This is a genomic window from Mycobacterium sp. NGS17 (assembly GCF_059813205.1).
Genome location: NZ_JCALED010000003.1, coordinates 1 through 56525, shown reverse-complemented (window position 1 = coordinate 56525; position 56525 = coordinate 1). Strand labels below are relative to the sequence as shown.

Genomic DNA, 56525 nt, shown 5'->3' with positions numbered 1-56525 from the left:
CGCGATGGTCGCCCCCAAGGGCCCCGGCCACCTGGTGCGTCGTCAGTTCGTCGACGGCAAGGGTGTGCCCGCCCTGATCGCCGTCGACCAGGACCCCACCGGCGACGGCGAGGCGCTTGCCCTGTCCTACGCCAAGGCCATCGGCGGCACCCGCGCCGGCGTCATCAAGACCACCTTCAAGGACGAGACCGAGACCGACCTGTTCGGTGAGCAGGCCGTGTTGTGCGGTGGCACAGAGGAATTGGTGAAAACCGGTTTCGACGTGATGGTCGAGGCGGGCTACCCGCCGGAAATGGCCTACTTCGAGGTGTTGCACGAGCTGAAGCTGATCGTCGACCTGATGTACGAGGGCGGCATCGCCCGGATGAACTACTCGGTGTCCGACACCGCGGAATTCGGCGGCTACCTGTCCGGTCCGCGCGTGATCGACGCCGGCACCAAGGAGCGGATGCGAGAGATCCTGCGCGACATCCAAAGCGGCGACTTCACCAAGAAGCTGGTTGCCAACGTCGAAGGCGGCAACAAGCAACTCGAGCAGCTGCGCAAGGAAAACGCCGAGCACCCCATCGAGGTCACCGGCAAGAAGCTGCGCGACCTGATGAGCTGGGTCGACCGGCCGATCACCGAAACCGCCTAGCGTCTTTGTGTCACGCTGGCGTGACGCTCGAGCACCGGTGTCACGCTGGCGTGACGCTCGAGCACCGGTGTCACGCTGGCGTGACGCTCGGCGGTTAGGAACCCAGCCGGTCGGCGACGGCCACCACCCGGCGGGCCAGGTGTTCGAGCGCGGCGCCGGTGGGCTCGTCGAACTCGTTGATGTTGTCGTGGGTGGTAACCAGGCTCGCCCCGTACGGATTGCCATCGACGAACTTGCACGGGTCGGTGTATCCCGGCGGCACGATGATGCCGCCGAAATGCATCAGCGTGATGTACAGCGAGAGCAGGGTGGTTTCTTGACCACCGTGAATGGTGTTGGACGACGTGAAGCCCGCATACACCTTGTCCGCCAGCTTGCCCTGCGCCCACAGTCCGCCCAGCGAGTCGAGGAACGTGCGTAACTGCGCTGCCGGGGACCCGAACCGGGTCGGTGAACCGAAGATCACCGCGTCGGCCCAGACGATGTCGTCGCCGGTGGCCGACGGAAGGTCCTTGGTGGCCTCATAATTCGCCGTCCAGGCCGGGTTTTGGGCGAACGATTCGGGGTCCTGCGTTTCGGCGACGTGCCGCAGGCGGACTTCGGCCCCCGCCGATTCGGCCGCGGCGGCAACGCGCTGCGCCATCGTGGTGCCATGACCGGTGGCTGAGTAGTAGATGATCGCAAGTTTCGTCACGGCGTCATCGTAGGCCGTGAGCTTCGACGACCTGCACGTTCAGGCCGGCCCGGGCGCAGATTACGGCGGCGGTCGGCCCGTCGGGTCGGCTGCCGCCGACGGTGACGTCGGCGCGTCGATTACAGCCGATAGGCTGGCCGGGTGAATCTGCCTGTTGTACTCATTGCCGACAAGCTTGCCGAATCAACCGTCGCAGCCCTGGGCGACCAGGTCGAGGTGCGCTGGGTAGACGGCCCCGATCGCGAGAAGCTGCTGGCGGCCGTGCCGGAGGCCGACGCACTGCTGGTGCGTTCGGCCACCACGGTCGACGCCGAGGTGCTGGCGGCGGCGCCCAAGCTGAAGATCGTCGCCCGCGCCGGGGTAGGCCTGGACAACGTCGACGTCGACGCCGCCACCGAGCGCGGTGTGCTGGTGGTCAACGCGCCGACGTCGAACATCCACAGCGCCGCCGAGCACGCGCTGGCGTTGTTACTGTCCGCTGCCCGGCAGGTGCCGGCCGCCGATGCCTCGTTGCGCGAACACGCCTGGAAGCGGTCGTCCTTCTCGGGCACCGAGATCTTCGGCAAGACGGTCGGCGTTGTGGGCCTGGGGAGGATCGGGCAGTTGGTCGCCCAGCGGCTCAGCGCCTTCGGCACCCACCTGATCGCTTACGACCCCTACGTGTCGCCGGCCCGCGCGGCACAGTTGGGCATCGAGCTGCTGACGCTGGACGAACTGCTGACCCGCGCCGACTTCATCTCGGTGCACCTGCCGAAGACACCCGAGACCGCGGGTCTGATCGACAAGGACGCGCTGGCGAAGACCAAGCCGGGCGTCATCATCGTCAACGCCGCCCGCGGTGGTCTGGTGGACGAGGCCGCGCTGGCCGACGCGGTGCGCAGCGGCCACGTGCGCGCGGCCGGCCTGGACGTCTTCGCCAAAGAGCCGTGCACCGACAGCCCGCTGTTCGAGCTGCCGCAAGTGGTGGTCACGCCGCATCTGGGCGCGTCGACCGAAGAGGCTCAGGACCGGGCCGGCACCGACGTCGCCGCGAGCGTCAAGCTCGCCCTGGCCGGCGAATTCGTTCCCGACGCGGTCAACGTCGGCGGTGGGGTGGTCAACGAGGAGGTCGCGCCCTGGCTGGACCTGGTGCGCAAGCTCGGGGTGCTGGCCGCCACCCTGTCCGACGGCCCGCCGGTGTCGCTGTCGGTACAGGTGCGCGGCGAGCTGGCCTCCGAAGACGTTGAGGTGCTTAAGCTTTCGGCGTTGCGGGGGTTGTTCTCGGCCGTCGTCGAGGGGCCGGTGACGTTCGTCAACGCACCGGCGTTGGCCGAAGAACGCGGCATCATCGCCGAAATCGGCACCGCCTCGGAAAGCCCGAACCACCGCAGCGTGGTCGACGTGCGCGCAGTCGCGCCCGACGGCACCGCCGTCAACGTCGCGGGCACCCTGTCCGGGCCGCAGCTGGTCGAGAAGATCGTCCAGATCAACGGCCGCAACTTCGATCTGCGTGCCCAGGGCATCAACCTGGTGATCAACTACGTCGACCAACCCGGCGCGCTGGGCAAGATCGGCACCTTGCTGGGGTCGGCCGGGGTGAACATCGAAGCGGCGCAGCTTTCCGAGGACGCCGAGGGCCCGAGCGCGACGATCCTGCTGCGGCTGGACCAAGACGTGCCGGGCGATGTCCGGGCGGAAATCGGCGCGGCCGTCGGCGCCAACAAGCTTGAGGTGGTTGATCTCTCGTGACGGCTGACGCGCACCGACGCGATGAGATGGGGCGCCGATGAAGCTGGCGGTGATCGAGGGCGACGGTATCGGGCCCGAAGTCATTTCCGAGGCCATCAAAGTCCTGGACACGGTGCTGCCCGGGGTGGACAAGACCAGCTACGACCTCGGGGCGCGGCGGTATCACGCCACCGGTGAGCTGCTGCCGGACTCGGTCATCGACGAGCTGCGCGCGCATGACGCCATCCTGCTCGGTGCCATCGGCGACCCGTCGGTGCCCAGCGGCGTGCTGGAGCGAGGGTTGTTGCTGCGCCTGCGTTTCGAGCTGGACCACCACATCAACTTGCGGCCGGGCCGGCTGTACCCGGGGGTGAACAGCCCGCTGGCCGGTAACCCCGAGATCGACTTCGTGGTGGTGCGCGAGGGAACGGAAGGTCCCTACACCGGCACCGGCGGCGCGATCCGCGTCGGAACGCCCAACGAAGTGGCGACCGAGGTAAGCCAGAACACGGCATTCGGTGTGCGCCGCGTGGTGGCCGACGCGTTCGAGCGGGCGCAGCGACGCCGAAAGCACTTGACACTGGTGCACAAAACGAACGTGCTCACCTTCGCCGGCAAGCTGTGGTCGCGCATCGTCGCCGAGGTCGGCCGCGACTACCCCGACGTCGAGGTGGCGTACCAACACATCGACGCCGCGACCATCTTCATGGTCACCGACCCCGGCCGCTTCGACGTGATCGTCACCGACAACCTGTTCGGCGACATCATCACCGACCTGTCGGCGGCGGTATGCGGGGGAATTGGCTTGGCGGCCAGTGGAAATATCGACGGCACGCGGGCGAATCCCTCCATGTTCGAGCCGGTCCACGGCAGCGCTCCGGACATCGCCGGACAGGGCATCGCCGATCCGACCGCCGCCATCATGTCGGTGGCGCTCCTGCTCGCCCATCTCGGCGAAGACGACGCCGCTATGCGGGTGGACCGGGCCGTCGAGCAGTATCTGGCAACGAGAGGGAACGAACGGCGCGCCACCACCGAAGTCGGCGAACGGATTGCTGCCGGGCTTTGATCTCCAGGCCGGGCGGCACCAACCGCGTCGGTACCAGCGGCACGGCCGCCAAGGGGAACAACGCGCACAACAGCCATGCCGGTGGGTATTTCGCGGCCGAGATCAAGGCGCCGAAGAGCGGAGGCCCCGCGGCCGCCATCATTCGCTGGGTGGTGTTCTGGATGCCCAGGGCACGGCCGCTCCAGTACGGGCCGGCGAATTCGGTTATGGCGGTGGCTTCCAGCCCGTTGTCGAGAACCGCGATCACCGCGATGGCGACCATCAGCACCACCTGCCACCGGGTGTTCACGTAATCGGCCCAAGCCAGCAACAGAAGAGCGAGCACGGCGGCGGTCGCGATGTAGCGCACGGGTCGCATGCGTGAGCCGAGCCGATCGGACCAGCGGCCCACGGCCACGCGGCCGACCGCGCCGAGCAGCTGCGAGAGAGTGACCAACCCGCCGGCGGCCGCGACCGACCAGTGCAGGTTCCTGATCAACCACACCAGCATGAACGTCACGGTCACCGTTTGCGGCATCATCAGCAGACCCGCCACCGCGTGAATTCGCCACAGTGTCAACGACCCTCGGTACGGGCTGGCGAGTTCCTGAACGCTGGCGCTGGCGCGGGGCTTGCGCGGCGGGTCGACGATGCCGATGATGCTTACGATCGCCCCGAGCGTGCACGCCAGTGCGGTGAACCGAAGGCCGGCGCGCGGCCCGTGTTCGGCAAGCTCGGGAATTATCATGGCGCCCAACGCGATTCCCAGGGGTTGCGCGGTTTGGCGGATGCCCATCGCCAGCCCGCGCTGGTGTGGCGGAAACCAGGCGGACACCAACCGCCCGCCGGCCGTGTTGCAGCTGGCGGCGGCCATGCCGCCGAGAAACAGGTACACGGCGATCATCACCATCGAATGCGCCGAGGCCGCGGCGTAGGCCGCTACCGCGGTCAGCGCCGAGCCGGTGGCCATCACTACCCGCTCGCCGACCCGGTCCAGCACGTATCCCCAGAGCACCAGCGTGACCACCATGCCCCAGCTGGGCATCGAGGCCAGCAGGCCCGCCTCGTCGAGCCGGATTCCGCGCGCGGCCTGCAGCGACGGGATGAGGAACGCGACGCCGTTGATGAAGAGGAACGAACTCGCCGTTGCCAGCAGCGAAGCGATCATGATCGACCAGCGCGCGCCGGCGCCTATTTCGGGCGTCGCGGCCGGGTCGGTCTGCATTCCCCATGCTTGCATACCAACGCGAATTTTAGGGGTAGGACTTGTGGCGGTGCCCCCGCCGCGGTGCCCCCCGCCACGCCCGGCTACGCCGCGCTCGCGACCGTCACTGGCTCGAATGGTGACGGCCCGCCACGCCCGGCTACGCCGCGCTCGCGACCGTCACTAGGCTCAACCGAATGCGCCTTGGTCGAATCGCCAGCCCGGACGGTGTCGCCTTCGTGAGTATCGAAGGCGAACTCGACGACCCCGCCGAGATGATCGCGCGCGAGATCGCCGAGCATCCATTCGGCACGCCGAACTTCACCGGCCGATCATGGCCGCTGGCCGACGTCCGGCTGCTCGCCCCGATACTGGCCAGCAAGGTGGTGTGCGTGGGGAAGAATTACGCCGATCACATCGCCGAAATGAAGGACATGACCGGGCCGGCCCCGGTGGATCCGGTGATCTTCCTCAAACCCAACACCGCGATCATCGGGCCGAACGTGCCTATTCGCTTGCCCGCCAACGCATCACCGGTGCACTTCGAGGGCGAGCTGGCGGTGGTCATCGGCCGGCCCTGCAAGGACGTCTCGGCCGCGCAGGCGGCGGAGAACATCCTCGGCTACACCATCGGCAACGACGTGTCGGCGCGCGATCAACAAAAATCCGATGGCCAGTGGACCAGGGCCAAAGGGCATGACACCTTCTGCCCGGTGGGGCCGTGGATCGTCACCGACCTCAAACCGCTGGACCCGGGCGATCTCGAATTGCGCACCGAGGTCAACGGCGACGTCAAGCAGCGCAGCCGCACCTCACTGCTGATTCACGACATCGGGTCGATCGTGGAGTGGATCTCGGCCGTGATGACCTTGCTGCCGGGCGACATCATCCTCACCGGGACACCCGCGGGTGTCGGTCCCATCGAGGACGGCGACAGCGTCTCCATCACCATCGAGGGCATCGGCACCCTCACCAATCCCGTGGTCCGCAAAGGAAAATCGTGACTGCCCCAGCCCACGTCCGCGTTCGATTCTGTCCCTCGCCAACCGGCACGCCGCACGTCGGAATGGTCCGCACCGCGCTGTTCAATTGGGCCTACGCCCGACACACCGGGGGCACCTTCGTCTTTCGCATCGAGGACACCGATGCGCAACGCGACAGCGAGGAAAGCTATCTGGCGCTACTGGACGCGCTGCGCTGGCTGGGCCTGGATTGGGACGAGGGACCAGAGGTCGGCGGACCCTATGGCCCCTACCGCCAGTCACTGCGCAGTGAGATCTATCACGATGTCGTGGCCAAGCTGCTCGAAGCGGGGGAGGCCTACTACGCCTTCTCCACGCCGGAGGAGGTGGAGGCGCGCCACGTCGCCGCCGGCCGTAATCCCAAGCTGGGCTACGACAATTTCGATCGGCAGCTGACCGATTCCCAGCGTGCCGCGTTCCTGGCCGAGGGCCGCAAACCCGTCGTGCGGCTGCGGATGCCCGACGAAGACCTCGCGTGGGACGACCTGGTTCGCGGCGCCACGAGCTTCGCCGCCGGGTCCGTGCCCGATTTCGCGTTGAGCCGCGCCAACGGAGATCCGTTGTACACCTTGGTCAACCCGTGCGATGACGCGCTGATGAAGATCACCCATGTCCTGCGCGGCGAGGATCTGCTGCCGTCGACGCCGCGGCAGCTGGCGCTGTACCGGGCGCTGATCCGGATCGGCGTGGCCGAGCGCACTCCGCAGTTCGCGCACCTCCCAACGGTATTGGGCGAGGGAACCAAAAAACTCTCCAAGCGCGACCCGCAGTCGAACCTGTTCGCTCACCGCGACCGGGGCTTCATCCCGGAAGGGCTGCTCAACTATCTCGCGTTGCTCGGCTGGGCCATCGCCGACGACCACGACGTGTTCAGTCTCGACGAGATGGTGGCCGCGTTCGATGTGGTCAACGTCAACTCCAATCCCGCCCGCTTCGACCAGAAGAAGGCCGACGCGCTCAACGCCGAGCACATCCGGATGCTGGCGGTCGACGACTTCGCCGCCAGGCTGCGCGACTATCTCAACGTGCACGGTCATCGCCTCGAGCTGGACGACGCCAGCTTCGCCACCGCCGCGGAGCTGGTGCAGACCCGGATCGTGGTGCTCGGTGACGCATGGGAACTGCTGAAGTTCCTCAACGACGACGACTACGCGCTCGACCCCAAGGCCGTCGCCAAAGAGCTCGGAGCCGACGGCGCCGCGGTGCTGGACGCGGCGCTGCCCGCGCTGGAGGCGGTGGCCGACTGGACGGCGCCGCAGATCGAAGCCGCGCTCAAGGCCGCGCTCATCGACGACCTGGGCCTCAAGCCGCGCAAGGCGTTCGGTCCGATCAGGGTGGGTGCGACCGGAACGACCATCAGCCCGCCGTTGTTCGAGTCGCTGGAGCTGCTGGGCCGCGGCCGTAGCATGCGGCGACTGCAGGCGGCGCGTGAGACGGCCGGGCAGACCCCGCTCGAGTGACCGAGACCGCGCGTGCGGAGTGCCCGTCGAGACTTTGGTAGTCTGCACTGCGGTTTATGAAAGGCCGATGACGGCTGGCGGCGGCGGACTCCAAAGAGCTTATGAAAGCCCGCAATCGACGCTGACCAGCGGTTTTAGGCAGCCAATGGGGTATGGTGTAATTGGCAACACAGCTGATTCTGGTTCAGCCATTCTAGGTTCGAGTCCTGGTACCCCAGCAAAATTTTCTCCCCCTCAAGCGATTAGGTGGGCTTAGCGGGGTGAGCTATGCTGACTGCTCGGATCGTTTCTGGCCCCGTCGTCTAGCGGCCTAGGACGCCGCCCTCTCACGGCGGTAGCGTGGGTTCGAATCCCATCGGGGCTACAAACATCGCAGCTACTGGTCGGTCCCCAGGACTGCCGGTGCGGTCGATCCGCCGACCGGCATGGCCGGCAAGCCCAGTTTGCGGTGATCCCACGAACGAGCCCGGCGGGCCACAATGCGAACGCAGACCCGCTTGTTCATCATCTGCTCGACAAACGGTTTCATGTCGTCGCTGTAGGGGCCGGTGTAGCGCTCCCAGACGCTGACTCCCACGCGATGTGAGACGTCGGGATCGTCGACGATCTCGGCGACGCCCTCGAAGGACACCCCGCGCAGCGTGTCGTAGGTGTGGCCGTCCTCGATCAGAAAGCTCACGCGCGGATCGCGCTTGAGGTTGATCGCCTTCTGCGACTTGGCCTTGGTCTCCAGCCAGATCTCGCCGTCGACGACGGCGTACCACATGGCGGTCAGATGGGGCTGGCCGTCGGCGCCGACGGTGGCCAGCGTGCCGGTGCGGCTTTTCACGACGAAGTCGACGATCTCGTCTTCGGACATGACGATGCTCGCGCGCTGATTGGTTCCCATGCCGGCCAGTCTGTCAGGCGGGTTGCGGTGACTGTGCATTGGTGGCGTTGAGCGTGCGCCGAGGGCGACGAATTCCCGATTACGCCGCCCTGGACGCACACTGGCCGATGGCTCAGAGGCGGCGGGTGAGAGCTTCGGCGGCAGAGAGCAGATCGGCGGCCCAGCGTGCCCCGGGGCGCCGGCCGATCCGGTCGATGGGGCCCGAGACCGAGATGGCCGCGACGACGGCGCCGCGGCTATCGCGCACCGGGGCCGACACACTCGCCACGCCCGGCTCGCGCTCGGCCACGCTTTGGGCCCAGCCCCGCCGCCGCACCTCGGCCAGCGTTCGTTCGGTGAATTTCGCCCTCGCGAGCACCGCCTTCTGGGTGGCCACGTCGCTATGGGCCAGTAGCACTTTGGCGCCCGACCCGGCCGTCATCGGCAATCGCGCCCCGATGGGAACCGTATCGCGAAGGCCCGCAGCGGGTTCCAGTGCGGCCACGCAGACGCGGTCGGTGCCCTCGCGACGGTACAGCTGCACGCTCTCCCCGGTCGTTTCGCGCAACATCGGGAGCACCGCGGCGCTGGCCGTCAGCAGGGGATCGTTGACGTGGGCCGCCAGTTCGGTGACGGCCGGACCGAGCAGCCAGCGTCCCTCTTCGTCGCGTGCCAGCAGGCGATGGACTTCGAGGGCGGCGGCCAGCCGGTACGCGGTGGCGCGCGGTAGCGAGGTCCGCTCACACAGTTCGGCCAACCCACAGGGCGATTGAGAGATCGTGTGCAGGATTCCCACGGCTTTGTCCAGGACGCCGATACCGCTATGCTGTCTCACAAGGAGATACTAGCGTCTCGCACTCTGAGATCACAGCCCGAATGATCGGCGAGCCGCAACCGAGGCGAATTGAGGCGAGTTCGATATGGGAATCGACCAAGGGGCGGCCGGGGTCGCCACCAAACCGCGCACTCTGGCCGAAAAAGTATGGGATGACCACGTTGTGGTATCCGGTGGTGCCAGCGAGCCGGACTTGATCTACATCGATCTGCATCTGGTGCACGAGGTCACCAGCCCGCAGGCTTTCGACGGCCTGCGCCTGGCCGGCCGGCCGGTGCGCCGCCCCGACTTGACGCTGGCCACCGAGGATCACAACGTTCCGACCACCGATATCGACAAGCCGATCGCCGACCCGGTGTCGCGGACCCAGGTCGAGACATTGCGCCGAAATTGTGCCGAATTCGGTGTGCGGCTATATCCCATGGGCAACGTCGAGCAGGGGATCGTGCATGTGGTCGGGCCGCAGCTGGGTCTCACGCAGCCCGGAATGACGGTCGTGTGTGGCGATAGCCACACCTCGACGCACGGCGCATTCGGCGCGCTGGCCATGGGAATTGGCACTTCGGAGGTCGAGCACGTGCTGGCCACCCAGACGCTGCCGCTGCGGCCGTTCAAGACGATGGCGGTCAATGTCGACGGGCAGCTGCCCGCCGGTGTGACGGCCAAGGACATCATCCTCGCCCTGATCGCCAAGATCGGTACCGGCGGTGGGCAGGGGCACGTCATCGAATATCGAGGCAGCGCCATCGAATCGCTGTCGATGGAAGGACGGATGACCGTCTGCAATATGAGCATCGAAGCGGGTGCTCGGGCGGGAATGGTGGCTCCGGACGAAACCACGTTTGAATTCCTGCGTGACCGCCCGCACGCCCCGCAGGGGGCGCAATGGGATGCGGCGATGAGCTATTGGCGGCAGCTGCACACCGACCCCGGCGCCGAATTCGACACCGAGGTCTATCTCGACGCCGCGTCGCTGAGCCCGTTCGTGACGTGGGGCACCAACCCCGGCCAGGGTGTGCCGTTGGCCGGCGCCGTGCCGGACCCCGAGCTGATGACCGACGACGCGCAGCGTCAGGCGGCTGAGAAAGCGTTGGCATATATGGACCTTCCACCAGGCACGCCGATGCGTGACGTCGCCGTTGACACGGTGTTCGTGGGCTCTTGTACCAACGGTCGTATCGAGGATCTGCGGGTCGTCGCCGACGTGCTGCGCGGCCGCAAGATCGCGTCGGGGGTGCGGATGCTCGTCGTGCCGGGCTCGATGCGCGTGCGTGCGCAGGCCGAAGCCGAAGGGCTGGGTGAGGTTTTCACCGCCGCGGGCGCCGAATGGCGCCAAGCGGGCTGCTCGATGTGCCTGGGGATGAATCCCGACCAGCTTGCGCCGGGGGAGCGCTGCGCCGCGACATCTAACCGCAACTTCGAAGGGCGGCAGGGTAAAGGCGGTCGCACGCATCTGGTGTCTCCGGCGGTAGCGGCAGCGACGGCGGTACGCGGCAGATTGTCCGCTCCAGCCGATTTGAGCTGACGAATTCGAACTCTGAAGGGATGAGCATGGAAGCATTTCGCACCCACACCGGTATCGGTGTGCCGCTACGGCGCTCCAATGTCGACACCGATCAGATCATTCCGGCGGTGTATTTGAAGCGTGTCACCCGAACCGGTTTCGAGGACGGGCTGTTCGCCAGCTGGCGGTCGGATCCGTCATTCGTGCTAAATCTCAGCCCCTTTGACCGCGGCTCGGTGCTAGTGGCGGGACCCGATTTCGGGACGGGATCGTCGCGCGAGCACGCGGTGTGGGCGCTGATGGACTACGGGTTCCGGGTGGTCATCTCGTCTCGATTCGGTGACATCTTCCGGGGCAACGCCGGCAAGGCGGGGCTGCTGGCGGCCGAAGTTTCTCAGGACGGCGTGGAACTGCTCTGGAAGCTCATCGAGGAAAGCCCGGGACTGGAAATCACTGTCAATCTTCAAGATCGAAATATCACCGCGGGAACGACGGTGCTGCCGTTCAAGATTGACGACCATACCGCATGGCGACTGCTCGAGGGCCTTGACGATATAGCCCTTACGCTGCGGAAACTCGATGAGATACAAGCTTTCGAGGCGGCATATCCGGACTGGAAACCGCGCACTCTGCCCACCTCTTCAACGGCCGGGTGAAGCCGCTTTTCTGCTTGATCGGCTAACTAAACCGAGCCGATTTTCAGCACCCTCCACCGGTCAAGGGCGGCAACCGGATTGCGAAAACGTCGCACGCTTTGCCTTGAAATTGCGCGTGGCTCTTGGAAATTTGCTGGGTGAGGGTTTACCGTGTCCACTAGTCGGTTCAAATCGAGGACCACTAGCGTCGGAGGGATTGATGAACAAGGCAGAGCTCATTGATGTGCTCACAACTAAATTGAACACGGACCGTCGACAGGCGACCGCAGCGGTCGAGAACGTCGTCGACACCATTGTGCGTGCGGTACACAAGGGCGACAGCGTCACCATCACCGGGTTCGGTGTGTTCGAGCAGCGCCGCCGCGCAGCACGGGTGGCCCGCAACCCGCGGACCGGTGAGACGGTGAAGGTGAAGCCGACGTCCGTCCCGGCGTTCCGCCCCGGTGCACAGTTCAAAGCGGTTGTGTCTGGCGCACAGCGCCTCCCGTCGGACGGCCCCGCCGTCAAGCGCGGTGTCGTAGGGGGTAGCGGCGCGGCCAAGAAGACCGCCGCGAAGAAGGCGCCCGCCAAGAAGACCGCGGCCAAGAAGACCGCAGCCAAGAAGACTGCGGCCAAGAAGGCTCCGGCCCGCAAGGCCGCGACCAAGGCTCCCGCCAAGAAGACTGCGGCCAAGAAGGCTCCAGTTCGTAAGGCGGCGACCAAGGCTCCGGCCAAGAAGACTGCCGCCAAGAAGGCCCCGGCCAAGAAGGCCGCGACCAAGGCTCCGGCCCGCAAGGCTGCGAGCAAGGCTCCCGCCCGCAAGGCGGCCGCAAAGAAGACGACCGCCCGTCGCGGTCGCAAGTAGCGGAGTCAAGTTCTAGACACGAGTACCCTTCGGGCGGCATTGAAGCCCCCGAAGGGTATTCGTGCGTTAGCGGGTCGCCGCCATCGCGTCAGGCCCGAACGTCGGCCGCCAGCGCGCCGCCGATGTGGTCGGCAGCCACCAACCGTCCGTCTGACAGCGACAGCACCCAGGTGCTGCCCTTGTGGTTGCGCGATTTGTCGGGCCGCACGCCATCGCGCTGACACCACCACTCGATCAAATCCGGAATCACCTTGCCCTGAGTGCAGACAACGCGGGTGCCTTGCTGCTCGGCGATATCCAGCATCCGGTGGCGTCCGCGTTTCGCGTTCTTGGCATAGGCCTCTTCGGTAAGGGTGGGCTCGTTGTGCACGGGTACGTCCAGATCCTCGGCAAGCGGTTCCACGGTCTGGTGGCAGCGAACGCGGTCGGCCGCATGCACCTGCGACGCGCCGAAGGCGAGCAGCTGCGGCACCAGCGCCTCGGCCTGCGCACGTCCACGCTTGTCCAGCGGCCGCTTGGCGTCGTCGCCGGAGAAACGCGATTTGCGGCCGGCCGTGCCGTGCCGGACCACCAACAGGGTATGCGTGTCGGCGGGCTTCTTGTTGAAGTGGCGCAGCACTTTTCGGTCTTGCGCGTAATCCAGCTTCTGCATCGCCTCGGCGATCGGCAGCCACAGCAATCCGTCCACCTCGTTGCCGGGAGCGAAGTCCCCGCCGGTGGAGCGCGCCGCCCAGTAGCAGACCTTTTTGACGCCCTGGTCGATCGGGTAACTCACCAAGTCGAGCCGCCTGCCGAGGACGGCGTGCTGACCCGTCTCCTCGTGCACCTCGCGCACCGCCGTCACCGGCGCCGTCTCGCCGGGGTCGACCTTGCCCTTGGGCAGTGACCAGTCGTCATACCGGGGACGGTGAATGACGGCGATTTCGATGTCGCGGTCGCCCGCATCACCATCGCCCGGCCGCCACAGCACCGCACCGGCGGCGTAGACGACTCGGCTTCCAGAGCGCCGTGCGGCGGAGGAATTCTGGGTCGGCACCTCAACTCCTGCAGATCAATTCACTTCAGAGCCGCACACATGGTCAGGATGCGGCCGGGAGAAACGACCGGAAATCAACCGCACAGAGCTAGGGGCTGCGATGGCGCTCCATCAACGATACTTGGTGGTCGCGCACGCTCTCGCCTTCTTGTGGCGACGGGGTCCATTGCCCGTCGGGCCCCAATTCCCAGCACCGGGTCGACGGATCCAGTGCGGATTCGAACAATTCGTCAAGCTGCGCGGTGAGCTTGGGGTCCTTGACCTGAGCCAGTACCTCCACGCGCCGATCGAGGTTGCGGTGCATCATGTCGGCGCTGCCGATCCAGAACTCGTTGATGTTGCGGAAATGGATGATCCGCGAGTGCTCCAGGAAACGACCGAGAATCGAGCGGACGAAGACGTTTTCGGAATACCCTTCGGCGCCGGGGCGCAGCGCGCAGATGCCGCGCACCACGACCTCGACCCGCACCCCGGCCTGCGAGGCCCGGTAGAGCGCATCGATCACCTGCTCGTCGACGAGCGCGTTCATCTTCAGGCGAATGCGTCCGTTTCCGCGCTCGCGGTGCGCTTCGATCTCGCGTTCGACACGTTCGATGATGCCGGCCCGAATTCCATGCGGTGCCACCAGCAGATTGCGATAGGAGACCTTACGCGAATAACCGGTAAGCGAATTGAACAAATCGGTGAGGTCCGCGCCGATATCGGGGTTCGCCGTCAGCAGGCCGACATCCTCGTACAGGCGGGCGGTTTTGCTGTTGTAGTTGCCGGTTCCGATGTGGCAGTACCGCCGGATGGCCGAACCTTCGCGACGCACCACCAGGCAAGTCTTGCAATGCGTCTTGAGGCCGACCAGCCCGTAGACCACATGCACGCCCGCCTGCTCGAGTGCGCGCGCCCAACGGATGTTGGCCTGTTCGTCGAAACGCGCCTTGATCTCGACGAGGGCGACGGCCTGCTTTCCGGCCTCGGCCGCTTCGATCAGCGCCCGCACGATCGGCGAATCACCGGAGGTGCGGTACAGCGTTTGTTTGATCGCCAGCACGTTGGGGTCCGCGGCGGCCTGCTGGATGAAGCGCTGCACGCTGGTGGAGAAAGAGTCGTACGGGTGGTGCACCAGGACGTCGCCCTCGCGCAGCGTCGCGAAAATGCTCTTGGGAGATTCGCGATCCGCGAACGCGGGGTGGGTGTCAGGGACGAACGCCGGGTCCTTGAGTGCCGGCCGGTCGAGGCCGTAGATCTGCCACAGCGACGAAAGGTCGAGCAGGCCGGGGACTTCGATGACGTCACCGGGATGCACATCGAGTTCGCGCAGCAGCAGTTCCAGCATGCCCTCGGTCATGTCGTCGGCGATTTCGAGTCGCACCGGCGGACCGAACCGCCGGCGCGCCAATTCCCGCTCCAGCGCCTGCAGCAGATCCTCGTCGCGGTCTTCTTCGACTTCCATATCGGCGTTGCGGGTGATGCGAAACGCGTGATGCTCCACGATTTCCATGCCCGGGAAGAGAAGAGGAAGGAACGCCGCGATCAGCTCCTCCATCGGCAGGTAGCGGACGATCGTCCGCCCGCCGTCGTCGGCGCTGCCGATAGCCGCGAGCTCGACGAAGCGATCGACGTTGTTGGGCACCTTGACTCGCGCGAAGTGCTGACCGCCGTCCTCGGGCTGACGCACCATGACCGCCAGGTTCAGGCTCAGCCCGCTGACGAACGGGAACGGGTGCGCGGGATCGACGGCCAGTGGCGTCAACACAGGGAAGACCTGTTCGGTGAAATAGGCGGACAATTCGTCGCGCTCGCGCTGATCGAGGTCGGCCCACGTGACGATGTGAATGCCTTCCTCGGCGAGCGCGGGCCGCACCGAATCGAGGAACACCCGCGCGTGCCGGGTCGCGATCCGCTGCGTGTGTTCGCCGATGAGGGCGAGTTGCTTTCGCGGCGTCAGCCCGTCGGCGGAGCGGACCGACAATCCCATCTCGTCACGGCGCTTGAGGCCGGCGACGCGCACCATGTAGAACTCGTCGAGGTTGGAGGCGAAGATCGCCAGGAACTTGGCACGTTCCAGCAGCGGCAGCGAGTTGTCGTCGGCCAGCGCCAGCACGCGGGCGTTGAAGTCGAGCCAGCTCAGTTCGCGGTTGAGGTAACGATCGTCCGGGAGATCGGTCAGCGCGGCCTGGGTCGCAGCCGGTGGTGCCGCCACGGCCGAGTCGCCCGAATGCCACAAATTCTCGTCGGGTCGCGCCTCAGCTTCGATTTCAGTCACCCTGCGATCATTGCTCATCATGCGCGGGTGCTGCCAGTGGTGATCGCGAGCGCGGCGTAGCCGGGCGAAGCGGGTCACCACCATCGGAGCCAGTGGTGATCGCGAGCGCGGCGTAGCCGGGCGAAGCGGGTCACCACTACCGCGCCCAGCGCTCGCGGGACATCCATTCGCCGTTGGGATGACGTTTACCCACCGGACAGATTTGCCGACCGATTCAGTGCGCCGCGATCGCGCGTGCGGTGGCCGGCCCCACCCCGAGGCGACGGGCGGCGGCGAGATCGTTGGGGGTGTCGACGTCACACCGCAGGCCGGGCCAGGCGCCGGTGAGCTCGATCGCACCCGAACTGCGGTGCCGCGCCGAGGAATCGGAGCCGAACTGCGGGTTGAGCGGGCTGCCGAACGCGAACAGCGCCGCGGTGCCGGTGGCCAGGCGGTCGGCGACGAAGCTACGCCGGTGCTGGCGTGCGGCGGCGATCGCCTCGTTCAGCTCCTGGGTCTGCAGTGCGGGCAGATCCCCTTGCAGCACAACGATATTGGTGAAAGCACTGCCCACCGCGTGTTCCGCGCTTGCGATGGCGTTGTTCAGTGGATCGGGATGACCCTCGGGTGTCGGGTCGGCCAGCACGTCGGCTCCCAGATCGATGGCCGCCGCGGCCGCGGCGTCATCGGGCGTGATCACGGTGATCGAACCCAGCGACCTGACCCGTCCGGCGGCGGTCAGGGTGTCCGTCAGCATGGCGAGCACGACGCTTTCCCGCGTGCGCGCCGAAAACACCGGGGCCAGCCTGGTCTTGGCCGCGGCCAACCGCTTGACGGCGATGATCAGCGCCACATCGCCGCCGTCGTGGGCCGCACCGTCGGCTCGTATGCCGCTCATGAGAAGTCATCCTGCCAGCGACGCTCTGCGGATCGCCCGTCACGGGGCGTGATGCCGACCCGGTGCGCCGGACGCGCTGGCTCGCGTGACGCCCGTGATCTAGGGTGTAGCGGCTGCACGTGCCGCGTGAGCGACACCGACCACGGACAGGGGGTCACACATGACCAGCGCATCATCGGGCGCCGTCGCGGTCATGGGTGCCGGGGCGTGGGGCACGGCGCTGGCCAAAGTGCTGCTCGACGCCGGGGGGCCGGACACGTCGGTCACGCTGTGGGCCCGCAGGCCCGAGCTCGCCGAGCAGATCAATTCCACCCGATACAACGCCGACTACCTGCCCGGCACGTTGCTGCCGCCGGGCATCCGGGCCACCGCCGACGCCGCCGAAGCCCTGCGCGACGCGTCGACCGTACTGCTGGGCGTGCCCGCGCAGACGATGCGCGGCAACCTCGAGCGCTGGGCGCCGCTGATCCGGGAGGGCGCCACCCTGGCCAGCCTGGCGAAGGGCATCGAGCTGGGCACGTTGATGCGGATGAGCCAGGTCATCGTCTCCGTCGTCGGCGTCGACCCGTCTCAGGTCGCGGTGATCTCGGGACCCAACCTGGCCAGCGAGATCGCCGCATCCCAGCCCGCCGCCACCGTCATCGCGTGCAGCGACTCGGGGCGCGCCGTGGCCCTGCAGCGCATGCTGAACAGCGGCTACTTCCGCCCGTACACCAATAGCGACGTGGTCGGCACGGAGATCGGCGGGGCCTGCAAGAACGTCATCGCCCTGGCGTGCGGGATGGCCGTCGGTGTCGGACTCGGCGAGAACACCGCGGCGGCGATCATCACCCGCGGCCTGGCCGAGATCATGCGGCTGGGGATTGCGCTGGGCGCCAAGGGCGCGACCCTGGCGGGGCTGGCCGGAGTGGGCGACCTGGTGGCGACCTGCAGCTCACCGCGATCGCGCAACCGTTCGCTGGGCGAACGGCTCGGCCGGGGGGCGACCATCTCGTCGGTGCTGGCCGGCACGCCCGACGGCGGCGACGGGCACGTCGTCGAGGGTGTGACGTCCTGCGAGTCGGTGCTGGCGCTGGCCGCCAGTTACGACGTCGAAATGCCCCTCACCGACGCCGTGCACCGTGTGTGCCACAAGGGGTTGTCGGTGGACGAGGCGATGGCCCTGCTCCTGGGCCGCAGGACCAAGCCCGAATAGACCGCGCGGACGTATGAGGACATACGAGAAGGCCATGCAAGGCCCGCCACCCGGCCGGGCCCGGCGCCACCCGGTAGCCTCTTGAGATTGTGAATGCCAGCCAGCGCTCGCCGCACCCCGGCTCAGGCCAGCGGGTACGCGTCGCCGTCGTCTTCGGCGGGCGCAGCAACGAGCACGCCATCTCGTGCGTCTCCGCGGGCAGCATTCTGCGCAACCTAAACCCGGAGCGGTTCGAGGTGCTCGCGATCGGCATCACTCCCGAGGGCTCCTGGGTGCTCACCGACGGCGACCCCGCCGCGCTGGCGATCACCGACCGGCAACTGCCCGAGGTGACCGCCGCATCGGGAACGGAACTGGCGCTGCCCGCCGATCCCGCGCGCCGTGGTCAACTGGTGTCCCTCGCCCCCGGCGCCAGTGAGGTGTTGGCGTCGGTCGACGTGGTGTTTCCGGTGCTGCACGGCCCCTACGGCGAGGACGGCACCATTCAGGGTCTGCTGGAACTCGCCGGTGTGCCCTACGTGGGCGCCGGCGTGCTCGCCAGCGCGGCGGGCATGGACAAAGAGTTCACCAAAAAGCTGTTCGCCGCCGAAGGACTGCCGATCGGCGACTACGCGGTGCTGCGCCCGTCGCACTCCGGGCTGCGCCCCGACGAGTGCGAGCGGCTGGGCCTGCCGGTGTTCGTCAAACCCGCCCGGGGCGGTTCCTCGATCGGCGTGAGCCGCGTGTCGAGCTGGGATCAGCTGGACGGCGCCATCGCGATGGCCCGGCGGCATGACCCGAAAGTCATCGTCGAGGCCGCCGTCGTCGGTCGTGAGCTGGAATGCGGTGTGCTCGAAATGCCCGATGGCACAGTGGAAGCCAGCACGCTGGGTGAGATACGGGTGGCCGGCGTGCGCGGGCGCGAGGATTCGTTCTACGACTTCTCGACCAAATACCTCGACGACGCGGCCGAACTGGACGTGCCCGCCAAGGTGGACGACGAAATCGCCGACAGCGTGCGCCAATTGGCGGTCCGGGCGTTCAAGGCGATCGACTGCCAAGGGCTGGCCCGGGTGGACTTCTTCCTCACCGAAGACGGGCCGGTGCTCAACGAGATCAACACGATGCCGGGATTCACCACGATCTCGATGTACCCGAGGATGTGGGCGGCCAGCGGCGTGGACTACGCGACGTTGCTGGCGACGATGGTCCAGACCGCGCTGGCCCGCGGAGTAGGCCTGCGCTAAGCACCTAGCGGGGCTGGCCGGGGTCGATGGGCGCCGCCGGGATGCTGCGGTCGATCGCCTCGGAGAGCCGCTGGATCGGCGTCGGTCCCGATCCGGCCGGCAGAGTGAGCGCCACATAGACTCCGCGGTCCACCGTGTACCAGGTGGAGCGGCCCGCATCACCGGCGGATTGCTGTTCGGAACGCACCTGGAACCACTGCACCCGATCGACGACCTGGATCGGTGATCCCAGCACGAACTCGGCGGGGCGATCGACGCCGCAACGCAGCACCACCGGGTCACCGTCCGGCCCGCTTCGCCAGGCGGCGACGCCGTGCGGGGCCGGCTGCTCGAGCGGCGCGTGCTGGTAATCCCCGAGCCGCTGCGGCAGCGCCCCCATCAATGCCCGGCATGCGGGCGCGTCGGCCTGCGGCGCGGGGGCCGCGGGAACCGCGACCGAACGCGGGGGCGCCTCCCGGGTCGCAGCGATGGCCAGGATCACGCCGATGGTCGCGACGGCCAGCGCGATCGCGACGATGATCAGCGCGCGCGGCGGCCCGGCATCGGCGTCCGATTCGGTTGCCACCGCCCGCGCACCTCCTGTTCTGCTAACCACTATCGCCCGCATTTACTTACGTGCCAATTTATTCTCGGGGGCGAATAAGGGCCGCGTAGCCCCGTCCGCCGCGGTCTGAGCGACGGCACGAGCCCTATCGTGGGTGGCGTGCAAGACGAAGCGGGCGAGTCGCCGTCGCTGCGGCAACTCGGCGAGTTCGCCGTGATCGATCGCCTGGTGCGGGGGCGCGAGCAGCCCGCAGCGGTCGTGCTCGGACCGGGTGACGACGCGGCGCTGGTGTCATCGGGTGATGGCCGCGCGCTGGTGTCGACCGACATGCTGGTGCAGGATCGGCACTTCCGGCTGGACTGGTCGACGCCGCACGACATCGGCCGCAAGGCCATTGCCCAGAACGCCGCGGACATCGAGGCGATGGGCGCGCGGCCGACGGCATTCGTGGTCGCCTTCGGCGCACCCGGTGACACACCGGCGGCGGAGGTGGATGCGCTGGTCGACGGAATGTGGGACGAGGCGCAACGGATCGGTGCCGGCATCGCCGGCGGCGACCTGGTCCACTGCCCGCAGTGGGTCATCTCGGTGACGGTGCTGGGCGACTCCGACGGGCGCGCACCGGTGCTTCGGTCGGGCGCGAAGCCCGGTGCACTGATCGCCGTCGCCGGTGACCTGGGCCGGTCGGCGGCGGGATTTGACCTGTGGCGCAACGATATTGATGGCTTCGATGAGCTGCGGCGCCGGCATCTGGTGCCGCAGCCCCCCTACGGACAGGGCGCGGTGGCCGCGGCCGGGGGCGCGCAGGCGATGATCGACATCTCCGACGGCCTGGTCGCCGACCTGCGTCATGTCGCCGAGGCGTCGGGGGTCGGCATGGATCTGTCCACGACGGCGCTGGCCGCGGACCGCGATGCGCTTGGGGCCGCCGCGGTCGCGGTGGGCGCCGATCCCTGGCACTGGGTGCTGGGCGGTGGCGAGGACCACGCCCTGGCGGCGTGTTTCGCCGGCCCCGCGCCGGCCGGATGGCGCGTCATCGGGCGGGTTCTCGACGGGCCGGCCCGGGTGCTCGTCGACGATCAGGAGTGGATCGGCTACGCCGGCTGGCAATCGTATTAGGGTGACGCGGTGACCGTTTACGCGATCGCGAAGAGCCGATGATGACCGCGCGTCCGCTGAGTGAACTGGTGGAGCCCGGTTGGGCGAGCGCGCTGCAGCCGGTGTCCGACCAGGTGGCCGAGATGGGGCAATTTTTGCGCGCCGAGATCGCGGCCGGGCGCAGGTATTTGCCCGCCGGACCGAATGTGTTGCGCGCCTTCACCTATCCCTTTGACGACGTCCGGGTGCTGATCGTCGGGCAAGACCCGTACCCGACCCCCGGACACGCTGTGGGCCTGAGCTTTTCGGTGGCGCCCGAGGTGCGGCCGTTGCCGCGCAGTCTGGCCAACATCTTTCAGGAGTACGGCGCGGACCTGGGCCATCCGCAACCCTCGTGCGGTGACCTGACGCCCTGGGCGCAACGCGGCGTGCTGCTGCTGAACAGGGTGCTCACCGTGCGCCCCAGCAATCCCGCTTCGCATCGTGGCAAGGGCTGGGAGGCGGTGACCGAGTGCGCTATCCGGGCGCTGACGCAGCGGTCGCGGCCCCTGGTGGCCATCCTGTGGGGCCGCGACGCTTCGACGCTCAAACCGATTCTCGCTCAAGGGAATTGCGTCGCCATCGAATCGCCGCATCCGTCCCCGCTGTCGGCCTCGCGCGGGTTCTTCGGTTCGCGCCCGTTCAGCCGCGCCAACGAACTGCTGGCCGAGATGGGCGCCGACGCGATCGATTGGCGCCTGCCATGACCGAGATGTCCGCGCTGCGGGCGCACCGCCGGGGCGGCCCGGAGGAGCTGGTGCTCGAACGTGTCCCGGTCCCGGTGCCGGCCGCGGGCGAAGCCTTGATCGCCGTGCACGCGGCGGGAATCACCTTCGACGAGCTGACGTGGGAGGAGACCTGGACCCGCGACGGGGCCAGCCGCCTGCCGGTGATCCCGTCCCACGAGGTGTCGGGCGTCGTCAAAGCGGTCGCCGCCGACGTCACGGATTTCGCGCCCGGCGACGAGGTGTACGGGTTGATCGCGTTCGACCGCGACGGTGCGGCGGCCGAATTCGTCGCCGTACCGGCGGCCGACCTGGCCAGCAAGCCGTCGACGGTGTCGCACGTCGTCGCCGCCGCGCTGCCGCTGGCCGGCCTGACCGCCCTGCAGGCTCTGGTCGACCACGCCGCCGTGCAACCGGGCGAGACCGTGCTGGTGCACGGGGGCGCCGGGGGAGTGGGACTGCTGACGGTTCAGCTGGCCGCGCTGCGGGGCGCCCGGGTGACCGCGACGGTGCGCAGCGGCGCCGCCAATCTTCTGCGCGGCTGCGGCGCGCACCGGGTGATCGACGTGCGCGCCGAGGCATTCGACGAGACCGATGCCCGCTACGACGTCGTCATCGACACGGTCGGCGGCCAGATGTTGGAGCGGTCGTTCGGCGTGGTGCGCCGCGGGGGCCGGCTGGTTACCCTGCCCGCACCGCCTCCGGACGGCCGGGCCGACGAGTTCGGCGTCACCGCAACCTTTTTCATCGTCACGCCGAATCGAGATCAGCTCGACGAGCTGGCCGCGCTGGTGGACGGCGACCGGTTGCACGTCGCGATCGCCCAGACGTTCGGCCTCGACGAGGGCCGCGAGGCGTATGAGAGTCGCGGCACCGACAGGCACGCCGGCAAGACGGTCCTCGTCGTGCGGGACTGAGCGCCGTCAATCCGCGAAATTGACGTCTTTCGTGACGGCCTTCCACTCCTCGATCGACGCCGACATCGCGGTGATCTTGTCCCGCATGGCCTTCAGCACGTCACGGCCCAGCAGCAGTCGCAGTGGCGGCTCGTCGAGTGTGGTCACCATCAGCACCGCGTCGGCCACCTTTTTCGGATCACCGGGTAGATGATCGGCGAACTGCTTGATCAGGTCCTTGCGCGCGGCCACGTCGGCGTAGTCGGAGATCGGGCTGCCCGACTCCTTCATCGACCGCGTCGCCCAATCGGTGCGGAACGCGCCCGGCTCGATGGCGGTCACCTTGATGCCCAGTGGGCGCACCTCGGCGGCCAGCGCCTCGGTCACCGCCTCCAGCGCGAACTTGGTCGACGAGTAATAGGCGTTGGGCGGGTTGGCCACCAGGCCCGTCATCGAGGAGATGTTGATGATGTGCCCCGACCCGCGGGCGCGCATGGCCGGCAGGACCGCCTTGATCATGTCGACCGCCCCGAAGTAGTTCACGTCGAACAGCTTTCGCACCTCGGCGTCCTCGCCCTCTTCCACCGAGGACAGGTAGCCGTGACCGGCGTTGTTGACCAGGACGTCGATCCCACCGAACGCCGCGTCGGCCGCCGACACCGCCGCCGCGATCTGGGCGGCGTCGGTCACGTCGAGCGCGAGGGGCAGGGCCCGGTCGCCGAATTCGTCGGCGATATCGGCCACCGCCTCGGGCCGCCGTGCGGTCACCGCCACGCTGTGGCCGGCTTGCAGTGCGGCGCGCGCGATTTCGCGACCGAAGCCGGTGGAGCACCCCGTGATCAGCCAGCGCGACATCGTCAGATCGTCCCTTCCGGCAGGCGCCGCAGGTAGGCCTTGCGGCGCTGCGCCAGCTCTGTTTCCCGCTGTTCCTCGCTGACCCTCGGCAGGTGCGGCACCTCGGCGTCGAGCCGGTCCAGCTTGACCACCCGCCCGCGCGCGCCGAGGTCTTCGGCCGGACCGCCCTCGCCGAACTCCGCCATGCGCAAAGTCAAAATGGCTTCTCGCAAGCCGTCGGAGTCGATCCAGTTGGCCACGCCGGGGTCGACGGGCGAGATCACGTAGGTGTACGAGCCGTCTTCGTTGGCGACCGACTGTGCTTTGTTGAGGCTGCCGGTGCGGTCGACGAGATCCAAAGTGGTGCCCCAGATGTTGCTCAGCGGCACGGTGAAGTACTCGGCGCCACCGTCATTCAGGTCGACGACGAACGCCTCGTCGGGGGCGAGGTCGAACCGGCCCATCACGTACACCTGGTTGCGCATCGCGCCGATCTTGTCGGCCGACCAGGCCAGGTTGAAGTGGTTGGCCGGCATCTTGTAGACCCCGTGGCTGAGCTTGCCGGTGAAGTCGGCGAAATAATCCATCATCGCCGCCGTGGCCTCGGCCTGCTCGTCGAGCGTGCGCGTCGGGGTTGCCGGGGGGCCGCCAAGCCGTTGCACCTCAATGTGATTGGGGTCGTCTCGGCCCCAGTCCAGCAGCACGTCGCGAATGTAGAACTCGTGGGCCTCCGGCGAGGTTTGCACATGGTTCGCCCGGCCGTTCGCGGGGTTGGAGTCGACGGTGATGGTGTAGCTGCCGTCGGGCTCGACGTGCATGGTGCGACCGTTGAGCACGGCGACGGTGCCCATGCGCGCATCCCACAGCGTGAAGTAGTTCTCGGTCATGCGGTGCTCGCCGACCCGGCCGTGAATCTCGTAGCGTTCGTCCCCGGAGATCGGGATCACCCGGTACACGCTGTCGGGATTGTCGATGCCCCAGCGCGATCCGGGAACGCTTCGGCCGTCCACCGGGTGTGCGAGCCGGGTGATGCAGCTGACCTTCGGCCGCAGCTTGTCCTGATTCGACGACCACACCGCCGCCGAGAACATCACCTCGGCGAACGCGTCGTCGAACCGTTCGCGCATCGCGTCGGTCGCCTTGGCGCGACCCAGCCAGGTCTCGGCGACCGTGCGGTAGGCGGCCTTGACGGTCGGGTGCTCGATCAGGTCGAGGGCCGCCAGCTCCTGTTCGTGCTGGGAAGCCGTCGCGACCGGATGATCAGGCATGTGTTGTCCCTCCGATGTGCTGTCCGAAACGCTTGTTGTACAACGTGAATCGCTCGTCGACCTGCTCGGGGCGCAGGCCGTAGTTCTCCAGCCCGTAGGGCGGGCGGGGTGCCTCCCGGGGGCGGCGGGCCAGCCAGCGCCGCATCGCTTCCTCGGCCTGCGCGGTGAGCGGCAGGCCGATGGCGTCGTAGACGCGGGCCACCTGGCCGATCGGATCGGCCACCGCGTCGTCGAACCCGATGTCGGTGACCACGGCGCCCTCGTCGGCCCATCCGTCGCGGACCGCCATCGCCCGATCGTTCGTCCAGCCCATCCGCTCCAGCCACTGCGCACCTACCCGGTGCACGTCGACGGTGTCGGCGTGCATCGCGTGCAGGGTCGCGTTCAGGCTGACCCCCGACGCTATCGTGGTGCGCGGGTCACGATGCATGTGCACGATGTGCAGGCCGGGAAACTGCGCGCGCAAGAGATTCAAATAGCCAAGGTGCGCAGGCGATTTGAGCACCCAGCGCCGGCCCCGCACGCCGCGCCGGCGCTTCTGCCACTGGAGGAACTGCAGCATCCGGTGCAGGTAGCCGTAGGCGGGGGAGAAGTCCTGGGCGTCGAGCCAGGTTCGGTACCGCGGCAGGTGCGCGCCCGACTCGGGCACGTGCGACAGGAACGCATCGGCCAGAAAGACGATCTCCTCCTCGGCCTCGCGCGCGTACATCGGGTGGATCGAAAACAATTCGGGCGCCAGGTCGCGCGACTTCGCTTCGCGCGCTTCGCTGATAGCGATGCGCGGATCGGGGGCGTCGGTGAACCGATAGTTCAGCCGCGGCGCGACCTCGACGACCTCCCAGCCGTACGCGCAGACGAAACGCGGGTCGGCGGCCAACAGCCGCTGCAGCAGCGTGGTGCCGCTGCGCATCATCCCGACGACGACGATCGGCGCGGCCACCGCCTCGTCGAGGATCTCCGGGTGGCGGCGGATCCACTCCTGCGCGCGCAGCCGCATCCGCAGGCTGTGCACGATGCCCGAGCGCAGGATGTGCACGCCGACGTTGTTCAGGTCGGCGTGCGCGTAATCGTCGAGCAACACCCGCAGCGGGCCCTCGAATTCGCCCGGGCCCCAATCCGTCAGCTCTTCCTTGCGTTGCGCGTCGGCCAGGACGGCGGCCGTGTCGAACGGGCCGTCGGACGCGCTGGCGGATGCCACGGGTCAGAACTTCAGATGCTGGCTGACGTCGCCGACCTGGTCGACGAACATGGTGCGGCTGTCGAAGCGCCAGGCCCCGTCCACCCGGTGAAACGTGTCCTTGTAGTGCCCGGTCACGATCACCTGCAGCGGCAGGTCATCGGTGGCCTGCGTGACGCAGTAGTAGGAGGTGCTGTGCGCGGTCCCGGCCGCCTCGTCGATGTAGAGCTGCACGTTGGTCGTGTTGTGTTTGGTCTTCGGGGTGCCGTCGTCATAAATCCGCGTGGCCATCTCGTACATCTCCCGCACCCGGGCCGAGCCGGCGAACACCGTCTCCGGCGGCCCGTCCTGGACGCCGCAGATCCGGCCGTACTCGAACAGCCGGGCCACCCCGTCCAGGTCGCCGTCGTCGAGCAGCTGCGCATAGGTGTAGATGAGGTTGCTGATCTCGGTGGCGCTGCCAGTCATGTCGAACCGCCTCGGGAGTCTGCCGCACTGTTCCGCGAACAATGTTGGCAGAACCGGTCCAATTTACATAGAACCGACCACTATTCTTGATCGCCGTGACCATACCGTGGACCCCGAACAGGCTCGGCAACCTGCGCGGCAAACGCGTGATCGTGACCGGAGCGACCAACGGCGTCGGGCTCGGCACGGCGCGCGCGCTCGCCAAGGCCGGCGCGCACGTGATCCTGGCGGTGCGCAACACCGAACTCGGCGAGCAACGCGCGACTGAAATGGGTGGTTCGACCGCCGTGGTCAAGCTCGACCTGGCCGACCTGTCGTCGGTGCGCGCCTTCGCGAACCTGATCGACGAGCCGGTGGACATCCTGATCAACAACGCCGGCGCGCTGACCGACCGGCGCACCGAGACGGTCGACGGCTTCGAGATGACACTGGGCACCAACCTGCTCGGGCCGTTCGCGCTGACCAATCTGCTCCTACCCAGGGTGCGTTCGCAGATCATCAACGTCGGATCCGACGCGCACCGCTCGGCGACGCTGCGGCTCGACGACCTGCACTCGCGCCGGCACAAGTGGACGAGGCTGGGCGCGTACGCGCAGTCGAAGCTCGCGGTCATGCTGTGGGGCCTGGAGCTGGACCGCAGGCTGCGCGAGGCCGGATCGCCGATCGTCACGCAGCTCACCCACCCGGGCTGGGTGGCCTCGAACCTGTCGAACCTCGGCGACTCGGCGCTGATGTCGCTGGCCCACAAGGGGGTCAAACTGGTGGCCGACCGGTTGGCCAACGACATCGACGAGGGCGCCGCGCCCACGCTGTACTGCATCAGCGAGCCGATTCCGCCGGGGAGCTACGTCGGGGTCACCGGCAGGTTCGGGCTGCGCGGCGGCCCGGTGCTGATCGGCCGCACGCCGCTGGCCTGCGATTACGACACCGCCGCGCGGCTGGTGGCCTTCGCCGAACGCGAGACCGGCACAACCCTGGAGGTGTAGGCATGGGTGAATTCGACAACACGGTCGCCGTCATCACCGGCGCCGCGCGCGGGCAGGGCCGCAGCCACGCCGTTGCGCTCGCCGAACAGGGCGCCGACGTCATCGCCGTCGACATCTGCGCCGATCTCGAGGCGATCCCCTACGCCCTGGGGACCGAATCCGAGCTCGCCGAAACCGTGCGGCTGGTCCAGGCGGCCGGCCGCAACGCGGTGCCCGTCGCCGCGGACGTCCGCGACCTCAAGGCGCTGCAGGCCGGAGTGCAGGCAGGCGTCGACGAGCTCGGCGACATCGACGTCGTCGTCGCCAACGCCGGGGTGGTGGCCATCGGGGTCACCGACCCCGAGTCCGAACCGGTGTTCAACACGATCGTCGACACCAATCTCAAGGGTGTGTGGCACACGCTGCTGGCGACGGTTCCCTCGATCGTGCGCAAGGGACGGGGCGGCTCGGTGGTGCTGGTCAGCTCATCGCAGGGCCTCACCGGCCGCGGCGGCGACGGCAGCGCGGCGATGTTCGCCTACGCCGCGTCCAAACACGGGGTGGTGGGGCTGATGCGCTCGGCGGCGAATGCCTATGCGCCACACAAGATTCGGGTCAATTCGATCCATCCGAGCGGGGTCGCGACGCCGATGATCCTGAACGATTTCGTGGTGAACCGGATGCTGGAGAACCCCAACCCGGCGCTGTCGCAGACGCTGCTGCCCGACGTGCCGTTGGTCGAGGCGCAAGACGTCACCGAAGCGGTGCTCTGGCTTGCCGGACCGCGCTCGCGCTACATCACCGGCGCCGCGATACCCGTGGACGCCGGGCACGTCGTCATGTGACGACGGCCGCTGTCAGCCCCGGACGACCTTACCGGCCTTGATGCAGGACGTGCAGACGTTCAAACGCTGCTTGTTGCCGCCCGGACGGGTGACGACGTGCACGGTCTGAACGTTCGGGTCCCACCGGCGGCTGGTGCGGCGGTGGGAGTGCGACACCGACTTACCGAAGCCGGGGCCTTTCCCGCAGATGTCGCACACAGCGGCCATTGTTCAAGCTCCTCAAATCTCGGGGGTCCGGCAATCCGGCCGGGACAGCCCAGGTTCACCCGGGCGCGTACCTGAGGATACCGACTGTGGTGGCAAGCACCAAAACGGTCTCCGCCACTGTCGCCCCCTCTGGCTAGGCTCGATGCGCTGAATCGGCCCGGGTGGTCACCGGCAGCCGTCGCGGGTGTCGCCGGGCTACGCTGGCGCCCATCGGGTGCTGGGCGTCGAGGTGCGGAGGAGGTGGGTAACCCTGGGCACTGCTGAGACATCGCAGGCTCGTGTCCTGGACGCGATCACGCTGCGCGACTGGGCGCACACCGCCGTCAGCGACCTGATCACGCACATCGACGAGATCAACCGGCTCAACGTCTTCCCAGTCGCCGACTCCGACACCGGCGCCAACATGCTGTTCACCATGCGTTCGGCGCTGGCCGAGGCGAAAGTGGGCGCCGGCGCGGAGGGTGGCTCGACCTGCGCCGCGCGGGCCGCCGCGGCGCTGTCCGCGGGCGCCCTGAACGGCGCCCGCGGCAATTCCGGGGTCATCCTGTCGCAGATCCTGCGCGGCGTCGCCGACGTCACCGCGACCGCGGCGGCCGAGGCCGGCGGTGAGCTGCCCCACATCGACGCCGTCGTCCTGGGTGCCGCGCTGCAGCGCGGCGTGGAGCTGGTGATCAGCTCGATGGGTGGCCACGAGGTCCCCGGGACCATCGTCTCGGTGCTGCGGGCGGCCGCGAACGCCGTCGCCCAGTGCGCCGGGGCCGGGGAGGGGCTGGTGGCGGCGGTCGTCGCGGCCGGCGACGCGGCGGTGGTCGCGCTGGAAAAGACCCCCGAACAACTCGACGTGCTGGCCGACGCCGGTGCCGTGGACGCGGGCGGCCGGGGTTTGCTGGTCCTGCTGGACGCATTGCGGTCCACGATCACCGGCCAGGCGCCGGCCCGCGCGGTGTACGAGCTGTCGCCGCGAGCGCAGCCGCCGGAGGCGCCCGCGCAGCGCCCGGCGCCCCAGTTCGAGGTCATGTATCGGCTGGACGGCTGCGAGCCCGCGGCGGCGGACGCGCTGCGCGACCGGCTGGGGGAGCTGGGTGATTCGGTCGGCATCGCGTCGGCGCCGTCGTCGGCGCAGCGCACCTACTCGGTCCACGTGCACACCGACGACGCCGGCGCCGCCGTGGAGGCCGGCCTGGCGGCCGGACGGCTCAGCCGCATCGTCATCTCCGCGCTGAGCTCCGGAACCCCCGGGCTGCCCGCAGGCGGATGGACGCGGGAGCGCGCGGTGCTGGCGGTGGTCGACGGCGACGGCGCCGCTGACCTGTTCGCCGGCGAGGGCGCCTGCGTGCTGCAGCGCGAACCGGCCGCGCACGATCCCGTCACCAACATCAGCGCGCACCAGCTGATGCGGGCCGTCGTCGACACCGGCGCCGCCCAGGTGATGGTGCTGCCCAACGGCTACGTGCCGGCCGAGGAACTGGTGGCCGGCTGCACCGCGGCCATCGGCTGGGGGATTGATGTGGTGCCGATCCCGACCGGGTCGATGGTGCAGGGTCTGGCCGCGCTGGCCGTGCACGAAACCGACCGGCAGGCGGTCGACGACGGCTACACGATGGCCCGCGCCGCCGGCGCGGCGCGCCACGGCTCGGTGCGCATCGCCACCGAGAGCGCGTTGACCTGGGCGGGTCGCTGCCGTCCGGGGGACGGCCTGGGCATCGCGGGCGACGAGGTGCTGATCGTGGCCGACGATGCGGTCGGGGCCGCGATCGGTCTGCTCGATCTCCTGCTGGCCTCCGGCGGCGACCTGGTGACGGTGCTGCTCGGCGCCGCCGTCGACTCCGACGGCGACGCGGGCGCGGTCACCGACATCCTGGAAGAGCACATGCACGACCACCACCCCGGGACCGAACTGGTCACCTACCGCACCGGCCACCACGGCGACGCGCTGCTGATCGGGGTCGAGTAGCGATGGTGTCGCTGAGCGACCGGCTGGATTTCGTCGTGGGTGGCAAGGTCGCGGAGCTCCTCGACGAGGTGTTCGGCATCCGCACCGTCGACGACCTGTTGCGCCACTATCCGCGCAGCTACACCGAGGGCGCGAGCCGTTGGAACTCCGACGACGAACGCCCGCCCGCCGGCGAACACGTCACCATCATCGACACGATCGCCGAAACCAAGACGTTCCCGATGAAGAAGACCCCGAAGAAACTGTGCCACCGCATCACCCTCGGCTCCGGGCGCAACAGGGTGACCGCGACGTTCTTCAACGCGAATTACCTGAAAAAGGACCTGACCACGGGCGCCAAGGTGATGCTTTCCGGAGAGGTCGGATTCTTCAACAACGTCATGCAGCTGACGCACCCGGCGTTCCTTTTGCTCGACCGCCAGGATGGGAAGAATCGCGGCACCGCCTCGCTCAAGAGCATCGCCAACGCGTCGGGCGCCACCACGGGTGAGGGTATCGCCGACGCCTACGAGCGCCACTTCTTCCCGATCTATCCCGCCAGCGCGAAGCTGCAGAGCTGGACCATCTTCGGTTCCGTGCGCCAGGTGCTCGACGTGCTCGACCCGGTTCCCGATCCGCTGCCCGAAGGCTTGCGCGCAAAATTCGGCCTGGTCTCCGAGGACGAGGCGTTGCGTGACATCCATCTGGCCGAGAGCGAGCCACGGCGCCGACGGGCCCGCGAGCGCCTGACCTTCGACGAAGCCGTCGGCCTGCAGTGGGCGCTGGTGGCCCGCCGTCACGGCGAGCTGTCGGAGTCGGGGCCGCCGGCGCCGCCGCGTCCGGACGGATTGGCCGCAGAACTGTTGAGCCGCTTGCCTTTTGAGCTGACCTTGGGGCAGCGCGAGGTGCTCGGGGTGCTGACCGACGGGCTCGCGGCGAGCCGCCCGCTGAATCGTCTGCTGCAGGGCGAGGTCGGCTCCGGCAAGACGATCGTCTCGGTGCTGGCGATGCTGCAGATGGTCGACGCCGGATATCAGTGCGCGCTGCTGGCGCCAACGGAAGTGCTTGCGGCCCAACATCTCCGGTCGATCCGCGACGTGCTCGGTCCGTTGGCGATGGCGGGCCAGCTGGGCGGCGCCGACAACGGCACCCGGCTGGCGCTGCTGACCGGCTCGATGACCGCGGCCCAGAAGAAGCAGATCCGCGCCGAGATCGCCGGCGGCGAGGTCGGCGTCGTCATCGGCACCCACGCGCTGCTGCAGGACGCGGTGGAGTTCGACAACCTGGGCATGGTGGTGGTCGACGAACAGCACCGCTTCGGCGTCGAGCAGCGAGATCAGTTGCGGGCCAAGGCCCGTCCCGGGGTGACACCCCACCTGCTGGTGATGACGGCGACGCCTATCCCTCGCACCGTCGCGCTGACCGTCTACGGGGACCTGGAAACCTCGACGCTGCGTGAACTTCCGCGCGGCCGCCAACCGATCACCAGCAACGTCATCTTCGTCAAGGACAAGCCCGCATGGCTGAGCAGGGCCTGGCAGCGCATCACCGAGGAGGTGGCCGCCGGCCGCCAGGCCTATGTGGTGGCGCCGCGCATCGACGAGAGCGACGACCCGGGAGACCAGGAGCCGAACGCCAAGGCGCCGGAGACCGCCGAGGGCCTGTACGCCCGGCTGCGCTCGGGCGAGCTGGCGAATGTGCGCCTGGGACTGATGCACGGGCGGCTGTCGGCCGAGGAGAAGGACGCCGCGATGGCGGCCTTCCGGGCCGGAGAGGTCGACGTGTTGGTGTGCACCACCGTCATCGAGGTGGGCGTCGACGTCCCCAACGCCACCGTCATGGTGGTGATGGACGCCGACCGGTTCGGGATCAGTCAGTTGCATCAGCTGCGCGGCCGGATCGGTCGGGGCCAGCATCCCAGTCTGTGCCTGTTCGCGAGCTGGTCCGCGCCGAATTCGCCGGCCGGCCGGCGGCTGCGCGCGGTGGCCGAGACACTGGACGGGTTCGCCCTGGCCGACCTCGACCTCAAGGAACGCCGCGAGGGAGATGTGTTGGGCCGCAACCAGTCCGGTAAGGCGATCACGTTGCGGCTGCTGTCCCTGGCCGACCACCAGGAGTTCATCGAGGCGGCCCGGGATTTCTGCGTGCAGGCCTACGCCGACGACCGTGCGAATCCCGGCTTGGTCGTGCTGGCCGCGCGATTCACCGACACCGAAAGCATCGAATACCTGGACAAGTCGTGAACCGCAAGGTGCTGCTGTGGCTGGCCGCGGCGGCGGCGCTCGCGTTGCTGGTGGCCTACCAGACGGTGGGATCCTCGACCGCACGACATTCCGCCGAATACGCCGCGCGCGCCGACGTTCCGACGGTCGCGCCGGGCACCGATGTGCTCGGGGGCATCGCCGTGGTGCCCCTGCGCCAGCACCGCTACGACTACCTGCGCTTGGCATTCGGCGACGCCTGGGACGACGACAACGACGCCCCGATGGGCCACAACGGATGCGATACCCGCGACGACATCCTCAACCGCGATCTCGTCGACAAGACCTATGTGTCTACCAAGCGATGTCCGGACGCCGTGGCCACCGGCACGCTGCACGACCCGTATACCAACAAGACCATCGCGTTCCAGCGCGGCCCCAAGGTCGGCGAATCCGTGCAGATCGACCACATCGTCCCGCTCGCCTACGCCTGGGATATGGGCGCCTACGGCTGGCCCGCCACCGAGCGGCTGCGCTTCGCCAACGACCCCGCCAACCTGCTGGCCGTCGACGGGCAGGCCAATCAGGACAAGGGCGATTCGACGCCGGCGCAGTGGATGCCGCCGAACGGGGCATTCGCGTGTCAGTACGCCATGCAGTTCATCGCGGTGCTGCGCGGTTACGCGTTGCCGGTGGATTTGGCGTCGACCGGCGTGCTGCGTCAGGCCGCGACGACCTGCCCGACGGGATAAAGGGTTACGAGCCTTCGTAGGTCTCCGGGTCCGGGCGCAGCCGGGTGCCGTCGTTGAGCCCGTTGATCACGTCCATGTGCTCGTCGGCCAGCTCGAAGTCGAACACATCCAAGTTCGACCCGATGTGCTCGGCATTGGCGGACCGGAAGACGACGGCGTTGCCCAGCTGCAGGTTCCACCGCAGCAGCACCTGCGAGGCGGTCTTGCCGTATTCGCTCGCGACCGAATTCACCGTCGGATTGTCGCTCAGCTTGCCCAGCGCCAACGGCGTGTAGGACTGCGTGAGCACGTTGTGCTCGGCGTTGGTCTTGCGCAGCGCTTCCTGGTTGAGCAGCGGGTGCAGCTCGATCTGGTTGACCGCCGGGGTGACGAAGGTCAGGTCGATGACCGTCGTCAGGAACTCCTCGGTGAAGTTGGAGACGCCGATCGAGCGGGCCTGACCCTCCGCACGGGACTGGATCATGCCGCCGAACGAGTTCACGTAGTTGCCCAGGGCGGGGGCGGGCCAGTGGATCAAATAAAGGTCGACGTAGTCCAGGCCGAGGCGCTCCAGGCTGGCGTTGCATGCGTCCATCGCCCCCTTGAAACCCTGGTCGGGGGTGGCCAGCTTGGTGGTGACGAACAGCTCGGCGCGGGGGATCCCGGAGGCGGCGATCGCGCGCCCGACGGCGGCTTCATTCCCGTAGACCGCGGCGGTGTCGATCAGCCGGCAGCCGACCTCCAGCGCGGCCGATACCGCGCGTTCGGTCTCGTCGTCCGACAACTCCGCGACACCCAGGCCTAGGGCCGGGATCGTGTTTTCGTCGTTGAGAGCAATTGAGGGTAAGGCGGAGCCCGACTCGCCGGCCAATTCATTCACCTGCCTGTGAAATTGAAGGTTCGAGACTGTGCGCCCAGCCGGGTTCCGTCATCGAGCGACCAGGTCGACGCCGTTCGGCGCCGAGTTCGAGGCGCTCGGTTCGATATCGAACACGTCGAAGTTGCTCGCAATCTGATGAAAGCTCACCGACTTGGGGATCACGATATTACCGATCTGTAAAGGCAACCTAATCAACACCTGGACGGGTGTCCATGCGCGCCGTCGGTGGCGGGCGGGCCACCCCGTACAGTTAGTCGCCGATAGGCCCCTGACCGACGGCACCGTTGACGGCCCGTTTGGTGGGCGCCGGGGCCGGCAAGCCTTGAGAGGCGATGGGTGGCGGGGAGCGATAACCGTTCGTCGTCGAGCGTTAGCACGTGTTGGTTGTAAGGGGGTTGTTCATGACCAGGCCTCTGTCAGGCGCGCCGACGGTTCAGTCCGGGGCCGAGCACGCATCGGTGCCGCTGGCCAGTCGCATCCAGGGCGCGCTCACTGGCGTCGGGACCAAGGTCCTGCCCTGGATCCCGACCGCGCTGCGCCGGGGGTTGGTCCGCAGCCGTTCGGTCATCATCGACGGCAACACGCTGGACCCCACCCTGCAGCTGATGTTGTCGGGCCTGCGCGCCGTCGGCATCGACGGGCTGGTTGTCGACGACGACCCCCAGGCGTCGCGCACCCAGCTGCGCGAGCGGATCGTGGGATTGCCCGGTCCGCAGATCCACGTCGACGTCGACGATCTCTCGCTGCCCGGACCGGCCGGCGGGATCGGGGCGCGCCACTACCGTCCGGCCGCTGGCGCGGCGGCGCCTCTGCTGGTCTTCTACCACGGTGGCGGTTGGTCGATCGGTGACCTGGACACCTATGACGCGCTGTGCCGGCTGATCTGTCGTGATGCCGGCATTCACGTGTTGTCGATCGACTACCGGCTAGCCCCCGAACATCCGGCCCCGGCCGCGATCGAGGACGCCTACGCGGCGTTCATTTGGGCATATGAGCACGCGGAGGAGCTCGGCGCGATTCCGGGACGGATCGCGGTAGGCGGGGACAGCGCCGGCGGAAACCTCGCCGCCGTCGTCAGCCAGATAGCGCGCGACGAGAATGGGCCGGCGCCGGCGTTGCAATGGCTGATCTATCCGCGGACCGACTTCACCGCGAAGAACCGGTCGCTGACCCTGTTCTCGCGAGGCTTCGTGCTCACCAAGCGGGACATCGACTGGTTTGAATCCCAGTACTTGCGGCGTTCGGGCCTGGACCGGACCGATCCGCGAGTGTCGCCGGCGCTGGCCGAATCGCTGACCGGACTGGCGCCCGCGCTGATCGCGGTCGCCGGCTTCGATCCGCTGCGCGACGAAGGCGAGAGCTACGCCGAGGCGCTGCGGGCCGCCGGGATCGCGGTGGACCTGCGGTACCTGGGTTCGCTGACGCATGGCTTCGTCAACCTGTTCCCGCTGGGCGGCGACAGCATGGTGGCCACCAGCGAGCTGATTTCGGCCCTGCGCGCACACCTGAGCCGGGTTTGATTCGTTGAACCGTCGGCGCCGGTAACCTAGAGGCGCTTTGTCCGATCGCTTTGTCCGCACACGGGCGAAGCGACAACTCGTAGCGAAAGATCAGGGAACCTGTGGCCGACAAACCCAAACGTCCCCCACGATTCGACATGAAGTCGGCCTCTGGCGGTAAGTCGAGCCGGCTCGTCCAAATCGGCGGCACCGCATTCGTGATCATCTTCGCGGTCGCCCTCGTCTTCTACATCGTCACGTCGCATCACAAGAAGGCCGGGCCCACCGGCGCCGGCGATACCGTGCGGGTGACGTCGAGCAAGCTGGTCACCCAGCCCGGCAGCAGCAACCCCAAGGCCGTGGTGACGTTCTACGAAGACTTCCTGTGCCCGGCCTGCGGCAACTTCGAGCGCACCTTCGGCCCGACGGTCTCCAGGCTCATCGACATCGGCGCCATCGCCGCCGACTACAACATGGTGTCGATCCTCGACAGCGCCCGGAACCAGAACTATTCGTCACGCGCGGGCGCCGCGGCGCTGTGCGTCGCCGACGAGAACCAGGACGCGTTCCGCCGGTTCCACTCCGCGCTGTTCAGCACCGACATCCAGCCGAGCGAAACCGGCAAGACCTTCCCGGACAACGCGAGGCTGATCGAGCTCGCCCGCGAGGCGGGAGCGGCGGGCAAGGTGCCAGACTGCATCAACAGCGGCAAGTACCTGTCCAAGGTCACCGGCGAAGCGGCGAACGCGCACATCAACGCCACGCCGACCATCAAGATCAACGGCGACGACTACGACCCCTCCACGCCGGACGCGCTGGTCAACAAGGTCAAGGAAATCGTGGGCAACATTCCGGGCATCGACGGCGCGGTCGCCCCGGCCGCCACGTGACCGGTGCGGTGTCGACTGAAACCGCCGATCCCACCGACCTGACACCGGATCGGTCCTCAGCGCCGCGGGTGCCGGCGCCCAGCGCCTGGTGGGTGCTGATCTCCGGCCTGATCGGCCTGGCCGCGTCGATGACGCTGACGGTCGAGAAGATCGACATCCTGCTCGACCCGTCGTACACGCCGTCCTGCAACATCAACCCGATCCTGTCCTGCGGCTCGGTGATGAGCACCCCCCAGGCGTCGCTGCTGGGCTTCCCCAACCCGCTGCTGGGGCTGGTGGCCTTCACCGTGGTGGTGGTCACGGGGCTGTTGGCGTTGACGAAAGTGGCGTTGCCGCAATGGTATTGGGTGGGGCTGACGATCGGCGTGGCGGTTGGCGCGGTGTTCGTGCACTGGCTGATCTTCCAGAGCCTGTATCGGATCAACGCGCTGTGCCCGTACTGCATGGTGGTGTGGGCGGTCACCATGTCGCTACTGGTGGTGGCCGCCTCGATCGCCTATCGCCCGGTCGCGCAGGACCGGCAGGCCGGTTTCGGCTGGCTGCTTTTCCAATGGCGCTGGTCGGTCGCCGCCCTCTGGTTCACCGCGGTGTTCCTACTGATCATGGCGCGGTTCTGGGACTACTGGTCGACGCTGTTGTAGGTATCAGCAGGTGACCCGGATCATTGGCGGCGCGGCCGGGGGCCGGCGCATCGCGGTCCCGCCGCGCGGTACCAGGCCCACCACCGACCGCGTCCGCGAGTCGCTCTTCAACATCCTGGCCGCCCGCCTCGAGCTGACCGGCCTCACGGTGCTAGACCTCTATGCCGGTTCGGGCGCACTGGGATTGGAGGCGTTATCCCGCGGCGCAGCCGCCGCACTGTTCGTGGAGTCGGACCCGCGCGCGGGATCGGTGATCGCGCGCAACATCGAAACCCTGGGTCTGCGCGGCGCGACGCTGCGCCGGGCAGCGGTGGCGACCGTGCTGGCGGCCGGGACCGCGCCCGCGTTCGATCTGGTGCTGGCCGACCCGCCCTACGACGTCGACGCCGCCGAGATCGAAGCCGTGCTGGCCTCGTTGGCCGCGCACGGCTGGGTCCACGGGGGCAGCGTTGCCGTAGTGGAGCGGGCGGCCGGTGGTGCGCCGCTGAAGTGGCCGGCCGGCTGGTCGGTGTGGCCGCAACGGGTTTACGGCGACACCCGTCTGGAGCTGGCCGAGCGTCATTGAGGTGGCGTGTACCGTCATTCGTCATGAGCGCCGCTCCTCCGCATCGCTTTGCTCTGCATCGTCGTCGGCGCGCGTCATGAGCGCCGCTCTCCCCCGCAAGCGGGAGGTGCCCCCACCTCATCGCTTCGCTCTGCATCGTCGTCGGCGCGCGTCATGAGCGGCGCGGTATGCCCGGGCTCGTTTGACCCGGTGACGTTGGGCCACATCGACGTTTTCGAGCGCGCGTCGGCTCAGTTCGACGAGGTGGTGGTGGCGATCCTGACCAACCCCGCCAAGAAGGGCATGTTCGACCTCGACGAGCGGATCGCGATGATCAACGAGTCGACGACGCACCTGCCCAACCTCCGGGCGGAAGCCGGGCAGGGGCTGGTCGTCGATTTCGTGCGGTCGCGCGGCATGACGGCCATCGTGAAGGGGCTGCGCACCGGCACCGACTTCGAATACGAGCTGCAGATGGCGCAGATGAACAAACACGTCGCGGGCGTGGACACCTTTTTCGTCGCGACCGCCCCGCGCTATTCGTTCGTGTCGTCGTCGCTGGCGAAAGAGGTCGCGATGCTCGGTGGTGACGTGTCGGAGCTGCTGCCCGAACCGGTCAATCGTCGCCTGCGGGAACGGCTTTCGGAACGGTCCTGATCCGGGGCCCGCGAGGTCCTAGGCCGGTCAGTGTTGATGCTCGGAAGCATCGGGGAGCCGCCCATCATGCGCACCATCGGCAGACCGCCGGTCGTGACGAACCGGGCGACCAGGACGACCGCGAGCACCAGGAACGCGATGTTGAGCCAGGTCGTGTAGTTCCATGAGATCGACGCTTCCAGCACCATGGCGTTGCGCTGCGCGGGAATGAGATGCGCTGTGCCGAAGATCAATTCGACCAGGTACCCGGCGGCGACCATCGCGGCGTAGAAGGTGCCCAGCAGCGTCAGCATCATCCGGGTGCCGTAGTACTTGCGGTAGATGTTGAGGATCGGAAGGATCAACAGGTCGGCGTAGATGAACGCGATGACGCCGCCGAAGCTGATGCCCCCGTTCCACAACACCGCGGCCAGCGGGACATTGCCGATCGAGCAGACGAACGACACGATCGCCACGACGGGCCCGACGATCGGTCCCCAGATCGCCGAGAGGGTCGGGTGATCGGCCAAAAAGAAGTTCTGCCAGAGTTTTTCGGGTACCCAGGCCGCGATGGCACCCGCGATCAGCAAGCCCAGGACGAGGTCGCGCAGGATGGCGAGCCACTCCATCACGAATACGTGCGAAACCGAAGTGAGGCCCGCCGGCGAGAACAGCCGTCGCCAGAACGAGCCGTCCCCCCGGATGGACATGTCCATGGCGGCGTGGCCTTCCATCGAGCCGGCGATTCCCCTTTCGGCCTGCTCGCGGGCGGCGTCGATGAGCCGCGATCGCACGAACAGGCGGAACAGAACGGCCAGCGCCACGATCATCAGTGGGCCGCCGAGGAATTCGGCCGCGGTGAATTGCCAGCCCATCAGCAGGGCCAAAATGATGCCGAGCTCCACCACCAAATTGGTGGAGCCGATTTCGAACGCCATCGCGGCCGTGAAGTCGGCGCCCTTGCGGAACAGCGATCGGGCCAGCGCCACCGCGGCATACGAGCACGACGACGAAGCCGCGCCCAGCCCCGCCGCGACCGCCAGCGTGCGCGGCCGGTCGTCACCCATCAGCGCCACGATCGTCGAGCGCCGCACGACGGCCTGCACCACCGCCGAGAGGGCGAAGCCGAGGATCAGCGCCCACAGGATTTCCCACGTCATCGACCCCGCGAGCGCCAAAGCGTGCCCGACCGCTGATAGCACCGTCACGTGGTTCCTCCTGCGGGAAGCTTCGAGGGCCGCTGCACCGTGCAGCATACCCCATAGGGGTATAGGAGCGGGCGAACGCGGTGCGCCGCGCAGCGACGGCACCCGGCAACTGCCGGCACTAATTGACGGCGCGGATAGTGCCGTGGGCGTCCGCGACCTAGAATCGCTGGCAAATGGCCCGGACGGGCGAATACCCGACACACCGGGCTTGCCACCGCTGTCACAGGGACAACACCAGGCACACTGGTAACAACAAGAGCTTTGCAGACGCCAGGAGGGTATGGCCGTGTATCGAGTCTTTGAGGCGCTGGACGAACTCAGCGCCATCGTGGAAGAAGCCCGTGGCGTTCCGATGACGGCAGGCTGCGTGGTGCCTCGCGGCGACGTGCTGGAACTGATCGACGACATCAAGGACGCGATCCCGGGCGAACTGGACGACGCCCAGGACGTCCTGGATGCGCGCGACTCGATGCTGCAGGACGCCAAGGCGCACTCCGAGTCGATGGTGTCCTCGGCGACCACCGAGTCGGAGTCGATGCTCAACCACGCCCGCTCGGAGGCGGACCGGCTGCTCTCGGACGCGAAATCGCAGGCCGACCGCATGGTGAGCGAGGCGCGGCAGCACAGCGAGCGGATGGTCGGCGAGGCCCGCGAAGAGGCGATGCGCATCGCCACGGCGGCCAAGCGAGAGTACGAGGCCAGCGTCAGCCGCGCCCAGGCCGAGGCCGACCGCCTGCTGGAAAACGGCAACATCTCCTACGAGAAGGCCGTGCAAGAGGGCATCAAGGAGCAGCAGCGCCTGGTCTCGCAGAACAGCGTGGTGGAGGCGGCCAACGCGGAGGCCACCCGGCTGATCGACTCGGCGCACGCCGAGGCCGACCGGTTGCGCGGCGAGTGCGACATCTACGTCGACAACAAGCTCGCCGAGTTCGAGGAGTTCCTCAACGGCACCCTGCGGTCGGTGGGGCGCGGTCGTCACCAACTGCGGACGGCGGCCGGAACCCACGACTACGCCGTGCGCTAGCCGTCTCGCGGCCGCTCGTGGGGCGGGCGCGCCCTGGAATTATGCGGTCGGCGCCGTAGGATTTCCTACTATGACGCGGCAGCACAACACACCATCGGCCCGCGGCGCGACGTCACGGCTGGCCGCGCCGATGGCGTTCGACATCACCCGGCTCGGGCGCCGCCCCGGGGCGATGGTGACGTGGCAGAAAACCGTGCCCAGCCCGTCGCGCATCGGGCTGGACATGATCGCGATCGAGGCGGACGCCCCACTCGAGCTGGACTTGCAGATTCAATCGGTGTCCGAGGGCGTTTTGGTGACCGGGACGGTCAGCGCGCCCACGGTCGGCGAATGCTCGCGTTGCCTGACCAAGCTCGACGGTCACGTGCAAGTGCAGCTCACGGAGCTGTTCGCCTACCCGGACAGCACGACCGAGGCGACCACCGAGGAAGACGAGGTGGGCCACATCGTCGACAACGTCATCGACCTCGAGCAGTCCATCGTCGACGCCGTGGGACTCGAGCTTCCGTTCTCGCCCGTGTGCACCCCGGGCTGCCCGGGGCTGTGCCCCGAATGCGGTGTTTCGCTGGCCGCCGAGCCGGCCCATCAGCACGATCGCATCGATCCACGGTGGGCCAAGTTGGCGGGGATGTTCAGCGCCGAGTCGGACGAGCCGCGGGGTAAGCGGTGAGTTCACGGCACGCGCTGCTCGACGCCCTCGGGGTTGAGCTGTCGGAGGAACTGCTGTCCCTGGCGCTGACGCATCGCAGCTACGCGTACGAACACGGGGGCCTGCCGACCAACGAACGCCTGGAATTCCTGGGCGACGCCGTGCTGGGCCTGACCATCACCGACGAGCTGTATCACCGCCATCCCGACCGCACCGAGGGTGACCTGGCCAAGCTGCGCGCCAGCGTGGTCAACACCCAGGCGCTGGCCGACGTCGCGCGCAAGCTGTGCGACGGGGGACTCGGCGTCCATCTGCTGCTGGGGCGTGGGGAAGCCAACACCGGCGGTGCCGACAAGTCGAGCATCCTGGCCGACGGCATGGAATCGCTGCTGGGCGCGATTTACCTCGATCACGGCATCGACGTTGCGCGCGACGTGATTCTGCGGTTGTTCGGCCCGCTACTGGATGCGGCTCCGACCCTCGGGGCGGGGCTGGACTGGAAGACCAGCCTGCAGGAACTGACCGCGGCGCGCGGCATGGGCGCGCCGTCCTACCTCGTCACCTCCACCGGGCCCGACCACGACAAGGAATTCACCGCGGTGGTCGTGGTGGCGGAAACCGAATACGGCACGGGTGTCGGCCGCTCCAAGAAGGAGGCCGAGCAGAAGGCCGCGGCCGCCACCTGGAAGACGCTCGACGTGCTGGACCCCGCGGGGACGACGTCCAACTAGATGGCGCCCGTCTAGATGCCCGAACTGCCCGAAGTCGAGGTGGTGCGCCGCGGCTTGCACGCCCACGTCGTCGGCAAGACGATCACCGCAGTGCGGGTGCATCATCCGCGCGCGGTGCGCCGGCACGAAGCGGGGCCCGCGGACCTCACCGCCCGGTTGCTGAACGCGCGGATCACCGGCACCGATCGCCGCGGCAAGTACCTGTGGCTGCTGCTCGACACGGAACCCGCTGGGCAGCAATCGGATACGGCGTTGGTGGTCCACCTCGGCATGAGCGGGCAGATGCTACTGGGTGAGGTCCCGCGCGCCGAGCACGTCCGGATCTCCGCGCTGCTCGACGACGGGACCGTGCTGAGTTTCGCCGACCAGCGCACCTTCGGTGGGTGGATGCTCGCCGATCTGGTCTTGGTGGACGGCAGCGTGGTGCCGGAGCCGGTCGCGCATCTGGCGCGTGACCCCCTGGACCCCCGATTCGACGCGGACGCGGTGGTAAAAGTGTTGCGGCGCAAGCATTCCGAGATCAAGCGCCAGCTTCTCGACCAGCAGGTGATATCTGGCATCGGCAACATCTACGCCGACGAGGCGCTGTGGCGGGCCAAACTCAACGGCGCGCGGATCGCCGACACGCTGAGCCGCAAGCAGTTGACCGCCGTGCTGGACGCGGCCGCCGACGTGATGCGCGATGCGCTGGCCAAGGGCGGGACGTCGTTTGATTCGCTCTACGTCAACGTCAACGGCGAATCGGGATACTTCGACCGGTCGCTGGACGCCTACGGCAGGGACGGTGAAGCCTGCCGCCGCTGCGGCGCGGTGATGCGCCGCGAGAAGTTCATGAACCGTTCCTCGTTCTACTGTCCCAAATGCCAACCGCGACCGCGTGGTTGAGCGATTTTCCGGCGCGGCGACTCACTCGAAGATGTCGCGGCGCAGCGTGCCGGCGGGCAAGGTCGGGTCCACGAACCACTCGTGGCGAAACAGCGCACCGAACACCTGGGGCGGCAACCGGAGCAGGAGCCCGAAGGCCCGCGCGGCCAGGCCGGAATCGCCGATCTGAGAGCGGTGGGCCGCCAGCGCATCTCGCTTCTGGCGCGCGAAGCGAAAGACGTTGACTCGATGGGTGATCGTCGCGCGCGGAGCGTATGCGCCGCGGACGACGTCCCGCTCGTACGGACCGGGAAGCCGCAACAGGTGCGCGATATCGCTGACGCGGACCAGCATTTCGCGCGGCATGGTCACCTCGAGCACCCGCGGGGTGGCGGCGAGTTCGGCGGCACGCTTGCCGACGTTGTGGACCTGAACATGGTCGCGGTGGCCGTAGCCGCCGTTCGGCTGGTAGCTGATCAGCAGGTCGGCGCGTTCGTCGCGCAGGATGCCGGCCAGCCGTCCGGCCGCCTCGTCGACATCCGCACGCCCGAACCGGACGCGCCCGGGCGGATCCGGGTAGAACAGGGGACCGTAGCCGCTGTCGGCATACCCGAGGCACTCCACCCGCTGTGCCCCGAGAATCCTTGCGCTCGAACGCAATTCGTCGATGCGATGGCTTTCGTCGTCGTTGTGGACGCGCCCGTCGGTCGCCGTGACCACGACCACCCGGTGCCCCGCGGCGGCCGCCCGCGCCAGCGTGCCGCCGGTGAGCACGACCTCGTCGTCGGGGTGGGCGTGGAATGCGACCAGGGTGGCCATGCAATGCAGTATGCCTGTGCGCCAAAGTCGCGGCGCCCGGTAGAAATGAGCCATGGCCGAACTGTGGGTGGAACGCACCGGAACTCGTCGCTACACCGGGTACAGCTCACGTGGTGCCCAGGTGCTGGTCGGCTCCGAGGACGTCGACGGCGTGTTCACCCCCGGTGAGCTGCTCAAGATCGCGCTCGCGGCGTGCAGCGGGATGTCCAGCGACCTGCCGCTGGCCCGCCGGCTGGGCGACGACTACAAGGCGGTCATCAGGGTCTCCGGCGCCGCCGACCGCGAGCAGGAGCGCTATCCGCTGCTCGAGGAGACCCTGGAGCTGGACCTGTCGGGCCTGGCCGACGATGAGAGGGAGCGCCTGCTGGTCGTGGTCAACCGGGCCATCGACCAGGTCTGCACCGTCGGGCGCACGCTCAAGTCCGGTACCACCGTCAACTTCGAGGTCAGCGATGCCGGAGCCTGACACCCGGCTCACCGCCTGGGTGCACGGCCGGGTCCAGGGCGTGGGTTTTCGGTGGTGGACGCGCTGCCGGGCGCTGGAGCTGGGCCTCACCGGTTACGCGGCCAACCAGGACGACGGCCGCGTCCTGGTGGTCGCCCAGGGGCCGCGGGCGGCCGGGGAGAAGCTACTGCACCTGCTGGAAGGTGGCACGGCGTGGCCGTCGCGGCCCGGGCACGTCGACAAGGTGGTGGCCGACTGGTCGCAGCCGCAGGAGCGGTTCGAGGGCTTCGTCGAGCGTTGAGGCGCGCCGCGGCCGCAGCGTCACATCGGTCACGCCAGCACCGGCGCAGGGTTCGACGGGCCGGCTTAACAACCCGTAAGCGCCATCGACCCGTGGCTCATGTGACCACTGTGACCAGTGCGTCGACCAGGCAAACCGCGGTCCTTTTTCGGGCGAGCCGACACCCCTCGGTGCAGCCGCCGGGGGCGATTCGAGCGGTAGTCTGGCTCGCCGTGTACCTCAAGAGTCTGACGCTGAAGGGCTTCAAGTCCTTCGCCTCGCCGACGACTCTGCGCTTCGAACCGGGCATCACCGCCGTCGTGGGGCCCAACGGGTCCGGAAAGTCCAACGTGGTCGACGCGCTGGCCTGGGTCATGGGGGAGCAGGGGGCCAAGACGCTGCGCGGCGGCAAGATGGAAGACGTCATCTTCGCCGGGACCTCGTCGCGGGCCCCGCTGGGCCGCGCCGAGGTCACCGTCACCATCGACAACTCCGACAACGCGCTGCCCATCGAGTACTCCGAGGTGTCCATCACCCGGCGGATGTTCCGCGACGGCGCCAGCGAATACGAAATCAACGGCAGCAGTTGCCGTTTGATGGATGTTCAAGAACTGCTGAGCGACTCCGGGATCGGCCGGGAGATGCACGTCATCGTCGGGCAGGGCAAGCTCGACGAGATCCTGCAATCGCGGCCCGAGGACCGTCGCGCCTTCATCGAAGAAGCGGCCGGGGTGCTCAAGCACCGCAAGCGCAAGGAGAAAGCCCTCCGCAAACTCGACGCGATGTCGGCGAACCTGGCCCGGCTGACCGACCTGACCACCGAGCTGCGCCGCCAGCTCAAACCGCTGGGCCGCCAGGCCGAGGTGGCCCGCCGAGCCCAGACGATCCAGGCCGACCTGCGCGACGCCCGGTTGCGGCTGGCCGCCGACGACCTGGTCAACCGGCAGGGCGAGCGCGAGGCCATCTTCGAGGCCGAGGCCGCCATGCGCCGCGAACACGACCAGGCCTCCGCGCGGCTGGCGGAGGCGTCCGCCGAGCTGACCACGCACGAAACGGCGGTCGGCGAACTCTCGAGCCGGGCCGAGTCGGTTCAGCAGACTTGGTTCGCGCTGTCCGCGCTGGCCGAACGGGTCGCCGCGACCGTGCGCATCGCCAGCGAGCGGGCGCAGCACCTGGATGTGGAGCCGCTTGCCACCGGCGACACCGACCCCGACGCGCTGGAAGCCGAGGCCGAGCGGGTCGCGGTCGCCGAGCGCCAGCTGCTCGCCGATCTGGCCGGCGCGCGCACCCGGCTGGATGGCGCCCGCGCCGAATTGGCCGAGCGGGAGCGCGAGGCCGCCGAGGCCGATCGGGCACACATGGCGGCGGTGCGCGCGGAGGCGGATCGGCGAGAAGGCTTGGCGCGCTTGGCCGGTCAGGTGGAGACGATGCGGGCGCGGGTCGAGTCGATCGACGACAGCGTGTCGCGCCTGTCCGAGCGCATCGAGCAGGCCGCCGCCCGCGCGCAGCAGGCCAAGGTGGAATTCGAGACCGTCCAGGGCCGCGTCGGTGAACTCGATCAGGGCGAGGTCGGCCTGGACGAACACCACGAGCGCACGGTCGCGGCGTTACGGCTCGCCGATGAGCGGGTGGCCGAGCTGCAGTCCGCCGAGCGAGACGCCGAACGCCAGGTGGCCTCGCTGCGGGCCCGCATCGACGCGCTCGCGATCGGGCTGGAGCGCAAGGACGGCGCGGCCTGGCTCACCCAAAACCACGGCGGCACAGGCCTTTTGGGGCCGATGGCCAAACTGGTCAAGGTTCGCCCCGGCTACGAGGCGGCGCTGGCCGCGGTGCTGGGATCGGCGGCCGACGCGCTGGCGGCCGAGAGCTTCGGCGCGGCGCGTTCGGCCGTCGCCGCGCTCAAGGCGGCCGACGGGGGCCGCGCCGCGCTGGTGTTGGGGGACTGGCCCGCCGATCAGCCTGCGCCGCAGGCCGCCCCGGCGGGCGCGCTGTGGGCGCTCGACCTGATCGACGCGCCGGCCCGGCTGCGCGGCGCGATCACGGCCATGCTCTCCGGTGTCGCGGTGGTCGACGATTTGGACCAGGCCCTGGCGCTGGTGGCGGCGCACCCGCACCTGCGTGCGGTCACGCTCGACGGTGACCTGGTTGGCGCCGGCCGGGTGAGCGGCGGGTCGGACCGCAAGCCCTCGACGCTCGAGGTGACCTCGGAGATCGACAAGGCCGGCGACGAGCTCACCGCCGCGGAAGCGCGGGTGGCCCAGCTGAGCGCGGCGCTGTCGGGCGCGCTGACCGAGCAGGCCGCCCGTCAGGACTCGGCCGAGCAGGCGCTGGCCGCGCTCAACGAGTCCGACAGCGAGATCTCGGGGATGTACGAGCAGCTGGGACGGCTCGGTCAGGAGGCCCGGACGTCCGAAGACGAGTGGAGCAGGCTGCTGCGGCAGCGCGAGGAGCTCGAGGCGGGCCGGACCCAGACCGTCGCCGAAGTCACCGAACTGGAAACCCGGCTGCGCAACGCCCAGGAGACCCAGCACGCGCCGACGGAAGATCCGGTGAACCGTCAGCAGATCGCCGCGGCCACCGAGGCCGCTCGCAGCGTCGAAGTCGAGGCCCGGCTGGCGGTGCGGACCGCCGAGGAGCGCGCGAATGCGGTTCGCGGACGGGCGGATTCGTTGCGCCGCGCGGCCGCGGCCGAACGCGAGGCCCGGCTGCGGGCCCAGCAGGCCCTGGAGGCGCGGCTGCGCGCCGCCACGGTGGCGGCGGCGGTGGCCGACGCCGGGCGCCTGCTGGCGCAGCGATTGACCGGCGTCGTCGACGCCGCGTCCAAAATCCGCGACGCGCTGGCCGCCGAACGCCAGGAGCGTGCGACCGCGATGGCGGCGGTGCGCGCCGAGGTGAACGCGTTGAGCGCGCGGGTGGCCGCCCTGACCGACTCGCTGCACCGCGACGAGGTGGCCAACGCCCAGGCGGCGATGCGCATCGAGCAGCTCGAGCAGATGGTGCTCGAGCAGTTCGGCATGGCGCCGGCCGACCTGATCGCCGAGTACGGCCCGGAGAATCAACTGCCGCCCTCCGAATTGGAGATGGCCGAATACGAGCAGGCCAAGGAGCGTGGCGAACAGGTTTTCGCGCCCGCGCCGATTCCCTACGACCGGCCCACCCAGGAGCGCCGCGCCAAACGGGCCGAGCGCGAGCTGGCCGAACTGGGCAGGGTCAACCCGTTGGCGCTAGAGGAGTTCGCCGCGCTCGAAGAGCGGTACAACTTCCTGTCCACCCAGCTCGAGGACGTCAAGGCCGCCCGCAAGGACCTGCTCGGGGTGGTCGACGAGGTCGACGCCCGCATCCTGCAGGTGTTCAGCGAGGCGTACACGGACGTCGAACGCGAATTCACCGAGGTCTTCACCGTGCTGTTCCCCGGCGGTGAGGGCCGGCTGCGGCTGACCAATCCCGACGACATGCTCACCACCGGCATCGAGGTCGAGGCCCGCCCGCCGGGCAAGAAGATCACCCGCCTGTCGCTGCTATCCGGCGGTGAAAAGGCGCTGACGGCGGTGGCGATGCTGGTGGCGATCTTCCGGGCCCGCCCGTCGCCGTTCTACATCATGGACGAGGTGGAGGCCGCCCTCGACGACACCAACCTGCGGCGGCTGATCTCGCTGTTCGAGCTGCTGCGGGCGCGCTCCCAGCTCATCATCATCACCCACCAGAAGCCGACGATGGAGGTCGCGGACGCGCTCTACGGCGTGACCATGCAGGGCGACGGCATCACCGCGGTGATCTCGCAGCGGATGCGGGGCCAGCAGGTGGAGCAGCTGGTCGGCGCTGTCGAGTAAGGCCCGGTGACCACCCGGCACCCGACCGCTTGAAACAATGTCAGCGTGTCCCAAGGTCTTTGGATCGCCATCGCGGTCGTCGCTGCCCTGGTCGTCATCACCGCGCTGGTCCTGGGCCTGCTGCGGTATCGGCGGCGGCGCATCAGCTTCTCGACCCGGCCCGAACCCGGGGCCATCGACCGTTCCGGCGGCTACACCGCGTCCTCGGGCATCACCTTCAGCCAGACCACGACCGCCGATCGGCTCGACACCACCGGGCTGCCCGGGGTAGGTGACGACGCCGCCATCCCACGCGACGCGCCGCGGCGCACCATTTCCGAGGTCGAGCTTCCCGAACCGGTACCCGAGGCCCCCGCCGCGCCGGCCCCGGCGCCGGCGCCGCAGGCCCCCGCGCCCGAGGCCCCGGCACCGGAGGTTCCGGCGGCCCCCGAGGTGCCCCCGGCCGCCCCCGAGATCGAGGAGATCGCGCCCACCGAGGGCCGACTGGAACGGCTGCGCGGCAGGCTGGCCAGATCGCAGAACGCGCTCGGTCGCAGCATGCTGGGCCTGATCGGCGGCGGCGACCTGGACGAGGACGCCTGGCAGGACGTCGAGGACACACTGCTGATCGCCGACCTGGGGCCGGTGGTCACCGAATCGGTGATCGCGCAGCTGCGCACCCGGCTGGCCGGCAGCGACGTGCGCACCGAGGCCGACGCCAAGGCCGTGCTGCGCGACGTGCTGATCAAGGAGTTGCAGCCCGGCATGGACCGGTCGATCCGGGCGCTGCCGCACGCCGACCACCCCTCGGTGCTGCTGATCGTCGGGGTCAACGGCACCGGAAAAACCACCACCGTCGGCAAGCTGGCCCGGGTCCTGGTCGCCGACGGGCGGCGCGTCGTCTTGGGCGCCGCCGACACGTTCCGCGCCGCGGCGGCCGATCAGCTGCAGACCTGGGCGTCGCGGGTGGGCGCGGAGGTGGTGCGCGGCGCCGAGGGCGCCGACCCGGCCTCGGTGGCGTACGACTCGGTCGACAAGGGCATCGCCGCGGGCGCCGACGTGGTGCTCATCGACACCGCGGGCCGGCTGCACACCAAGGTCGGGCTGATGGACGAGCTCGACAAAGTTAAGCGGGTCGTAACACGGCGCGCCGCGGTCGACGAGGTGCTGCTGGTCCTTGACGCCACCATCGGGCAGAACGGGCTGGCCCAGGCCCGGGTGTTCGCCGAGGTCGTCGAGATCACCGGCGCGGTGTTGACCAAGCTGGACGGGACGGCCAAGGGGGGCATCGTCTTTCGGGTTCAACAGGAACTCGGCGTGCCGGTCAAACTGGTGGGGCTCGGGGAAGGCCCGGACGATCTCGCGCCGTTCGAACCGGCCGCTTTCGTCGACGCGCTACTGGGCTGACACCCCTTACACGGCGAGCGGGACGTTAATCCCGCCGAAACATGGCGGCACCATCGCCGAAACAACAATCTCGCAATGTTCTGGGACAGGTCATCAGACGTGTTTCTGGCGGCCAGTTGTGGGCCGAGCGGAGGAGATTGCGAGTGACATACCCGATACTGGGCCAGCCCAATACCGGCGATACCGCCTGGATGCTGGCCAGTTCCGCGCTGGTGCTGTTGATGACGCCGGGTCTGGCGTTCTTCTACGGCGGCATGGTGCGCGCCCGAAGCGTGCTGAACATGCTCATGATGAGCATCAGCGCGATGGGCGTGGTCACCGTGCTCTGGGTGCTTTACGGCTATTCGCTCGCCTTCGGCGACGACGCCGGGGCCGGTGTCGTAGGGAAGCCGACGTCGTTCTGGGGCCTGAAGGGCCTCATCGGCGTCAACGCTACGGCCGCCGATCCAAGCAAAGGCGTTGCGGCAACGGACATTCCGCTGGCGGGTACCTTGCCCGCCACGGTGTTCGTGGCGTTTCAGCTGATGTTCGCGATCATCACCGTCGCCCTGATCTCGGGCGCGGTGTCCGACCGGCTGAAGTTCGGCGCCTGGCTGGTGTTCGCCGGCCTATGGGCGACGTTCGTCTATTTCCCGGTCGCCCACTGGGTTTTCGCGTTCGATGGCTTCGCCTCCGAGAAGGGCGGCTGGATCGCCAACAAGCTGCACGCGATCGACTTCGCGGGCGGGACCGCGGTCCACATCAATTCCGGTGTGGCGGGCCTGATGCTGGCGATCGTGCTGGGCAAGCGGCGCGGTTGGCCCACGACGTTGTTCCGGCCGCACAACCTGCCGTTCGTGATGCTCGGCGCCGGATTGCTGTGGTTCGGCTGGTACGGGTTCAACGCCGGATCGGCCACCAGCTCCAACGGTGTCGCCGGGTCGACCTTCATGACAACCACGGTCGCGACGGCGACCGCGATGCTGGGCTGGATGCTCACCGAGCGGATCCGCGACGGCAAGGCGACGACGCTGGGCGCGGCGTCCGGCATCGTCGCCGGGCTGGTGGCCATCACGCCGTCGTGCTCGTCGGTCAACGTGCTGGGCGCGCTGGTGGTGGGCCTGGTGGCCGGTGTCGTGTGCGCGCTGGCGGTCGGCCTGAAATTCAAGCTGGGCTTCGACGACTCCCTCGACGTGGTCGGGGTGCATCTGGTCGGCGGCTTGGCCGGCACCCTGTTGGTGGGGCTGCTCGCCGCGCCGGAGAGCCCGGCCATCAACGGCGTCACCGGGGTGTCCAAGGGCCTGTTCTACGGCGGCGGCTGGGCCCAGCTCGAGCGGCAGGCAGTCGGCGCGTTCAGTGTCCTCATCTACTCTGGGGTGGTTACGCTGATCCTGGCGTTGATCCTGAAGTACACCATCGGGCTTCGTCTCAACCCGGAGGCGGAAGCCTCGGGCATCGACGAGGCCGAGCATGCCGAGAGTGGTTACGATTTCGCCGTGGCTACCGGTTCGGTTCTGCCGCCCCGGGTCGCTGTGGCGGATACCCGCAATGGCCTGGAGGAGGAGCGAGTGGGCGACAAAGTGGAGGCAGAGCAGTCATGAAGCTGATCACCGCGATCGTAAAGCCGTTCACGCTCGATGACGTGAAGACCGCTCTGGAGGACGCGGGCGTCCTGGGGATGACGGTCAGCGAAATCCAGGGCTACGGACGGCAGAAGGGTCACACCGAGGTCTACCGGGGCGCCGAGTATTCGGTCGACTTCGTGCCCAAGGTGCGCATCGAGGTCGTCGTCGACGACTCCATCGTCGACAAGGTCGTGGACAGCATCGTCCGGGCCGCGCGCACCGGCAAGATCGGCGACGGCAAGGTGTGGGTGAGCCCCGTGGAAACCATTGTGCGGGTGCGCACCGGCGAGCGCGGAACCGATGCGCTATGACATCCGCTGTCAATTGCTGATTCGACCCGGGCGGGCCGGGAGGGCATGACCCCGAACGACCCCGATCCGTCCGGGCAGCTGGCTGGGACGGAAAGCGCCTGCGGGGCAGTCGATTTGGCCGCTTCGCGGCGCCAACTACTGTCCGAGGGCAGCAAGCTGCACGCCGCCGAACTGCGGCACGCCTGGCTGGACCTGCACGAATCCTGGTTGATGGCCAAGGCGGACGAGATCGGGATCACCGACGACAGCGGCTTTGCCATCGTCGGCATCGGTGGACTGGGCCGCCACGAGTTGTTGCCGCATTCCGACCTGGACCTGATGTTGTTGCACGACAACAAGTCCGACGACGTGCTGGGCACGGTAGCCGACAAGTTGTGGTATCCGTTGTGGGACGCCAACGTTCGGCTCGACCACAGCGTGCGGACCGTTTCCGGGGCCCTCGGTGTCGCCAACGCCGACATGATCGCGGCGCTGGGCATGCTGGACGCCCGCCACATCGCCGGCGACGCCCGGCTGTCCGACGAATTGATCGCCGGCGCTCGACGACAGTGGCGCAGCGCGATTCGCTCCCGCATGAACGAGCTCGTCGAAATGACGCAGACGCGCTGGGACCGCTGCGGACGGATAGCGCAGCGGGCCGAGCCGGACCTGAAGTCGGGTCGCGGCGGCCTGCGCGATGTGCAACTGCTCGACGCGCTGGGTGTCGCCCAGCTGATCGACCGCCACGGCATGGCGCGCCCGGAATCTCCCGGGGGTTCGCTCGACGACGCCCACCTGACGCTGCTCGACGTGCGCACCGAGCTGCACCGGGTGTCGGGCCGCGGACGCGATCAGCTGCAGGCCCAATACGCCGACGAGATCAGCGCCGCCCTGCACATTGGGGACCGATTTGACTTGGCGCGCAAGCTATCCGACGCCGGGCGCACCATCGCCTACCATGCCGAGACCGGCATCCGGACCGCCGAGAACGCCCTGCCGCGGCGCGGGGTGACGGCCCTGGTGCGCCGGCCCAAGCGGCGTCCGCTGGACGAGGGTGTCGTCGAATATGCCGGAGAGATCGTCCTTGCCCGTGACGCGCGCCCCGACACCGACGTCGGTTTGGTGTTGCGGGTGGCCGCCGCCTCGGCCGACTCGGGGTTGCCGATCGGCGCCGCCACGCTGAGCCGGCTGGCCGCCGGCGCACCGGAGATGCCGGTGCCATGGCCGCGAGAGTCGTTGGACGACTTACTGGTTGTGCTGTCCGCCGGGCCGACCACCGTGGCGACCATCGAAGCGCTCGACCGCACCGGGCTGTGGGGCCGGCTGCTGCCCGAATGGGACGCCATCCGCGACCTGCCGCCCCGCGACGTCGCGCACAAGTGGACGGTGGACCGCCACGTCATCGAGACGGCCGTCAACGCCGCACCGCTGTCGACCCGGGTGGCGCGGCCCGACCTGCTCGCGTTGGGCGCGCTGCTGCACGACATCGGCAAGGGCCGCGGCGTCGACCACAGCGTGCTGGGCGCGGGCCTGGCGCTCGAGATCGGGCCCAGGCTGGGCATTTCGTCGGCCGAGACCGAGCTGCTCGCGCAGCTGGTCCGCCACCACCTGCTGCTGCCGATGGTGGCCACCCGCAGCGACCTCAACGACCCCAACACCATTGAGCGCGTGGTGAAAGCGCTGAGCGGGGACGCGCTGCTGCTCGAAGTCCTGCACGCCCTGACCGAGGCGGATTCGAGGGCCACCGGCCCCGGGGTGTGGAGCGAGTGGAAGGCGTCGCTGATCGAGGATCTGGTCCGGCGCTGTCGGCTGGTGATGGCGGGGGAGCCGCTCCCCGAGGCGAAACCCGCTGCACCGCAGTATCTTTCGCTGGCTGCCGATCGCGGCGTCCACGTGGACATCAAGCCCAGCGGCGGCGAGCGTCTGGATGTGGTGATGGCCGCGCCGGATCAGCGGGGACTGGTGTCGAAGGCCGCCGCGGTGCTGGCGCTGAACTCGCTGCGCATCCATTCGGCCTCGGCCAGCACCCACGAGGGATTCGCGATCGTCGAATTCGTGGTGTCGCCGTTGTTCGGCTCACCGCCGGAAGCGGGCCTGCTGCGCCAGCAGTTCACCGGCGCGCTGGCCGGCGACGTCGACGTGTTGGGTGCGCTGGAAAAGCGCGACACCGACGCCGTCAGCGCGGCCACCGGCCGGGCGGGTGAGGTCCAGGTCGGGGTTCCCGTCACGCGGTCGAGCGCGCCGCCCCGCATCCTGTGGGTCGACTCGGCCTCACCCGACCAGTTGATCGTCGAGGTGCGCGCCATGGACCGACTCGGATTGCTCGCCCTGCTGACCCGCGCGCTGGAGGTGGCGGGCACCGACATCGTCTGGGCGAAGGTCAACACCTTCGGGTCGACCGCGGCGGACGTCTTCTGCGTGACGGTGCCTGCCGAAGTGGCCGATGCGGCCGCCGGCGCCGAGCACGGCGCGCGCGACGGGGTCGAGCAGAGCCTGCTGGCCGTCTTGGGCGGCCCGGCGGTCGAGGTGCTCGAGGAACCCGTCGGCGACTGAGTGTGATGGGGGCGACCCCCCTCGCCCGGCCGCACCCACTCATGAATGCTCGGCGTTGAGCTGGCGCACCACGTCGATGCGAGCGCGCAGCTGTTCGCGGCTCGCCGCGGCAATCGGCGGGCCACCGCAGCGGCGACGCAGCTCGTTGTGAATCCACCCGTGCGGCTTGCCCGTCCGGTGGTGGGCGATCGAGACGAGGGTGTTCAGCTCGCGGCGCAACTCCCGAAGCTGGCCGTGCACGGTGGCGGACGGGGCCTGCACGCCCGCCGGCGATCCGGCCTCCTTTTGCAATCGGGCCCGCCTCTGCAGCTGTTCGTCTTGACGCTGGTGCAGCAGCGTGCGCATCTGCTCGGCATCGAGCAGCCCCGGGATGCCGAGGTAGTCCGCCTCCTCCTCGCTGCCGGCGGGAGCGGCGGTGCCGAACGACGATCCGTCGAAGATGAGCTGATCGAGTTCCGCGTCGGCACCCAATGAGGTGAACCCCTTGTCGAGGTCACCCTTCTCGTCCTGCGTCTTGGTGGCCGGATCGCCCTCGAGCGGGTCGCCCTCGGAGACGCGGTGCGGCTCGCCGAGCACGTGGTTGCGCTGAGCCTCCAGCTCGCTGGCCAGCTGGAGCAGGTTCGGCACCGACGGCACGAAGATGCTCGCGATTTCCCCCGGGCGGCGCGACCGCACGAACCGGCCGACGGCCTGGGCGAAGAACAGCGGCGTCGAGGCGCTGGTGGCGTAGATCCCGACCGACAGCCGCGGCACGTCGACGCCCTCGGAGACCATCCGCACCGCGACCAGCCAGCGGCTGGTGCTCGCGGCGAATTCGCTGATGCGCGCCGACGATCCGGGATCGTCGGAGAGCACGAGCGTCGGCGCCTCGCCGGTCAGCTTCGTCAGCAGGGCGGCGTAGGCGCGCGCGGCGGTCTGATCCGAGGCGATGATCATTCCACCGGCATCCGGTATGTGCGTGCGCAATTGGCGCAGCCGCAGATCCGCGGCGGTGATCACCGCGGGCATCCATTCGCCGGCGGGGTCCAGCGCCGTGCGCCACGCGCGCGCGGTCTGCTCGGCCGACAGGGGCTCGCCGAGGCGGGCCGCGTGCTCCTCGCCGGCGCTGTCGCGCCACCGCGCCTCCCCGGAGTAGGCGAGAAACACCACCGGCCGGACCACGCCGTCGGCAAGCGCATCGGTGTAGCCGTAGGTGTGGTCGGCCCGCGAACGCCGTATCCCGTCGGGGCCCGCCTCATAGGTCACGAACGGGATGGGGCTGTCGTCGCTGCGGAAGGGCGTGCCCGTCAGCGCGAGCCGGCGGGTGGCGTCGCCGAAGGCTTCGCGGATGGCGTCGCCCCACGTCTTGGCGTCACCGCCGTGGTGTATCTCGTCGAAGATGACCAGGGTCCTGCGCTGCTCGGTGCGCACCCGGTGCAGCGTCGGATGCGCGGCGACCTGCGCGTAGGTGACCATCACGCCGTGATACTCCGGCGCGATCCGCGGGTTGCTGTTGGTAAACCTCGGGTCCAGGGCCAGGCCGTAGCGCTGCGCGGCCTGCGCCCACTGCACCTTCAGGTGCTCGGTGGGCACCACGACGGTGACGTGCTCGACGGCGCGTTGGCCGAGCAGTTCGGCCGCCACCCGTAGGGCGAACGTCGTTTTCCCCGCGCCCGGGGTGGCCACCGCCAGGAAATCGCGCGGCCGGCCGGCGAGGTACTTGACCAGCGCCCTGCGCTGCCAGCCGCGCAGCACGCCTGCGTCGTCGGCCCGCGCCTGGATGTCGCCGAGCGGCATCGACACAGGCCCCCCGTTCATTGCTCGCCGACGCGGCTGACTCGATTGAGTCGCGGCTGTGAAATCTAGCACGCGAACGCTTTTCGGCGCAGTAACGACTCGACCGGCTACTGTGTCGGGCTCACCGTTTTGCGGGTCTGCAGCCATTGGTGGATGCGTCCGGCAACGTCGGCCCAGCCCGGTTCGAGCATCATGTTGTGGCCCATGGAGAAGAATTCCGGCTCGGTGCGGTAGGCGCGCGCCGTGTTGCGCACCTCGCGGACGCTGACGAAGCCGTCGTGCTCGGCGCCCAGCACCAAGATCGGCGTGGTCACCCGCTTGGTTCTGACGCGGCGGACGATCGGGTCGGTCATGGCCGCGCGAACGCTCTCGGCCCCCGCGCGTTGCCGGCACGATTCGACGACGGCCTCGGGCGTGTCGGCGCAGAACAGGTACTCACGGGCCAGCGCCGGGGTGGCGAGGAACTTCAGCAGCGTGGGATCGCTCCACGATTCCATCGTCATCGAGGGTCGCCGCCGCCACACCCGCAACGCCAGGGTGAGCACGCCCTGCGGGGGCACCGAGCCCACCAGCACCGCGGCCGGCGCGCTGCGATCTTCGAGGTAGCGCTGGATCACGAAACCGCCCAGGGAATGACCCACCAGGACCGGCGCGCCGCCCAGGTCGTCGGCCACCGTGCGGACGTCATCGATGTAGTCGCGGATCGACACCTTCGGCAGCGGCTTGGCCGTGGGGCTGGCGCCGTGTCCGCGCAGGCTCATCGCGACCGCGCGGTAGCCGGCCTCGGCGAAGAAGTCCAAGAAGTGTTCCCAGCACCACGCGCCATGCCAGCCGCCGTGCACGAAGAGCAGCGGCACCGGATGCGCTTCGGTGCACGACCCCTTGCCGATCACCTCGAGCATGAGCCGACCTTTGCTGGCGGCGGACCGGCCGTCAAGCTCCCGCCGAGCGTCACGCCAGCGTGGCGCCCGACGC

At 68.6% G+C, this 56525-nt stretch carries 51 protein-coding genes, 2 tRNA genes and 2 pseudogenes (1 of these 55 running past the window's edge); 36 read left to right on the top strand and 19 right to left on the bottom strand.

Annotation, left to right across the window (positions count from 1 at the left end; genetic code table 11):
- Positions 1 to 637: the 3' portion of a ketol-acid reductoisomerase gene (gene ilvC / locus AC5Y7E_RS08085; protein WP_499920234.1), read on the top strand. The gene continues 365 nt to the left of window position 1, outside the view; the window shows 637 of its 1002 coding nt (coding positions 366-1002); the start codon falls outside the window, past its left edge; the stop codon is at positions 635 to 637.
- A gap of 94 nt (positions 638 to 731) precedes the next feature.
- On the opposite strand, the gene wrbA is transcribed toward ilvC, so the two are convergent.
- A complete protein-coding gene (gene wrbA, locus AC5Y7E_RS08080) occupies positions 732 to 1331 on the bottom strand; it encodes an NAD(P)H:quinone oxidoreductase (RefSeq protein ID WP_499948389.1) in 600 nt (199 codons plus the stop codon).
- Between the two features lie 19 nt (positions 1332 to 1350).
- Positions 1351 to 1461, bottom strand: a pseudogene (locus tag AC5Y7E_RS08075) (hypothetical protein); the annotation flags it as partial.
- A gap of 11 nt (positions 1462 to 1472) precedes the next feature.
- Here AC5Y7E_RS08075 and serA point away from each other — a divergent pair.
- Both serA and AC5Y7E_RS08065 read left to right on the top strand, forming a co-directional pair.
- Positions 1473 to 3059: a phosphoglycerate dehydrogenase gene (serA, locus tag AC5Y7E_RS08070; RefSeq protein WP_499920159.1), complete on the top strand. Its 1587-nt coding sequence runs from the start codon at positions 1473 to 1475 to the stop codon at positions 3057 to 3059.
- A gap of 37 nt (positions 3060 to 3096) precedes the next feature.
- Positions 3097 to 4107, top strand: coding sequence for a 3-isopropylmalate dehydrogenase (locus AC5Y7E_RS08065; RefSeq protein WP_499948386.1), 1011 nt, complete (start codon positions 3097 to 3099; stop codon positions 4105 to 4107).
- Here AC5Y7E_RS08065 and AC5Y7E_RS08060 read toward each other — a convergent pair.
- On the bottom strand, positions 4007 to 5311 hold the full coding sequence (locus AC5Y7E_RS08060) for an MFS transporter (RefSeq protein ID WP_499948385.1): 1305 nt from the start codon (positions 5309 to 5311) through the stop codon (positions 4007 to 4009). The genes AC5Y7E_RS08065 and AC5Y7E_RS08060 overlap by 101 nt on opposite strands.
- Positions 5312 to 5487: 176 nt before the next feature.
- Here AC5Y7E_RS08060 and AC5Y7E_RS08055 point away from each other — a divergent pair, with 176 nt between their 5' ends.
- The 4 genes from AC5Y7E_RS08055 to AC5Y7E_RS08040 all read left to right on the top strand — a co-directional run bounded on the left by AC5Y7E_RS08055 (position 5488) and on the right by AC5Y7E_RS08040 (position 8136).
- A complete protein-coding gene (locus tag AC5Y7E_RS08055; protein ID WP_499920162.1) occupies positions 5488 to 6294 on the top strand; it encodes a fumarylacetoacetate hydrolase family protein in 807 nt (268 codons plus the stop codon).
- A complete protein-coding gene (gltX, locus tag AC5Y7E_RS08050; RefSeq protein WP_499948383.1) occupies positions 6291 to 7772 on the top strand; it encodes a glutamate--tRNA ligase in 1482 nt (493 codons plus the stop codon). The genes AC5Y7E_RS08055 and gltX overlap by 4 nt, the downstream gene beginning before the upstream one ends.
- A 146-nt stretch (positions 7773 to 7918) precedes the next feature.
- A tRNA-Gln gene (locus AC5Y7E_RS08045) sits at positions 7919 to 7990 on the top strand.
- Between the two features lie 73 nt (positions 7991 to 8063).
- Positions 8064 to 8136: transfer RNA gene (locus tag AC5Y7E_RS08040), tRNA-Glu, on the top strand.
- A gap of 12 nt (positions 8137 to 8148) precedes the next feature.
- On the opposite strand, the gene AC5Y7E_RS08035 is transcribed toward AC5Y7E_RS08040, so the two are convergent.
- Both AC5Y7E_RS08035 and AC5Y7E_RS08030 read right to left on the bottom strand, forming a co-directional pair.
- Positions 8149 to 8661: a pyridoxamine 5'-phosphate oxidase family protein gene (locus AC5Y7E_RS08035; RefSeq protein WP_499948381.1), complete on the bottom strand. Its 513-nt coding sequence runs from the start codon at positions 8659 to 8661 to the stop codon at positions 8149 to 8151.
- A 112-nt stretch (positions 8662 to 8773) separates the two neighbouring features.
- Positions 8774 to 9475: an IclR family transcriptional regulator gene (locus AC5Y7E_RS08030; protein ID WP_499948379.1), complete on the bottom strand. Its 702-nt coding sequence runs from the start codon at positions 9473 to 9475 to the stop codon at positions 8774 to 8776.
- Positions 9476 to 9560: 85 nt separating this feature from the next.
- On the opposite strand from AC5Y7E_RS08030, the gene leuC reads away from it, so the two are divergent.
- The 3 genes from leuC to AC5Y7E_RS08015 all read left to right on the top strand — a co-directional run bounded on the left by leuC (position 9561) and on the right by AC5Y7E_RS08015 (position 12479).
- On the top strand, positions 9561 to 11000 hold the full coding sequence (gene leuC / locus AC5Y7E_RS08025) for a 3-isopropylmalate dehydratase large subunit (RefSeq protein ID WP_499948378.1): 1440 nt from the start codon (positions 9561 to 9563) through the stop codon (positions 10998 to 11000).
- Positions 11001 to 11026: 26 nt separating this feature from the next.
- Positions 11027 to 11635 carry a 3-isopropylmalate dehydratase small subunit gene (gene leuD, locus AC5Y7E_RS08020; protein WP_499920235.1) on the top strand — a complete coding sequence of 203 codons (609 nt, stop codon included), beginning with the start codon at positions 11027 to 11029 and terminating at the stop codon, positions 11633 to 11635.
- 199 nt (positions 11636 to 11834) lie between these two features.
- Positions 11835 to 12479, top strand: a complete 645-nt coding sequence (locus AC5Y7E_RS08015; RefSeq protein WP_499920167.1) for an HU family DNA-binding protein — start codon at positions 11835 to 11837, stop codon at positions 12477 to 12479.
- Positions 12480 to 12567: 88 nt separating this feature from the next.
- Here the strand turns inward: AC5Y7E_RS08015 and mutT1 are convergent, their stop codons facing one another.
- The 3 genes from mutT1 to cofC all read right to left on the bottom strand — a co-directional run bounded on the left by mutT1 (position 12568) and on the right by cofC (position 16649).
- Positions 12568 to 13515, bottom strand: a complete 948-nt coding sequence (gene mutT1, locus AC5Y7E_RS08010; protein WP_499920168.1) for an 8-oxo-(d)GTP phosphatase MutT1 — start codon at positions 13513 to 13515, stop codon at positions 12568 to 12570.
- 88 nt (positions 13516 to 13603) lie between these two features.
- The gene (locus tag AC5Y7E_RS08005; RefSeq protein ID WP_499920236.1) at positions 13604 to 15793 is read right to left on the bottom strand and encodes an RNA degradosome polyphosphate kinase; all 2190 of its coding nucleotides are present in this window, start codon (positions 15791 to 15793) and stop codon (positions 13604 to 13606) included.
- A 193-nt stretch (positions 15794 to 15986) separates the two neighbouring features.
- A complete protein-coding gene (gene cofC, locus AC5Y7E_RS08000; protein WP_499948377.1) occupies positions 15987 to 16649 on the bottom strand; it encodes a 2-phospho-L-lactate guanylyltransferase in 663 nt (220 codons plus the stop codon).
- Positions 16650 to 16809: 160 nt separating this feature from the next.
- Here cofC and AC5Y7E_RS07995 point away from each other — a divergent pair, with 160 nt between their 5' ends.
- Together AC5Y7E_RS07995 and AC5Y7E_RS07990 are read left to right on the top strand one after the other, a co-directional pair.
- Complete coding sequence (locus AC5Y7E_RS07995) at positions 16810 to 17844, top strand: NAD(P)H-dependent glycerol-3-phosphate dehydrogenase (RefSeq protein WP_499920170.1); 1035 nt, start codon at positions 16810 to 16812, stop codon at positions 17842 to 17844.
- Between the two features lie 89 nt (positions 17845 to 17933).
- Entirely contained in the window at positions 17934 to 19070 is a 1137-nt protein-coding gene (locus tag AC5Y7E_RS07990) for a D-alanine--D-alanine ligase family protein (RefSeq protein ID WP_499948375.1), read from the top strand.
- A 4-nt stretch (positions 19071 to 19074) separates the two neighbouring features.
- Here the strand turns inward: AC5Y7E_RS07990 and AC5Y7E_RS07985 are convergent, their stop codons facing one another.
- Entirely contained in the window at positions 19075 to 19635 is a 561-nt protein-coding gene (locus AC5Y7E_RS07985; RefSeq protein WP_499920172.1) for a DUF3515 domain-containing protein, read from the bottom strand.
- A gap of 129 nt (positions 19636 to 19764) precedes the next feature.
- On the opposite strand from AC5Y7E_RS07985, the gene AC5Y7E_RS07980 reads away from it, so the two are divergent.
- Genes AC5Y7E_RS07980 through AC5Y7E_RS07970 form a run of 3 tightly spaced genes read left to right on the top strand, consistent with a single transcriptional unit; the run spans position 19765 to position 22393 of the window.
- Positions 19765 to 20733 (top strand): thiamine-phosphate kinase, encoded by a 969-nt coding sequence (locus AC5Y7E_RS07980; RefSeq protein ID WP_499948374.1) that lies wholly within the window; start codon positions 19765 to 19767, stop codon positions 20731 to 20733.
- A gap of 41 nt (positions 20734 to 20774) precedes the next feature.
- A complete protein-coding gene (locus tag AC5Y7E_RS07975) occupies positions 20775 to 21458 on the top strand; it encodes a uracil-DNA glycosylase (RefSeq protein ID WP_499920174.1) in 684 nt (227 codons plus the stop codon).
- 5 nt (positions 21459 to 21463) lie between these two features.
- Positions 21464 to 22393, top strand: coding sequence for an NADP-dependent oxidoreductase (locus AC5Y7E_RS07970; RefSeq protein ID WP_499948801.1), 930 nt, complete (start codon positions 21464 to 21466; stop codon positions 22391 to 22393).
- Positions 22394 to 22399: 6 nt separating this feature from the next.
- Here AC5Y7E_RS07970 and AC5Y7E_RS07965 read toward each other — a convergent pair whose 3' ends face one another.
- Genes AC5Y7E_RS07965 through AC5Y7E_RS07950 form a run of 4 tightly spaced genes read right to left on the bottom strand, consistent with a single transcriptional unit; the run spans position 22400 to position 26119 of the window.
- A complete protein-coding gene (locus tag AC5Y7E_RS07965) occupies positions 22400 to 23227 on the bottom strand; it encodes an oxidoreductase (RefSeq protein ID WP_499948373.1) in 828 nt (275 codons plus the stop codon).
- A 2-nt stretch (positions 23228 to 23229) separates the two neighbouring features.
- Entirely contained in the window at positions 23230 to 24474 is a 1245-nt protein-coding gene (locus AC5Y7E_RS07960; RefSeq protein ID WP_499948371.1) for a hypothetical protein, read from the bottom strand.
- Entirely contained in the window at positions 24467 to 25672 is a 1206-nt protein-coding gene (locus AC5Y7E_RS07955) for a sulfotransferase family protein (RefSeq protein WP_499948370.1), read from the bottom strand. Before AC5Y7E_RS07955 ends, AC5Y7E_RS07960 begins: the two co-directional genes overlap by 8 nt.
- A gap of 3 nt (positions 25673 to 25675) precedes the next feature.
- Positions 25676 to 26119 (bottom strand): nuclear transport factor 2 family protein, encoded by a 444-nt coding sequence (locus tag AC5Y7E_RS07950; RefSeq protein WP_499920178.1) that lies wholly within the window; start codon positions 26117 to 26119, stop codon positions 25676 to 25678.
- Between the two features lie 95 nt (positions 26120 to 26214).
- Here AC5Y7E_RS07950 and AC5Y7E_RS07945 point away from each other — a divergent pair, with 95 nt between their 5' ends.
- A complete protein-coding gene (locus tag AC5Y7E_RS07945; protein WP_499920179.1) occupies positions 26215 to 27105 on the top strand; it encodes an SDR family NAD(P)-dependent oxidoreductase in 891 nt (296 codons plus the stop codon).
- A 2-nt stretch (positions 27106 to 27107) separates the two neighbouring features.
- Positions 27108 to 27929 carry a mycofactocin-coupled SDR family oxidoreductase gene (locus tag AC5Y7E_RS07940; RefSeq protein ID WP_499948369.1) on the top strand — a complete coding sequence of 274 codons (822 nt, stop codon included), beginning with the start codon at positions 27108 to 27110 and terminating at the stop codon, positions 27927 to 27929.
- 12 nt (positions 27930 to 27941) lie between these two features.
- On the opposite strand, the gene rpmB is transcribed toward AC5Y7E_RS07940, so the two are convergent.
- Complete coding sequence (gene rpmB / locus AC5Y7E_RS07935) at positions 27942 to 28136, bottom strand: 50S ribosomal protein L28 (protein ID WP_046185726.1); 195 nt, start codon at positions 28134 to 28136, stop codon at positions 27942 to 27944.
- Positions 28137 to 28386: 250 nt separating this feature from the next.
- Between rpmB and AC5Y7E_RS07930 the strand changes: the two genes are divergently transcribed.
- Genes AC5Y7E_RS07930 through AC5Y7E_RS07920 form a run of 3 tightly spaced genes read left to right on the top strand, consistent with a single transcriptional unit; the run spans position 28387 to position 33022 of the window.
- The gene (locus tag AC5Y7E_RS07930; RefSeq protein ID WP_499948798.1) at positions 28387 to 30090 is read left to right on the top strand and encodes a DAK2 domain-containing protein; all 1704 of its coding nucleotides are present in this window, start codon (positions 28387 to 28389) and stop codon (positions 30088 to 30090) included.
- A 2-nt stretch (positions 30091 to 30092) separates the two neighbouring features.
- Positions 30093 to 32312, top strand: a complete 2220-nt coding sequence (gene recG, locus AC5Y7E_RS07925) for an ATP-dependent DNA helicase RecG (protein WP_499948368.1) — start codon at positions 30093 to 30095, stop codon at positions 32310 to 32312.
- Positions 32309 to 33022: an HNH endonuclease family protein gene (locus tag AC5Y7E_RS07920; RefSeq protein ID WP_499948366.1), complete on the top strand. Its 714-nt coding sequence runs from the start codon at positions 32309 to 32311 to the stop codon at positions 33020 to 33022. Before recG ends, AC5Y7E_RS07920 begins: the two co-directional genes overlap by 4 nt.
- A 4-nt stretch (positions 33023 to 33026) precedes the next feature.
- Here AC5Y7E_RS07920 and AC5Y7E_RS07915 read toward each other — a convergent pair whose 3' ends face one another.
- On the bottom strand, positions 33027 to 33872 hold the full coding sequence (locus AC5Y7E_RS07915) for an aldo/keto reductase (protein ID WP_499920239.1): 846 nt from the start codon (positions 33870 to 33872) through the stop codon (positions 33027 to 33029).
- A gap of 410 nt (positions 33873 to 34282) precedes the next feature.
- On the opposite strand from AC5Y7E_RS07915, the gene AC5Y7E_RS07910 reads away from it, so the two are divergent.
- From AC5Y7E_RS07910 to coaD, 5 genes are all read left to right on the top strand, one after another.
- Positions 34283 to 35401, top strand: coding sequence for an alpha/beta hydrolase (locus tag AC5Y7E_RS07910; protein ID WP_499948365.1), 1119 nt, complete (start codon positions 34283 to 34285; stop codon positions 35399 to 35401).
- Positions 35402 to 35502: 101 nt separating this feature from the next.
- A complete protein-coding gene (locus AC5Y7E_RS07905) occupies positions 35503 to 36270 on the top strand; it encodes a DsbA family protein (protein WP_499948364.1) in 768 nt (255 codons plus the stop codon).
- Positions 36267 to 36911 (top strand): vitamin K epoxide reductase family protein, encoded by a 645-nt coding sequence (locus AC5Y7E_RS07900; protein WP_499920185.1) that lies wholly within the window; start codon positions 36267 to 36269, stop codon positions 36909 to 36911. The genes AC5Y7E_RS07905 and AC5Y7E_RS07900 overlap by 4 nt, the downstream gene beginning before the upstream one ends.
- 10 nt (positions 36912 to 36921) lie before the next feature.
- Positions 36922 to 37476, top strand: coding sequence for a 16S rRNA (guanine(966)-N(2))-methyltransferase RsmD (gene rsmD / locus AC5Y7E_RS07895; RefSeq protein WP_499948362.1), 555 nt, complete (start codon positions 36922 to 36924; stop codon positions 37474 to 37476).
- A 153-nt stretch (positions 37477 to 37629) separates the two neighbouring features.
- Positions 37630 to 38112: a pantetheine-phosphate adenylyltransferase gene (coaD, locus tag AC5Y7E_RS07890; protein ID WP_067347941.1), complete on the top strand. Its 483-nt coding sequence runs from the start codon at positions 37630 to 37632 to the stop codon at positions 38110 to 38112.
- 23 nt (positions 38113 to 38135) lie between these two features.
- Here the strand turns inward: coaD and AC5Y7E_RS07885 are convergent.
- Positions 38136 to 39251 (bottom strand): annotated as a pseudogene (locus AC5Y7E_RS07885) (permease); the annotation flags it as partial.
- Between the two features lie 334 nt (positions 39252 to 39585).
- Here AC5Y7E_RS07885 and sepIVA point away from each other — a divergent pair.
- The 4 genes from sepIVA to mutM all read left to right on the top strand — a co-directional run bounded on the left by sepIVA (position 39586) and on the right by mutM (position 42588).
- Positions 39586 to 40323: a cell division protein SepIVA gene (gene sepIVA / locus AC5Y7E_RS07880; protein WP_499948796.1), complete on the top strand. Its 738-nt coding sequence runs from the start codon at positions 39586 to 39588 to the stop codon at positions 40321 to 40323.
- A gap of 70 nt (positions 40324 to 40393) precedes the next feature.
- Positions 40394 to 40993 (top strand): YceD family protein, encoded by a 600-nt coding sequence (locus AC5Y7E_RS07875; protein WP_499948360.1) that lies wholly within the window; start codon positions 40394 to 40396, stop codon positions 40991 to 40993.
- The gene (gene rnc, locus AC5Y7E_RS07870) at positions 40990 to 41703 is read left to right on the top strand and encodes a ribonuclease III (RefSeq protein WP_499920189.1); all 714 of its coding nucleotides are present in this window, start codon (positions 40990 to 40992) and stop codon (positions 41701 to 41703) included. The genes AC5Y7E_RS07875 and rnc overlap by 4 nt, the downstream gene beginning before the upstream one ends.
- A gap of 15 nt (positions 41704 to 41718) precedes the next feature.
- The gene (gene mutM, locus AC5Y7E_RS07865) at positions 41719 to 42588 is read left to right on the top strand and encodes a DNA-formamidopyrimidine glycosylase (RefSeq protein ID WP_499948358.1); all 870 of its coding nucleotides are present in this window, start codon (positions 41719 to 41721) and stop codon (positions 42586 to 42588) included.
- 21 nt (positions 42589 to 42609) lie between these two features.
- Here the strand turns inward: mutM and AC5Y7E_RS07860 are convergent, their stop codons facing one another.
- Entirely contained in the window at positions 42610 to 43386 is a 777-nt protein-coding gene (locus AC5Y7E_RS07860) for a PIG-L family deacetylase (protein WP_499948357.1), read from the bottom strand.
- A gap of 52 nt (positions 43387 to 43438) precedes the next feature.
- Between AC5Y7E_RS07860 and AC5Y7E_RS07855 the strand changes: the two genes are divergently transcribed.
- The 7 genes from AC5Y7E_RS07855 (at position 43439) to AC5Y7E_RS07825 (ending at position 53774) form a co-directional block, all read left to right on the top strand.
- Complete coding sequence (locus AC5Y7E_RS07855) at positions 43439 to 43852, top strand: OsmC family protein (RefSeq protein ID WP_499948355.1); 414 nt, start codon at positions 43439 to 43441, stop codon at positions 43850 to 43852.
- Positions 43839 to 44132, top strand: a complete 294-nt coding sequence (locus AC5Y7E_RS07850) for an acylphosphatase (RefSeq protein ID WP_499920193.1) — start codon at positions 43839 to 43841, stop codon at positions 44130 to 44132. Before AC5Y7E_RS07855 ends, AC5Y7E_RS07850 begins: the two co-directional genes overlap by 14 nt.
- 212 nt (positions 44133 to 44344) lie before the next feature.
- Positions 44345 to 47941 (top strand): chromosome segregation protein SMC, encoded by a 3597-nt coding sequence (gene smc / locus AC5Y7E_RS07845; RefSeq protein ID WP_499948354.1) that lies wholly within the window; start codon positions 44345 to 44347, stop codon positions 47939 to 47941.
- Positions 47942 to 47986: 45 nt separating this feature from the next.
- On the top strand, positions 47987 to 49327 hold the full coding sequence (gene ftsY, locus AC5Y7E_RS07840) for a signal recognition particle-docking protein FtsY (protein ID WP_499948352.1): 1341 nt from the start codon (positions 47987 to 47989) through the stop codon (positions 49325 to 49327).
- A gap of 191 nt (positions 49328 to 49518) precedes the next feature.
- Positions 49519 to 50907 carry an ammonium transporter gene (locus AC5Y7E_RS07835; protein ID WP_499919808.1) on the top strand — a complete coding sequence of 463 codons (1389 nt, stop codon included), beginning with the start codon at positions 49519 to 49521 and terminating at the stop codon, positions 50905 to 50907.
- Positions 50904 to 51242 (top strand): nitrogen regulatory protein P-II, encoded by a 339-nt coding sequence (gene glnB / locus AC5Y7E_RS07830; RefSeq protein WP_144956377.1) that lies wholly within the window; start codon positions 50904 to 50906, stop codon positions 51240 to 51242. The genes AC5Y7E_RS07835 and glnB overlap by 4 nt, the downstream gene beginning before the upstream one ends.
- A gap of 45 nt (positions 51243 to 51287) precedes the next feature.
- Positions 51288 to 53774, top strand: coding sequence for a [protein-PII] uridylyltransferase (locus AC5Y7E_RS07825; protein WP_499948351.1), 2487 nt, complete (start codon positions 51288 to 51290; stop codon positions 53772 to 53774).
- Positions 53775 to 53813: 39 nt separating this feature from the next.
- Here the strand turns inward: AC5Y7E_RS07825 and AC5Y7E_RS07820 are convergent, their stop codons facing one another.
- Positions 53814 to 55550, bottom strand: coding sequence for a DEAD/DEAH box helicase (locus AC5Y7E_RS07820; RefSeq protein WP_499948795.1), 1737 nt, complete (start codon positions 55548 to 55550; stop codon positions 53814 to 53816).
- 107 nt (positions 55551 to 55657) lie between these two features.
- Positions 55658 to 56452 carry an alpha/beta hydrolase gene (locus AC5Y7E_RS07815; protein ID WP_499948793.1) on the bottom strand — a complete coding sequence of 265 codons (795 nt, stop codon included), beginning with the start codon at positions 56450 to 56452 and terminating at the stop codon, positions 55658 to 55660.
- Between the last annotated feature and the right edge of the window lie 73 nt (positions 56453 to 56525).

Excerpts from the sequence above, each read along its gene's own strand:
- AC5Y7E_RS07995 (WP_499920170.1), top strand. The coding sequence starts at position 16,810 with ATGACCAGCGCATCATCGGGCGCCGTCGCGGTCATGGGTGCCGGGGCG.
- AC5Y7E_RS08055 (WP_499920162.1), top strand. The coding sequence starts at position 5,488 with ATGCGCCTTGGTCGAATCGCCAGCCCGGACGGTGTCGCCTTCGTGAGT.
- AC5Y7E_RS07825 (WP_499948351.1), top strand. The coding sequence starts at position 51,288 with ATGACCCCGAACGACCCCGATCCGTCCGGGCAGCTGGCTGGGACGGAA.
- AC5Y7E_RS07835 (WP_499919808.1), top strand. The coding sequence starts at position 49,519 with ATGCTGGCCAGTTCCGCGCTGGTGCTGTTGATGACGCCGGGTCTGGCG.
- AC5Y7E_RS07850 (WP_499920193.1), top strand. The coding sequence starts at position 43,839 with ATGCCGGAGCCTGACACCCGGCTCACCGCCTGGGTGCACGGCCGGGTC.
- AC5Y7E_RS07940 (WP_499948369.1), top strand. The coding sequence starts at position 27,108 with ATGGGTGAATTCGACAACACGGTCGCCGTCATCACCGGCGCCGCGCGC.
- AC5Y7E_RS07855 (WP_499948355.1), top strand. The coding sequence starts at position 43,439 with ATGGCCGAACTGTGGGTGGAACGCACCGGAACTCGTCGCTACACCGGG.
- AC5Y7E_RS07975 (WP_499920174.1), top strand. The coding sequence starts at position 20,775 with ATGACCGCGCGTCCGCTGAGTGAACTGGTGGAGCCCGGTTGGGCGAGC.
- leuD (WP_499920235.1), top strand. The coding sequence starts at position 11,027 with ATGGAAGCATTTCGCACCCACACCGGTATCGGTGTGCCGCTACGGCGC.
- AC5Y7E_RS08035 (WP_499948381.1), bottom strand. The coding sequence starts at position 8,661 with ATGGGAACCAATCAGCGCGCGAGCATCGTCATGTCCGAAGACGAGATC.
- coaD (WP_067347941.1), top strand. The coding sequence starts at position 37,630 with ATGAGCGGCGCGGTATGCCCGGGCTCGTTTGACCCGGTGACGTTGGGC.
- recG (WP_499948368.1), top strand. The coding sequence starts at position 30,093 with ATGGTGTCGCTGAGCGACCGGCTGGATTTCGTCGTGGGTGGCAAGGTC.
- AC5Y7E_RS07910 (WP_499948365.1), top strand. The coding sequence starts at position 34,283 with ATGACCAGGCCTCTGTCAGGCGCGCCGACGGTTCAGTCCGGGGCCGAG.
- rpmB (WP_046185726.1), bottom strand. The coding sequence starts at position 28,136 with ATGGCCGCTGTGTGCGACATCTGCGGGAAAGGCCCCGGCTTCGGTAAG.
- AC5Y7E_RS08060 (WP_499948385.1), bottom strand. The coding sequence starts at position 5,311 with ATGCAGACCGACCCGGCCGCGACGCCCGAAATAGGCGCCGGCGCGCGC.
- AC5Y7E_RS07965 (WP_499948373.1), bottom strand. The coding sequence starts at position 23,227 with ATGTCGCGCTGGCTGATCACGGGGTGCTCCACCGGCTTCGGTCGCGAA.
- AC5Y7E_RS07820 (WP_499948795.1), bottom strand. The coding sequence starts at position 55,550 with ATGCCGCTCGGCGACATCCAGGCGCGGGCCGACGACGCAGGCGTGCTG.
- AC5Y7E_RS07860 (WP_499948357.1), bottom strand. The coding sequence starts at position 43,386 with ATGGCCACCCTGGTCGCATTCCACGCCCACCCCGACGACGAGGTCGTG.
- AC5Y7E_RS08005 (WP_499920236.1), bottom strand. The coding sequence starts at position 15,793 with ATGATGAGCAATGATCGCAGGGTGACTGAAATCGAAGCTGAGGCGCGA.
- AC5Y7E_RS08015 (WP_499920167.1), top strand. The coding sequence starts at position 11,835 with ATGAACAAGGCAGAGCTCATTGATGTGCTCACAACTAAATTGAACACG.
- AC5Y7E_RS07875 (WP_499948360.1), top strand. The coding sequence starts at position 40,394 with ATGACGCGGCAGCACAACACACCATCGGCCCGCGGCGCGACGTCACGG.
- AC5Y7E_RS07815 (WP_499948793.1), bottom strand. The coding sequence starts at position 56,452 with ATGCTCGAGGTGATCGGCAAGGGGTCGTGCACCGAAGCGCATCCGGTG.
- mutM (WP_499948358.1), top strand. The coding sequence starts at position 41,719 with ATGCCCGAACTGCCCGAAGTCGAGGTGGTGCGCCGCGGCTTGCACGCC.
- glnB (WP_144956377.1), top strand. The coding sequence starts at position 50,904 with ATGAAGCTGATCACCGCGATCGTAAAGCCGTTCACGCTCGATGACGTG.
- AC5Y7E_RS08065 (WP_499948386.1), top strand. The coding sequence starts at position 3,097 with ATGAAGCTGGCGGTGATCGAGGGCGACGGTATCGGGCCCGAAGTCATT.
- AC5Y7E_RS07960 (WP_499948371.1), bottom strand. The coding sequence starts at position 24,474 with ATGCCTGATCATCCGGTCGCGACGGCTTCCCAGCACGAACAGGAGCTG.
- leuC (WP_499948378.1), top strand. The coding sequence starts at position 9,561 with ATGGGAATCGACCAAGGGGCGGCCGGGGTCGCCACCAAACCGCGCACT.
- cofC (WP_499948377.1), bottom strand. The coding sequence starts at position 16,649 with ATGAGCGGCATACGAGCCGACGGTGCGGCCCACGACGGCGGCGATGTG.
- AC5Y7E_RS07950 (WP_499920178.1), bottom strand. The coding sequence starts at position 26,119 with ATGACTGGCAGCGCCACCGAGATCAGCAACCTCATCTACACCTATGCG.
- AC5Y7E_RS07970 (WP_499948801.1), top strand. The coding sequence starts at position 21,464 with ATGTCCGCGCTGCGGGCGCACCGCCGGGGCGGCCCGGAGGAGCTGGTG.